Origin of the sequence: Spirillospora sp. NPDC048823 (assembly GCF_043198445.1) — a bacterium.
GTDB lineage: Bacteria > Actinomycetota > Actinomycetes > Streptosporangiales > Streptosporangiaceae > Spirillospora.
The window spans coordinates 1-56,046 of the sequence record NZ_JBICUT010000022.1 but is presented as its reverse complement, the minus strand read 5'-3'; the positions used below and the strand labels follow the sequence as shown (position 1 = coordinate 56,046).

The following is a 56,046-nucleotide window of genomic DNA, read 5'->3' as shown; positions in this document are numbered from 1 at the left end:
CGTCCTCATAACCTCCGGACCCTTGATGGCCTTCCCGAGCGGACGCTTCTATTCCGGCCCGCGACCACCGGTGCCGGAGGACGGCGCGGCCGAGGTCGCGCGGCGTCGCGCGTGCGGCACAGGTGACGCCGTGGCCGGCGGGCGGGCCGTGCGGGACGAGCGGTCAGAGGTCGTTGAGGACCCGGGTGAGCTGGCGCGCGGTGTCGTCGGGGCGCGCGGCCGTGATGCAGAGGTTGTTCATGGCGCGCATGTAGGTGTCGACGTCCGTCGGCTTGTCGAGATAGAGCGCGCTGGTGAGCTGCTCCAGGTACACGACGTCGGAGAGGCCGGGCTCGGCGAATCGCAGGATCGTGAAGGGACCGCCTGCGGCGGCGTGTCCGCCCGCGCCGAACGGCACGATCTGCAACGTGACGTTGGGCCGCTCCGACACCTCGATCAGGTGCTCGATCTGGCGCCGCATCACGTCGCGTCCGCCGAGGGGGCGGCGGACGACCGCCTCGTCCACCACGGCCCACAGCGTCGGCGCGCCGGGGGAGGTGAACCGCTCCTGCCGGATCGTGCGGAGCTGGACCCGCCGCTCGACCTCGTCGTCGGCCGCGTCGGAGAAGCCGAGGCGGACGACGGCGCGGGCGTAGTCCTCGGTCTGCAGCAGCCCCGGGACGAACTGCAGTTCGTAGGTGCGCAGCAGCGAGGCCGCCTCCTCCAGCCCGAGATAGACCTCGAACCAGCTCGGCAGAACGTCGCCGTACCGGTGCCACCATCCGGGGGTGTTGGCCTCCCTGGCCAGCTCCAGCAGCGGGGCGCGCTCACCGGGGTCGTCGACGCCGTAGAGGGTGAGCAGGTCGGCGACGTCGCGCTCCTTGAAGCCGACCCGGCCGAGCTCCATCCGGCTGATCTTGGAGTGCGAGCCGCGGATCTCGTAACCGGCCTGCTCGGTGGAGATGCCGCGGTCCTCGCGGAGCCTGCGCAGTTGGGCGCCGAGCAGAATTCGCAGGACGGTGGGGCCGCCGCGCCGGGGATAATCGATCAGCCGTCCGGACGGATCACCTTCGGGCGGAGGTGTTGGGGCAGCTGAATCCTGGGCCAAGGGGTCACCAGCCAGTCGACGGGTCTGCTCGTGGGCGGAACGGGCACCGCGGAACGGCACCGCCCTATGTTAGAGGATGGGGTCGGGTTTTTGGGAAGTATGAAAAACGCGTCCGGTTCCAAACGCCGTATGCCGCGGAGATTGCGCGCACGACCGGCGTGCGGGGCCGGTGACCTGTGCCGCCGGTGGCCGCACGGCTGCGCTACGTGTCGCCGCGGTGACGGCCGAGTTGGCCGGACGGTCATTTCCGTGGCGCCCGAGTCACCCGCTGGTGCATGAATTACCCGGCGCACTCCGGCGGTGGGGACGACCAATCCACGCCCATTCCATGCGACGTCGTGTGACGCTCGAATGACGATCGTCTCCCATTCCGGTGAATTTCCGGGGCGCCCGGACGCGCCGATCATGCCAGAGCGGCCCCGTCCGCGGCCGTGCGGACGGGAGCGCGTGATGAAGCTCTCGTTCGACCCGGGAGTGGTCCGGGATGCAGGCGGCGTTGGAGAGAGCAGAGAGGCGATCATCATCGCCGCTCAGCAGATGCGACCACCGAACCCGTATATGGGGGATTCATGAACGCGACCCGTGAACGAGCGGAGATCCGATTCCTGACCTCGGGCGATGTCACGGCGCACGAGCGCGCGGCGGCGGATCGCGCCGTCCAGGCCGCGCTGAGGGACGCCCGGGGCGTCACGTCCGTCCAGGTCACGCTGAGCGTCGTGGCAGACCCGTCGCTGCCGCGCCCCGCGCTGGCCCGGGCCGTCGTCGAGATGAACGGCCGCCGCGTCCGCGCCCAGGCCGCCGCGCCGCGCATCGACGAGGCCATCGACATGCTCCGCGAGCGCCTCGCCGTCCGGACGTCCTCCCTGCAGGCGGGCTGAACCCGCCGCGCACGATCGGCCGGCGGCGTCCCTCGGGGGGACGCCGCCGACCGCGTCTCCGGGCCCGTCAGGCGTCGCGGCGGGTGAGCGCGAGGGCGGCCAAGCCGAGCGGGGCGAGCGCGTACGCCGCCATCACGGCCGCCGCCGCACCCGGGGACAGCAGGTCGCCGTAGATGGAATTGTCGGCGCCGAGCCCGGCGGCCTGCCTGGGCAGGGCACTGGGCACCACCGACCCAAGGCGCCCGTTCCACGGCTCCGGCAGGTGGAGGACCAGCATCGGCACCACGTGCCACAGCAGGACGACCGACACGAGCGCCCCGGCCGTCGACCGCAGCAGCGCGCCGAGTGACAGGCCGAGCAGCGCGAACATCGCCACCGACGTCCCCGAGATGACGAAACCCGGCAGCTCGTGCGCGATGGACGCCCGCTGGTCCGGGAACGGCCGGTCTCCGATGACGAGTCGCGTCCCGAGGAACGAGCCGACCGTCATGGCCTCGCCCGCGACGAGCGCGACCGTCCCGACCACCGCCGCCTTGGCCGCGAGGACCGTCCGGCGCCGGGGGAGCACCGCGAAGGTGGTGCGGATCATGCCGGTGCGGTACTCGGACGTGATCGACAGCACGCCGAGGACGGCGAGGCACAGCCCCGCGACCCACCCGCCGATCTCCTGAAGCGGACGCAGCAGGAACTCCGCGCGGCGCTCGGCCGGCAGGCCGTCCCAGATGTGCGCCGTCTGGAACGCCAGCAGCATGACGAACGCGAAGGACAGGGCCGTCGCCGCCAGCACCCACCAGGTGGAACGGACCGACCGCAGCTTGTACCACTCCGCCGCGAGCGCGTCGGTCACGACGCCACCGCCCCGAACTCGGCGCTGCCGGCGGTCAGCTCCATGTACGCCTCCTCCAGCGAGGCACTGCGCGGCGTCACCTCGTACAGCGGGATGCCCTGCGCGGCGGCCATGTCGCCGATGGCAGCGACGTCCAGCCCGGTGATCGTCAGGGCGCCGCCGGGCAGGGGCACGCCGCCGGGCACGGACTCGACCGCGGGCAGGGACTCGATGACGCCCCCGGCCGCGGCGAGCACCGCGGTCAGATCGGCCGGACGCGGCGTGCGCACCAGGACCCCGCGCCGGAACCGGTCCGCCAGTTCCCGCACCGACGTGTCGGCGATCAGACGCCCCCGGCCGATGATGATCAGCCGGTCGGCGGTCAGCTCCATCTCGCTCATCAGATGGCTGGAGATCAGCACGGTCCGTCCCGCGGCCGCCAGAGCCCCCATCAGCTCCCGCACCCAGCGGACGCCGTCCGGGTCCAGCCCGTTCACCGGCTCGTCGAACATCAGCACCCCCGGATCGCCCAGCAGCGCCGCCGCGATCCCGAGCCGCTGCCGCATGCCGAGCGAGAACCCGCCGACCCGCCTGCGCGCGACCCCGGCAAGGCCCACCTGCTCCAGCACCTCGGTCACCCGCCCCGCGGCGATCCCGTTGCTGCGCGCCAGCCAGCCGAGATGGTCGAACGCGCGCCGCCCGCCGTGCACGGAGCCCGCGTCCAGCAGCGCCCCCACCTCCCGCATCGGCCGCCGCAGCGCCGCGTACCGGCCCCCGTTCACCAGCGCCTCACCGGACGTCGCCGCGTCCAGCCCCAGCAGCACGCGCATGGTCGTCGACTTCCCGGCGCCGTTCGGCCCGAGGAACCCGGTCACCGTGCCCGGCCTCACCACGAAGGACAGGCCGTCCACCGCGGTCGTCGCGCCGTAGCGCTTGGTCAGCTCATGTACCTCGATCATGCCGTCAACGGTCGTCTCCGGCGGCCCCTCCGCACATCGGAACCCGGGCGGTGACCGCGCGTGCGACCGTGCTCCGAGACCGCCCCCGCGCCTCCGCCCCAGGTATGACGTCCGGCGGCACGAGGTGCCGGCCCCGGCGTCCCGCTACCTTCGTGACGTGGACGATTCCGAGTTGCGCTCCCCGTTCTCCAGACGGCTCGGCCGGCGCCGGCTGATCGGCCTGGACGCCGGTGCGGCGGCCGTCTGCATGCTCGCGCTGCTCCTGCTGCCCGGAGACACCGACGCCTCCGCGGCCCTCGTGCTGCCGCTCGCCGCCGCAGTCGGACTGCCGCTCGCGGTGCGGCGGCTCTGGCCCGTCCCCGTCTTCGCGGCGGTCCTGTCCGCCTCGACGGTGATGCTGCTCCTCGGGCTGCCCTGGGACTCCTTCGTCGGGCCGGCGTTCGCCCTCTACGTCGTCGCCCTCACCCGCGTCCGCCGGCGGTGGATCCCGACACCGCTGATCGGCGTGATCAGCGGAGCCGTCATCCTCGGCGGCGCGATGGCCGGCCCCGCGAACCGGCATGCCGAGTCCGCCGGCCGGCTGCTGCTCGGGGTCGCCGTCCTCGGCGCGTCCTGGTCCCTCGGCCGCGTCGTCCGCGAACGGCGCGCGGAGACCGCCCGCTCCGCCCGCCAGTTCGCCGACCGGGCCGTCTCCGACGAGCGGCTCCGCATCGCCCGCGAACTCCACGACGTCGTCGCGCACAGCATGAGCCTGATCGCCGTCAAGGCCGGCGTCGCCGTCCACGTCGCCGAGGCCCGCCCGCAGGAGGCCCTCGACGCCCTCCGCGTCATCGAGACGACGAGCCGGGGCTCGCTCGCCGAAATGCGCCACCTGCTGGGCGTGCTGCGGACCGGCGGAACCGGCACCGACCTCGCACCGTCCCCGGGCCTGGCCGGCCTGACCGGCCTCGCCGAACGGGCCGCGATGGCCGGCGTCCACGTCGACCTCGAGGTCGACGCCGGGGAACTGCCCGAAGGCGTCGCACTCTCCGCCTACCGCATCGTCCAGGAAGCGGTCACCAACGTCGTCAAGCACGCCGCCCCCGCCCACTGCCATGTCCGCGTCGAGGCCGACGGACTCCGCTTGCGCATCGACGTCACCGACGACGGCCCCGGTGTCCGCGTCCTCCCGGGCGGCGACGGGCACGGGCTGATCGGCATGCGCGAACGCGTCATGATGTACGGCGGCGACTTCACCGCCGGACCCCGTCCCGAAGGCGGCTTCGCCGTATCGGCCGCCTTCCCGTACGAACCCTAGGGAACCCTTGGAACTGCGCGTTCTCGTCGCCGACGACCAGGCCCTGCTGAGGGGCAGTTTCCGCGTCCTCATCGACACCGCGCCCGGTCTGCGCACCGTCGGCGAGGCCGGCACCGGCGCCGAGGCGGTCGAGCTGGCCGGACGCGAACGCCCCGACCTCGTCCTCATGGACGTCCGGATGCCCGAGATGGACGGCATCGAGGCGACCCGGCGGATCTGCGGCGACCTTCCCGAAGTCCGCGTCCTGATGCTCACGACCTTCGACCTGGACTCCTACGTCTACTCGGCGCTGCGGGCCGGGGCCAGCGGCTTCCTGCTCAAGGACACCCCGCCCCCCGACCTGCTGTCGGCGATCCGGGTCGTCGCCTCCGGCGAGTGCCTGCTCGCGCCGTCGGTGACCCGGCGGCTGATCGCCGAGTTCGTCCGGCGCCCCGGACCCGCCCAGCCGCCGCCCGCCGGGCTGGAAGGCGTCACCGACCGCGAACGCGAGGTCCTCGCCCTCATCGCCCGCGGCCTGTCCAACACCGAACTCGCCGAGCACCTGCACCTCAGCCCCGCCACGGTCAAGACCCACATCGGGCACCTGCTCGCCAAACTCCACGCCCGCGACCGCGCCCAGCTCGTCATCGCCGCCTACGAAACCGGCCTCGTCCGCCCCCGCTGATCGAAGGCCCGTGCCGAAGGAGGCGGCTCCGAGCACGCCCGCGCGTCACTGAGCGCAGCGGCCCTCACAGCAGGGCCGGGGCCAGGTGCTCGGACTGGTCTGCGACGGACTCCGGTCCGTAACGAAACGAAATCCCATCGCGTAACGAAACTCGCTGTGAGGTGTGCGCGGCGCCCCTCATCCCCGCACGCACGGGCCGCCCCGCCCGATTCTGCAGCTCCTCCTGCCGCCAGAAAGGCACACCGCCGGCGCACGACGTCCGGCTGAACAACGCCCCGGCCGAAGCGGCACCTTGCACACGCGACATCCGCGCCTGCCACGGCCGTGACCATCCGCGCCGCGGCCGGCACCGCCCGCAAGCGCACCGGCTCCCAGCGCCTCCCTCCCCGGCCCCGCCTCGGAGGTCTCCTCACCGACCGACCGCCAAGCCTGGCCATGTCACCGGTCTCTTGGCCAGGGACGGCTAGGGCGGTGTCTTAAAGGCCTAGCGGGATGCCGTGCGGGTGCGGTAGGCCTCCAGGCGTTGGGCGAGTTCCCCGGGCCGGCTGAGCGCGACGAGGTGCCCGCCCGGCATGTCGTCGACCGGGATGCCCAGCCGCTCGCGCACGACCCGGCGCTGGAACTCGAGTGGGAAGAAGCGGTCGTCTCGTCCTTGCAGGAAGACGGTGGGGACGCTCGGCCACTCGCGGAGCGGCCACGGTTCCGCGAACGGCGTCGCCGACTGCGGCGTCTCCTCCTGAGCGAACGCCTCGGCCGTCACATCCGGCGGGACGTCATGGAAGAAGCTCTCCCTGGGGTCGAACTCGGCCGGAACGGCTCTCCCCTCGCCGGCCGCGTAGTCGGCCATGGCCTGCGCCTGGCCGGTGTTGTCCCACCAGGCGCCGCCCGATTCGCCGGAGACGGGGACCATTGCGTTGAGCATGACGAGCAGGTCCACCGGGATCCGATCGCAGACGAGCGGGGCGGTGAGGCCGCCCATGGACTGGGCCACCAGGACGACCCCCGCCCGGTCGCCGATCGCCTCCACCACGGTGTCGGTGTACGCGCGGAGGCCGGCCGAGTCGTCACCGGCCGGAAGATCCACGGCCACGACGTCATGGCCGCGCGCCCGCAGCTCCGGAACGAGCCGATGCCAATACCAGGCCTGGCCGCCCGCTCCTGGGATGAGCGCGTACGTCGCCATCGTCACTCCCGTTGTCATGTGCGCCACCGGTCGCCCGGCTCGTTCTCACGGTCGGTCCTAATTTAGGAGCAGCCTATATCGTTTTCCTATGGCTGGTCGCAGGAACTACGGCGATCCGTGCGGCATCGCGCGGGCGCTCGACGTGATCGGGGAACGATGGGCGTTACTCGTCGTCCGCGAACTGCTCCTCGGACCGAAGAGGTTCACCGCGCTGCACCGCGGGCTCGCCGGGATGAGCCAGAACGTCCTGTCGCAGCGTCTGCGCGACCTCGAAGAATCCGGAGTCGTCCGGCACCGGGTGCTCGGGCCGCCGGTGAGCGCCCCGGCGTACGAGCTGACCCCCCGCGGCCGGGACCTCGAACCGGTCCTGTTCGCCCTCGCGAGGTGGGGCGGCCGCGGCCCCCTCGATCCATCGTGCACCGGCGAGTTGAGCGCGGACGCCATGATGTTCGCGCTCAAGACGACGTTCGACCCGGACACCGCCCCGGGCCTGAGCGTCCGCCTGGCCCTGCGTTTCGAGGACGATCTCTTCGTGACCGGGATCGATGCCGGACGGTTCCACGTCGCCCGCACCGAGGCTCCGGCTCGCGCCGACGCCGCGCTGACCACCGATGTCGGGACGTTCAGAGCCCTCGCGTTCGGCGGCCGTCCGCTGGCGGAGCCCGCTGACTCCGGTGAACTCATCCTGGAAGGCGACGGCGGCCTCGCCGAGCGGTTCCTGGCCTGCTTCTCCCGCCCCTCGACCACCCCCTGACGTGTGTTCCGCTTTGCTCGAACGTATGTTCGGACTAGTGTGTCGTCCCGTGCTGATCGATGAACCCGTCTCCGCGGAGACCACCCCCACGGGCCGACCCTCCCAGATCACCGGGCCGCGCGGCCGCTACCGGGTGCGCCGCGTGCTCGAGGAATGGCAGGCGCCCGGCCAGTCGAGGTTCTACCGCCTCCAGGTCGCCACGCCGGACGGTCCGGCGATCGCCGAGGTCATCGGCGCGGTCGACGGCCCCTGGACGCTCCGCCGAGTCTGGCGCTGACCGGGGTCATCCACGGAACTGCAGTACGAGGCGGTCCGAGAATCCTCCCCGCTCGGCCGCCTTGGCCGAACGCCGCTCCTCCAGTTCGCCGGGCGTGATTCCGTGAAGTGCCGCAAGGGCGTGGACGACCTCCAGGAGATCGGCAAGCTCGGCGGGATCACCACTCGCGGCATACTCCCCGGCCTCCTCGTAGAGCTTGGCGCGCAGCAGTGCGCCGTGCTCTTCAGGACCGGCGACGCGGATCTCCGGCGACCGTCCGGTGGCCCGGATGATCTCGGGGATCCGGTCCCGGACCAGCTTCTCGGCACGCCCGCCCGCATCCTTGAGTGGATGCTCCGCCCTACCGTCCTGGACACCCCGTATCCGGTCTTGGGCGTCGCGCTCGGCCGCGACGTCCTCCAGCACCTCCGCCGGCGCCCCTGGCGCCCGATCGCTCTCCATGCGGCCCGACGCTACCGAGGTCGGTCAGGTGAGCGCTGTCTGGTCGGGTTCGCAGCTGAGCAGTTCGTGCAGGATGGGCGGGAGTTCGTCCCACAGCCACTCGTTCAGGGTGCCGGGGAAGCTCGCCGGCGGGCGAATGCCCAGGCGGTGGTGGGCCGCCTCCGTCAGTCGTACGGGGATGGGGCCGTCGTCCCACATCGGGTCGCTGTGTCCCCAGAAGGCGGAGAAGTCGGGGCCCGTCAGCATCAGCTCGGCGGGAAGGGTGTGCTCGCCCGGGTGCCTGCCCAGGGGGAGGAGCCGTTGCGCGGTCGTGCGGAGGATGTTGAGCGCGGCCAGGTCGTGCGAGCAGGCGACGTCGGTGATCTCCAGTTCCGGCAGCCCGAACCGGCGCAGGCCGCGGGTGGTGAGGTGGACGCAGGCGCAGCCGTCGATGGCGTCCCCCTCGGCGGGGCATCCGCCGGAGTCCGGGTCGGCGGGCAGGGCGGCGCCGATCCAGTGGTCGGCGAGGACGAACTCGTCGAAGCGTCCGAAAGGGACGACGGGCAGGACCTGGTTCGAGGCGAGGTCCACGGGCACGCCGCACAGCGCTTCTGCGATCGCTTGGGCGGCGGCGCGCGCCAGGTGCGGCCCCGAGGGGAGTTCGCCGACCGGCAGGACGGAGGTGACGCCGATGTGCCGTGTGGCCTGGCGGGCCCTCTCCGCGTCCTCGTGGTCGGCGCCGGTCACTGCGCTCAGGTCCCAGGGGGAGTCCGCGGCGCGATGGCAGGCCGTGACGAGACGGGGTGTGCCGATGCGCATCGACACCGCCGCCGCGAAGGGGCTGGGGAGCCGTTGCAGGATCGCCGCCGTCAGGTCGCCGGGGTCTTTGTCGGCGGCGACGACGAAGCCGGCGGTCGCCTCTTCGGGAACCGTGATGGTGACGGGCATTGCAGCCTCCTCAGGCCCTCGGACGGGTTGTGCCGTTCAGCTTTCAGGAGGCGGCACGGGAAAAGAAGTAGAACTGAATTCTGTGGATAACGGGGACGAGAAAAGGTGCAAATGTCGCATTAAGGCGATCAGAAGGCACAGAGGGCGGAGGTGATCCCGTCGACGGCGGGCGGGCGCGAAACCCGCCCGCCATGCACGGGTGACGATCGAACGGCGCGTATCGAGAAGGAATGCGCGAAGAGGTGCGTGTCAGCGGGCGGACGGTTCCACATAGCGGCGCTCGCCCGGCCCCACATAAACCTGGCGCGGACGTCCGATCTTGGTCGACGAGTCGTTCAGCATCTCGCGCCACTGGGCGATCCAGCCCGGCAGGCGGCCCAGCGCGAACAGGACGGTGAACATGTTGCTCGGGAAACCCATCGCCTTGTAGATGACGCCGGTGTAGAAGTCCACGTTCGGGTAGAGCTTCCGCTCGACGAAGTAGTCGTCGCTCAGGGCGACCTCTTCGAGGCGCATGGCGAGGTCGAGCAGCGGGTCGGACTTGCCGAGCGCGTCGAGGACCTTGCCCGTCGCCCTCTTCACGACCGCGGCGCGCGGGTCGTAGTTGCGGTAGACCCGGTGGCCGAAGCCCATCAGCTTGACGCCGGGCTCCTTGTCCTTGACGCGGCGCACGAACGAGTCGATGTCGTCGCCGTCCTCGTGGATTCCTTCCAGCATTTCCAGGACGGCCTGGTTGGCCCCGCCGTGCAGCGGGCCGAACAGCGCGTCGACACCCGCCGACACCGACGAGAACAGGTTCGCCTGGCTGGACCCCACGAGGCGCACCGTGGAGGTGGAACAGTTCTGCTCGTGGTCGGCGTGCAGGACGAACAGCATGTCCAGCACGCGCATGATCTCAGGGTCGATCTCGTACGGCTGCGTCGGCAGGCCGAACGTCATGCGCAGGAAGTTCTCCACGTACCCGAGGGAGTTGTCGGGGTAGAGCAGTGGCTGGCCGTTGGAGGTCTTGTACGCGTACGCGGCGATGGTGGGCAGCTTGGCTATGAGCCGGATGCTGGACTGGTCGACCTGCTCGGGCTCGAAGGGGTCGAGACTGTCCTGGTAGAACGTCGACAGGGCGCTGACGGCCGACGACAGCACCGCCATCGGGTGCGCCTTGCGCGGGAACGCGGAGAAGAACGCACGGAACTTCTCGTCGAGGAGCGTGTGGTTGCGGACGCTGTCGGTGAACTCCGCCAGCCGGTCGGGCGGCGGGAGCTCGCCATAGATCAGCAGGTAGGCGACCTCGAGGAAGGACGATTTCTCCGCCAGTTCCTCGATCGGGTAACCGCGGTAGCGCAGGATGCCGGCCTCACCGTCGATGTAGGTGATCGCCGACGTGGTGGACGCGGTGTTGGTGAAGCCGGGATCGAGCGTGACATGCCCCGTCTCCTTGAGGAGGCTTCCCACGCCGAGGCCCGACGGGCCCTCCGTCGACTCGGTCAACTCGAGAGGCATCCGGCCACCCGCGTGGCTGAGCTCGAAATCCGACATGCTCGCTCCATCCCAACTGTGTCCACACCTGCGTAGACGTTCCGATCGTCCCGTTCTTCATCGTATCCACGTGATCACACGCGCCAATCCGTGCCCTCCGCGTTGACGGTGGCCGGCGCGGGTGTTCCGGCGGTTTCCGGCCGTTCACGGCGCCACCCGGTCTTGACCGCCGGCGAGGTCGCGCCGGCCGTGTCCGCGGCGATGCAGGGGCGGCGGTCCAGTTCTATGGGGGCGGCTCCCGGAGGGTCGGAAGCTCGGCCGTGATCTCGACCAGCGTCCGTTCCTGGACGCCGATCAGCTGCTCGACGTCGATCGGAGGCCACTCCTCGCCATAGTGCGCATCCAGCAACGTCGACAGGGCGACCAGGACCTGCTCCGGCGTGGGCCGTTCCTCGGGGTCCTTGACGAGGCACCGCGTCACCAGCCCGCGCATGGGGGCGGGCAACCGGGTGAGGTCCGGCTCCCCGTGCACGATGCGTCCGCGCACCTTGCGGCCGGTCCCGAACGGCGCCGCGCCGGTCACCGCGAAAACGAGTGTCGAGCCGAGGGAGAACACGTCGCTCTCCGGATGGACCGGGTCCCCGAGCGCCTGCTCCGGCGACATGTACGCGGGCGTTCCCAGGATCTCCGTACGCGACAGGGGCAGGGCGTCCAGAGGCCGCGCGATCCCGAAATCGATCACTCTCGGCCCATCCGAGGCGAGCAGGACGTTCGACGGCTTCAGGTCCCTGTGGACGATCCCCGCCCGATGGATCGCGATCAGCGCCTCGGCGAGCCCGGCGCCCAGCCGGCATGCGGTCCGCTCACGGAGCGGCCCCTTCTCGTGGACGACCTTGGACAGACTCACACCGCGGATGTACTGCGTGGCCAGCCACGGCTGGTCCGCGTCCGGATCGGCGTCGACGACGGGCGCGGTGTAGAAGCCGCTGACCGACTGCGCGGACGTCACCTCGCGGCGGAACCTCGCCCTCCACCTGGGATCGTCCAGCAACTCCGGCCGGATGACCTTCACGGCGACCAGCCGCCTGCTCTGCGATGCCCCGAGGAACACCTCGCCCATTCCTCCGGCGCCGAGCCGGGCGACCACGCGGTACGGGCCGATCATCTGAGGTAGGTCTGACTGCATGGGCAACGGGATCCGATCATGGTGGGCGCGCTCAATCGTGCCACGGCCGGGCGTCCCGTCCGACCGGGAGCGCATCACGTCCAGGGAAGCGCACTCCGTTCGGCCCAGTAGCCGTCCGGCGGAACGCTCAAGCCGGACAGCACCTCCCATTCGTCCTCACTGAGGTCGACCTCCGTCACAGCCAGGTTGGCCTCCAGTTGCGCCGGACTGACCGCGCCCATGAGGACCGTGTCCGCCCAGGGCCGGCTGAGGGCGGCCGCAAGGGCCAGCGCGTCCGGCCGGACGCCCTTCTTGGACGCGAGGTCGAGTGCAGCCATGGGCGGCCGCACGGCGAGCCTCCCGTTGGCCAGTACCTCCTTGAGCAGCACATGCAGCCCGGCGTCACGCGCCTCCCGCAGAGCCTCCCCGGCGGAGGTCTCCAGGATGTTCCACGTCGACTGGACGGACCTGAAGAGCCGCTGTCCGGAGACCTCCAGTTCCATGGCCCGGCGGATCGTGCCGGCCTGCCGCGGGCCGGACGTGGAGAAGCCGACGCGAACGCCGCCGGCGGCCGCTTCCGCAAGGGCTTCCTGTAGCCGGACGTCCTGAAACAGAGGGCTCTCTTCGGTCAGCGAATGCACCTGATAGACCGAGAGAGCCCCGTCGAGGAGACCGAGCGTCTCCGCGTACTGGGCCCGGTAGCGGTCGAGACCATGCTCCTTGACCTCGTGCACGGGCGCATCGGTCTTCCAATCACCGACGTAGGTGTACCCCCACTTACTCGATACCGTCACCTCTTCGGGGGCGCGTGCGGTGAGCCAGCCGCCGAGGAACTCTTCCGACCGGCCGTACGACCGCGCCGCGTCGATCCAGCGGATTCCGGACGCATAGGCCGCGTCAAGCACGTCCCAGGTCGCCTGACGCATCTCCTCGACGCTCCGGCCGGACGGCAGTTCGTCCACCCTGCCCACGTTGATGTAAGCGGGCCGCCCCAGCGCGGCAAGCCCGATCCCCAGCCGCCGTATCGCGTTCATCCCTGCAGCCTTGCATGCCCTGCCTCACGTTTGACGAGCCCGACCGTCCGAAATGACCGATAGGTCCTGAAAGCTCCCTGCGGGTTTTCCACAGGATCGCATTCTGGTATGTGCCGCGCGGTCCGTCCGCGAGGCTTGTCGCGTCAACGTCCGATCGCGGAAAGAAAGGGGCACGGCAATGCCTGTCCAGATCACTCGCGGCCATTACGGGGCCCACCAGTTCGCCGGCCATCTCGGGCTCGCGCGGTGGCAGATGCGCGTCGGCCTGGAGCACGGAATCCTGCCCGGACCCGACCTCGACGGAGAACGGTGGTCGTCGAGGCTCGCCGAGGAGGCCAGGGGGCACGGCGCGCAGGTCATCGCCAGATTCGGAGACGAACCGCCGGTCGGATCCACCAGGGCCGCCGCGAGGCTGGCCGCGCGGGTGGGGCTCGACGTCGAGCGGCGGGACGTCGAGGTCCTGGTCGCCCAGGGCGACCTCAACGTCATCAGCAGTTTCCGCGGGCACCCGGTCTACCTCCTTCGCGACCTGGACCGGCTCGACCCGCGCGCCGTCCGGTCGGTCGTCTCCGCCCGGAAGGGCCCGCTGATGGACACCGTCGACCCGGGGGGAGCGGCGACGATCCTCGACTGGCCCCGCAAGACGTTCGACCGGATCGCCGGTGAACGCAAGCTCACCACGGACCGGCTCGGCCGGTACGCGCTCGCCGATGTCCAGGCCCTCGGAGCGGACGAAACCCTGGTACGGCTGATCGCAGAGGAGAAACGCGACATGGCCCTGACCAAGACGCGGCGCTCCGAGGCCAGGATCGAGGACGTCCTGCGCGGCTGGCTTCTGCGCTGCACCGCCTACCTGGACCGTGATTCCGACGCGCCGCCGGACTTCGCTCGCCTGAGCCGAGCGATCCGTGCGCTCATCGCCGTCAGGGCCGAGATCGCCATACAGGAACAGGCGCCGTCCTAGACCGGGGTTCCTCGGCTCCCGGGCCGGGGGAGGGCTGTGGAAGCGCGTCTATGGGCGGCGGATGGTGGAGCGGCGTCTGGACGGGGGTTTCCGGTCCCGGCTCTGACGGGCGAGGGCCGAGAGGAGGCGGTCGCGGGCCTCGGTGCGGGACATCGCCGGGAGGCGCTCAGGGAAGGAGGCGGCCATCGCGGGAGAGGCGTCGACCAGGCCCTCGTCGTCCACGGTGGCGTGGTCGCCCGTCCCGGCGCCGAGCAGGATCACGGAGACGCCACCGGGGTGGCGGTCGAGGAGGGCCTTGATCCGGTCGGTCTCTCCGTCGGGATCGGCCACCAGGAGGAGACGGCGTGCGTGCCTCACCCCCGTGCTCTCGCGGATGGCGAGTTCGGTCTCGAGATATGCCAGGGCGGCGTCGAGATTGCCGGGTATGAAGAGGCCGGCGGTGTCGTCGTCGAGGAGCTCGTCCTCGGCCAGGCCGAACAGACAGGTGGTATCGGGGCGCGGTATCACCACCAGAGAGTTCCCGCCGTGCTCGTCGAGGGCCGACAGGGCCAGTATCCGCGCCGTCGCGACCGCGCCAGGGCCGGTCAGGCCCAGGGCCGGAACCGCGAACGGGTCGAGTGCGGGCCGGTGATCGAGGGGGGCGGTCTGCGGTGGTGCCACGGGCCCGGACGTGGTGAACGGGGGGAGGCCGGCGACGGCGTAGAGGCGGTGCCGGAACGGGTAGCAGATCGCCGCCACGGTGGGGAGGAGCAGGCCGAGGAGCAACACAGGCTGCAGTGAGGGTGGACTCGACTCGAGATCCTCCGCCTCACGAGTGAGTGTCGTGCGTGCGGGGGCGGGGATGGGAGTCGGTTCCGTGGACGGCTCGGCGGACGACCTGGGGGAGCGTGCGGGAGTCGGCTCCGGGGACCCGGTGGGCGATGCCGTGATCTTCGGAGGTGCCGGTGGTGGAGGCGTTGTGGCGGGCGAGTCCGGCGCGGTGGGCCGCTGGCGGAGCAACTCCTCGAGCTGCCTGCGCGATGGGGGCCGGCGCGGGGGCCGGGGCGTGCGGTCGTATCGGTCTCCCCGGCGGTGGAACTCCCCACCGCGCCCGGACCTCCTGCGAGACCTCTCGTACATCGCCAGCCATGCCTCCCGGCACTTGTACGCGGTGTACCAGTCGCCGGTGGTCCTGGCGTGACGGCAGATGGGCGGTATGGACCAGCGCGGCTCCGGCTCGACACGGGTGACCGCGTCGGCAGGTGCGGCCATGCCGATGGAGAGGGCGCCGGCCATTGCGGTACAACCCAGCACCCCGCCGGTACAGCGGAGCAAGCCGCGGATCACGACGGCAAGTCTGGGATGTGCCAGGAAACGGTTCATCTTCGCCCCGGGGGATCGCGTCGGTCACCGTGAGAATGCCGATCGTAGTCACTTTGGCTACGGAGCGTTGAATATTGCCCACAGTCGATCTTGCGATCATCGCTGCTCTTCCGTCCCGCTGCGGGTTAAATGCGCGGCGAATCCTGAATTATCCGGATTCGTCGGTTCGTTGCCTGCGCCGCGGCCGGCCCGGCAATGCACCTTCCCTGATTTTCCTGGCGACACGTGGTTCGCGGCGAGACGGTCCGAAGACGCACGGGTGGTTTCACGCGAAGTCCGCAGTGGCTCAGGCGCGATTCACCGGACCTGATCAGCAGGCGCGGGTTGCGGCGTGGTGCCACAAGTCTCACTCGGCGTTATCGAGGGCTCTCGCCGGTTTCACCACCCTGGCCGCGGAGACGGGCTCGGAATTGTGCGGCTCGACTTCCTGCCGGTTCGACCGTGTTTCAGGCGGCGATGGGGAGTGGAGCGTCGGCGGGGACCTTCAGGACGTCGTACATGCCGATGGGGAGGGTGTCGCTGCAGAGCCAGTCGTTGACCGTGCCGCCGAAGTCCTCGGGTGGGCCGACGCTGAGGAGGCGCGGGGCCAGCGGGCGCAGGCGTACCTGGAACCGTGCCGGGTGCGGGCGGCGGGCAGAGCCCCAGAAGTCGTTGAAGTCGCCCTGGCCGAGGTGCGGGGTGGCCACGATCGTGCGGGTGCGGGCGGCGGGGCCGGTGGCAAGCCAGGACCAGTGGTCGGTCAGGAGGCGCCGGGCGGTGGTGCGCAGGACGTTGAGCGCCGCGAGGTCGTGCGGGCAGGCGACGTCGCTCATCTGGAGTTCGGGAAGGCCGAAGCGGCGGAGGCCGCGGGTGCGGAGACGCACGCAGGCGCAGCCGTTCACCCCCTCCGGGTCGAGGTCGGGCTCCGCGGCCGTGCAGCGGCCGTTGGAGCGGAATGGCGGCAGGACGTCGCCGAGCCACTGGTCGGCCAGCACGAAGTGCGTCCTCTCGGTGGTGCGCGTCAGGATGTGGCCCGTGATGAGGTCGGCCACGAGGCCGCCGGTGGCGTCCGCGATGGCGTAGGCGGCCGCGCGGGCGACCTGGACGCCGCGGGGCTGGTCGGTGACCGGTGCGAAGGCGGTGACGACGGCGAATTCCGTGGCGCCGTTGAAGGCTCGCGCGGCCGGCCCGTCCCCGGGGCCGGCCGCCTCGATCTGCCCGGGGTCCCAGCGCAGGCAGGCGAGGTCCTCCCGGGTGGCCTGCAACTGCGGGGAGCCGAGCCGTCCGGTGATGTGGGCGTGATAGGGGCCGGCCGGGCCTCGGCGGATCAGGCCTGCGAGGTCGCCGGGGATGCTCGTGGCCGCGACGGCGAAGCGAGAGGTCGTGGTGGACGGGACCGGAAACGTGATCGTGGCCATCGGAGGCCGCTCCTTCCGTGCCGGGACGGGACCTGGCAAGCATGCGGCGGCGTCCCGGCCGGAAGCAGTAGAACCCGATTCTGGGGATAACTCTCGATCACGCCGGTCCCCGGGGCGGGCGGGCCGACGCCCGCGATCTGGCGCACGCCGTCCTGCTGCGACACGCCGTTCACCACGGAAAAGACCAGCTTCGGCCGAATTCGCGGTGATTCGCGCGGCATCGACGGCGTAATCAGGGGGAATGTGTACGTTGGGGAGATCAACACTGCTGTGAGCTGCGGGGACGGGCCTCGTGGCGCAGCCTTGGAAACTGGAGGTCCCCGTGGCCCGAACACTGTCGAGGGGCACCCGCGTGACCGGTGCCGAACGCACACGACTCGCCGCAGAACTCGCCCCGCGGTACGCGGCCGGCGAGAGCATCCGGGACCTGGCGGCCGAGACCGGCCGGTCGTACGGGTTCATCTACAACGTCCTGAAGGAGGCGGGCGTGCCGCTCCGTGGCCGGGGCGGCAATACCCGGCGCAAGAAGGCCTGACCCGCTCCCGCGATCAGAAGGAATGCGTGCATGACCGGAAGTCCCCCTCGCCCCCCGGGGGGACCCCGCGCGCTAGGAACGGTGATACGCCCCGGTGACCTCGAGGCGCCCGTTCAGGCTGGCGAGGTCCGCGGCCGCCCGCCCGGCCACCCAGCCTTCATGGTTGGACACCGAACCCGCCCGACCCTTGGCGAGGTTCGGGAACATCGTGCCGACGGCTTCTCCGACGGCCTGGTCGCGCTGGGCCAGGACGGGAACCAGGGTGTTTCCGCCGGCGCTCGCGGCCGCCCTGTCAGCCGCCTCCCGCAGCCGCTCCCCGACACGGGCGGCGTAGGCGTTGAGGAAGGCGTGACGGAACGAACGCGTCCTTGACCGTCCCCGCGCATCGCGCCTGGGACCCTCGCGCACCATGGCGGACGTCGCCTGGACGAGCAGCGACGTGAACAGCATCTCCACCGCGGCCAGATCGGCCGGATAACCGACGATCGTGGAGAACCCCAGCTCCCGGTGCCACACGGCCCTGCAGCGGTTGGCGTCGGCCACCACCGTCAGCAGGACCGCCTTGGGTGAGTCGTAGGGGTTGTCCACCGCGACGCGGAGCCCGGCGGGGCCGCCGATCTCACCGGTCTCCGCCGCCAGCAGCGCATGGTCGATGCTGTGCCGCGCCATCAGTTCCTGTGCGCGCGCGCTCAGCGCCTCCGCCTCTTCAGGGAACTCGGTCGACTCCGCCTTGGCCAGAAGAGCCCTGACCCGGCCGAGCGTCCGCTGATCGACGTCCCGGATCCGCTCGCGCGACGCCGTCCCCGTCCCCGGGGACGGGCCTGTGGCGGGCGTGCCAGGGGGTGGACCCAGGTTCGGGAGCCTTGGCAGGGCTTCCAGAAGGTGGACGAGTTCGATGGCGCATGCGACGTACGCCGGGTGTCCGACCCCTTCGCGTTCGCACCAGGCGTCCGGATGCTCGTCATCGTCCTCCCACCACACCTCGGCGCCGAGGACGGCGAGTTGCTCGTACCACCCGTCGTCCACGGCGGTGCCGGCGTAGGCCCGCATCTCGCCCGCGATCGCGTCCGTGGCGAGGCGTGCGTGTCTGCTGGTGCGGCGGCGGGACGTGAACCGGACCACGTCGGCCGGTTGCCAGCCGCGCTCCCAGGCCGTGGTGATCCCCTGGTCCAGCCGTGCGGCCAGGCATCGGCGGACGGCGATCGGCCAGCCGGGAACGCCGGGGCGTCCGGTCAGCTCCGCCACGAGCCGCTGGAAGGCGGCGGCGTCCCCGCGGTGGAGGGACCGCACGGCCTCGGCGGCCAGTCCGCCGGCGTCATCGGTGAGGGGAGCCGCGGCCGCCGCATCCCGGGTCCGTGAACGCCGCCGCGCCTTCCGCACCGCCACTCCCGCCGTCCGAGGTCACATGGGTACGACGCATCCTGCCATCCGGTGGTGACGGACTCGCCTCATGCCCGCGGTTTCGGCCGGTGGAACCGAAAGGCCCCCGGCCGGGGGGCCGTGGGGGCGGGAGGGGCGGTGGTTCCGTTCGCGGCGGTCCTAGTCGCGGCGCTCCACGCCGCGCATCTCCTCGATGACGACGCTCTGGTAGGCGCGAGAGGTGTCGGGGACGTAGCTGAGCCGCGCGAGGGCCTTGCCGTGATGGTCCCTGATCTCGAAGTGGTAGCCCTCCGCGGCCTCGCCCACGTGGGCCGCGGCCTGGTCGTGCCGCAGGCGGCACATCGTGTCGACCTTCTCCAGCGCCACTTTCAGGCTCCCCGCGTCGCTGATGAGCCGCGCCGGCTCACTCGTCTCCCAGATCTCGAACATTGGTCGTGTCCTGTCGGCGGTCGGACGGAACGGGGCGGGGCATTCCAGACGTCGGAGACAGCTTGAACCCCTTTTGTGGATCTTTCAATCAGTGCAGGTATCGGATTGATCACTATTCGAAGTTGTGCACGCTCACAGCGTCATGTCCGCATGTGGTGGCGGATGGGTGCTTTCGTCGGCTGCGCCGGAATCGATAGGGTCGGCCGGACATAACCGAACGAGATTCGGAGGGGGTCGGAGTGGAGTACCGGGTCGTGTCCATCGTCCGTGACCACGCCCGCGAGCGGGGGACGGCGCCCGCCGTCACCGGGGACGGGCGGACCGTGAGCTACGCCGAGCTGGACGAGCGCTCCAGCCGGGTCGCGCAGGCCCTGCTGGCGGCGGGCCTCGGGCACGGTTCGCGGGTCGCCTACGTCGGCAAGAACGCGCCCGAGTTCTTCGACCTGCTGTTCGGCGCCGCGAAGATCGGCGCGGTGACGGCCCCGGTCAACTGGCGGCTGACGCCCGCCGAGATCGCCGCGGTCCTCGCGGACGCGCAGGCGCCGGTGACGGTGGTGGACGCGGAGTTCGCCTCCCTCGCATCCGGGTTTCCCGGACGCGTCGTCCTCACCGGCGCGGACCACGAGGCGTGGCTCGCGGCGCATCCCGCCGACGACCCCGGCTTCGCCGGGACCCCGGACGACGTCGTCGTGCAGCTCTACACCTCCGGCACGACCGGGGTCCCGAAGGGCGTCCAGCTGACCAACGCCAACTTCGAGGTGGGGGAGCGGATGGCCCGCCGGTGGCGGCTGGACGGCTCGTCGGTCAGCCTCGTCCCGATGCCGCTGTTCCACATCGGCGGCTCCGGCTGGGCCCTGGCGGGGCTGTTCGCCGGGTGCCGGCAGGTCCTCGTCCGCGACATCGACCCGGCCGCGCTGGTCGGCACGCTCGAGCGGGAGCGGATCACCAACGCGTTCATCGTCCCGGCCGTGCTGCAGTTCATGTGCCAGGTCCCCGGCGCCGCCGGACGCGACTATTCGGCGCTGCGGGCGATCACCTACGGCGCGTCGCCGATCACCTCGGAGGTGCTGCGCCGGGCGCTCGACACGTTCAGGGCGCCGCTCTTCCAGCTGTACGGGATGACGGAGACGACCGGCGCGATCATCCAGCTCGAACCCGAGGACCATGATCCGGAGGGGCCGCGCGCCCATCTGATGCGCTCGGCCGGGCGCCCGTACGACTGGGTCGAGGTGAAGATCGTCGAGCCGGGCGGGGACGTGGAGCGGCCGGCGGGCGAGGTCGGCGAGGTGCTGACCAGGTCGACGCAGAACACGCCGGGCTACTGGAACCGTCCCGAGGAGACCGAACGGCTCCTCGCCGGGGACGGCTGGCTCCGCACGGGCGACGCCGGCTACGTCGACGCCGACGGCTACCTGTTCCTCACCGACCGGATCAAGGACATGATCGTCACGGGTGCGGAGAACGTGTATCCGATCGAGGTCGAGGAGGTCCTCGCCGCCCATCCGGCGATCGCCGACGTCGCGGTCATCGGCGTCCCGGACGAGCGCTGGGGCGAGACCGTCAAGGCCGTCGTGGTGCTCGCCCCGGGCGCCGCGGCTGCGGAGGACGAGGTGCTCGCCTACGCCCGCGACCGCCTGGCCGGGTTCAAGCGCCCCCGTTCGGTCGACTTCGTGGACGCCCTGCCCCGCAATCCCAGCGGCAAGATCCTCAAGAAGGACCTGCGCGCGCCCTACTGGGAAGGCCTGGGCCGGACCATCGCCTGAGCGACCGCATGAGGAGGTCCCCACGAGGCGGTCCCCACGAGGCGGTCCGCATGAGGCGGTCAGTCGTCGGTGACGGTGACGACCGTCTCCTTCGCGTCCGGTTCGATGAAGCGCAGGAGCGACTCGCCTTCGGCGGTCAGCTCGTCGATGGCCGCCTGGGGGAGCGGCTCGAAGGGACGCAACCGCAGTGTCGCGACCCGGCGCTTGTACTCCGTCTCCCAGATGCCGTGCGCGAAGCCGTCCCAGAGGAAGACGGCGCGGACGCGGAGGTTCTTGGTCGTGAGCGACGGCCGGTGCGCGTCGGCGATGATGCGCCTGCGGTCGGCATGCGCCAGGACGAGGCTGTCGAACTCGGGCAGGAAGCGCGCCGGCGCCGGAACGTTCTCGCCGGGGCGCGGAGCGTCGGGCAGGTCGAACAGTTCCCTTCCCCTGTCGTCGGTGAAGACGCGGAGGCCGGGACGCAGGCGCTCCAGTGCCCCACCGGTCGACGGGAGCCCCGACCAGGTCTGCGCGTCGGCGGCGGACGCGGGCCCGTAGGCCGCCAGGTAGCGAAGCATCAGTTCGTCTGCCGCGGGCTCCGCCGCCAGGGCGGCGCCCAGCCAGTCATCGGCCGGTGTGAACCGCGACGTACGCGAGTAGCCCCACCTGTCCTCGGTCGGAACCATGACCAGCGGCACGCAGAGCCGGACGGCGTACCCCAGGGCCCTGTCGTTGACGTCCGGAAACCGCTCCTGCAGAAGGGCGCGGACCTCGTTGAACGTCCGGGGCTCCGCTTCGAGAAGCGCACGCGCCGCCGGGACGACCTTGGTCAGATCCATTCCCTTGGCGCGGTCGCCCAGTACGCGGAGGGCGCCGTCCAGCATCGGCTGCATCGCCGTACGGAACGCCGTGTAGTCCGCACCGGACATCAGGTGCAGTGTGGCGCGCATCATCGTGGCGCGGACGAGTGACCGGTCGTGCAGAGCGCTGCTCAGGTCGGACGCCTGGAAGCCGTCCAGCCGCGTCCACAGTCCCAGGAACGGCGGTTTGGGCTCCTGCGCCTGCATGCCGAACAGCCGCTCCACGGCCTCGGTGACGGGGATCGGCTCCCGCGTGAGCAGGAGCTGCCGTGCCAGCGTTGCGCGGTTCAGGGCCCGGACGCTCAGGGTGTCTGTCATCCGACCAGAATGCCCGTCACCCACTCCGGGGCGCAGGCCCGCGGCCCGTGCCCCGACGCGGATACGGCGGACGAAGCGAATCCTCGCACGTCAAGCCGCTCTGGATGCCCTGGAGGCCCGGCCAGGAGAGAACGGGAACGATCGACGGACACAAGGGTTACGGGGTGAATCTTCCTAAAATGCACGTGCATCAGCTCTTGCACCTGCACGCCATCCCTAGCAGGATGAGCCCGGACCCCCGCACGTGAACTCCCCGGAGATCGCGATGAACGCACACTTGAGCGACAGTGACCGACAGGCGCTGCGGCTTGCCCATGATCTCCGTGAGGAGATGCGGGCGGCGCTTCCGCAGCTGCCGGCCGCCCCTTCTGTCTCCCCGTTCGTCGACCAGGCCGGGATGCCCAGCGTCCTGCTGCGAATGGACGCCGACACCGCCCGCGCGCTGATGGCCCTGCTGGCCGAGCGCCGTGTGGAGCGGGCCGGGCCCCCGTCGGGGGAGCAGCGCCGGATCGACGGCTCCCACGTGCCGGGCCCGCCGTCGGCCCAGGCCGTTCCGGCGGCCCAGGGGCCCGTGGTGGCCGCGACGTTCGGAGGCCCCGCCTACGGAGACCCCGCCTACGGAGACCCCGCCTACGGTGAGCCCCCCTATGGGGAGCCCGCGTACGGTGGGCCCGCCTATGGTGAGCCCGCTTACGGCGAGCCGCCGTTCGTCCAGCAGCAGCCGGGAGGGCCGGTCTTCACCGGCGGGACCGGACCGACGCCCCTCGTGCCATCGGTCTACCCCACGTACTGACCCGGCCCCTCCGCGCCGCCCGCCGTGCGGGAACCCAGGTCCGGACGGTGCGGACCCCGTCGGTCGTGCGCCCCTCCTTCGCCTCTCCTTCGCCCGTCCGGCGCGCCTCCGGCGTCCGTCCGGCAGGAGGCCCGGGAACATATCCGGGCCCGCAAACGCTGAACACCACAACCAGGTAAGAGCCATCCGAGCATAAAGATCTTTTTGCCCGTCGCCGGTGCATGGTCATCGGCCGGGAGGTCCGACAGGAAGGGCGCTCCGGAGTAGTCCCGGAGAAGAAGATCTACCTGGCCAAAGGTAAAGAAATCGCCTGTTTGGCGAAACTACGGTTATTGCGGATATAGTCAACGCCAGGTCAGGGTCAAGAAACCGTTGACCCCGGCTGATCACAAAGCCGTCGCCTCCCGCCCGCCAGGCGGGATCCATGCGCCGAAACCACGGCCGCACCATGCACCGGCCGTTCACCGTGCTGGGCCTATGAGCCCCCGGTCGGCGTTCATCCCCGCTCAATAAAGCCCGCGTCACACGCATGTCCGAGAAACGGTCGTGCGCCCGTTGAGCGCGAGCGCGGTCCGCCATGCCCGCGGGCCGTTGTCTGCGGGGTCCTTCTCGCGGCGGCATCTCCCGAGTCCCGAGTCTCGGAGCCGTTCCCCCCTGCCCGGATTCCGGCGTACGCCGCCCGGCGCGGAACGGCAGCCCTGTACCCCGAACGAAGGAAATTCATGCAGCAGCGAGCGATCAATGCCGTCCTGACCGGCGTCACCGGTACCGCCCTCGCGGGCATGCTCGTGGCCGGTGTCGCCGCCGTCAGTGCCGACACCGCTCCCGGCGAGCAGCAGTTCCTGACGCAGGAGGCCGTGGCCGCGCAGCAGCACGCCGTGGGCGCGCAGCAGCCCAAGGCCGGCAAGGACACCACCGCCGAGAAGCGCGAGACCGAGAAGAAGACCTCCGCGGGCGCCACCGAGAAGCGCGAGGCGGCGAAGTCCGAGTCCTCCGACTCCAAGCGCGAGGAGAAGAAGCCCAAGGCTCTGCTCAGCGGTACGACCACCGCGTCCTACTTCTGGGACGACGGCTCCGGCGTCCGCGGCGACACCGGCGCGCCCGCGAGCGGGAAGCCGATGCAGAAGGGCATGTTCGCCAGCCCGAGCTGGCCCATGCTCACCAAGGTCAAGGTCTCCTACAACGGCCGCAGCGTGACCGGCTTCGTCGGCGACCGCGGGCCCGGCGAGCCCTCGCACCGGGGGATCATGCTCGACCTCGACACCCACACCTTCCGTTACCTGCTGGACGGCGGCAAGCCCGAGAGCAACTATGTCTCCGGTGGCGGCCAAGGACACCTGAAGGGCCTCAAGTGGGAAGTCCTCGACTGGGGCAAGGGCCCCGGGAAGGGCAAGCCGCAGCCTTTCGGCTCCTGACATGAGGCCGCTCACAAACCGTGCCGTGAAACGGCTCACCGAACCGATGTGAGCCCGCTCACGAAAGGCATGTGAGGCCCCTCACAAACCCGGCACAGGGCTGCCGGTGCATGGAGAACGGGGATTCCCCGGTATCGCGATACCGGGGAATCCCCATTTTCAGCCCACGGGCCTGTGGCGGCGCGGGCGCTTCGCCGATCCGCGCCGATCCGCTCAGCCGGTGAGCAGCGCGATGACGGGGGCGAACTCCTCCATCGCCTCGTCCGAGACCTGGTAGTAGGTGAAGCCGAAGCGGTCGCGGCGGGTGAGCATCTGCTCGGCGATGTGCTCGGGCGGGCCCACGAACTGCGACGGCATGCCGAGGACGAGATCGGCCGCCGACGTCCCCCAGCCGCGCAGGACGGCGACCCGGGCGGCGGCGCGGCGCGGATCGGCGCCGAACGTGGGCGTCACCATCATGCTCAGCTCGACGTCGCGTCCTCCGGCGGCCTCCCGGACCCAGGCGGCCTTGCGGGCCACGGTGTCCGGGAGCCGCTCGGTGACCTCCTCGGAGATCGCCCCCTCGGGGAGGGCGCGGGGAAGGATGCCGACCGTGTCGGCGTGCCGCCCGGCGATGCCGAGCATGCGCCTGCTGCCGGCGCCGACGGCGAGCGGCGGCCGGTGCGCGGGCGGCGGGAAGACGGTCAGGCCGTCGATCCGGTAGTGGTCGCCCGCGAACGTGGTCTTCTGACCCGCGAGCAGGCTCCGCAGAATCCGCAGCGACTCCTCCAGACGCCCGACCCTGGCGCCGGCCTCGTCGAAGGCCATCCCGGCGGCCTCGTACTCCTCGCGGAGCCACCCCGCGCCGACGCCCAGTTCGAACCGTCCACCCGACAGGTGGTCGAGAGTGGCGGCCTCCTTGGCGAGCATCACCGGGTGCCGGTAGTCGTTGGCCAGGACCATCGTGCCCAGGCGCAGCGTGCTCGTGACGGACGCGGCGGCCGCCAGCGCCACCATCGGCGCGAGCTGATCCCCGAACGGCTCGGTGACGAAATGGTCCCGCAGCACCAGCGCGTCGTAGCCGAGTTCCTCGGCGCGCCGCGCCGTGTCGGCCAGTTCGGCGCCGGAACGGATCGACTCCCCTACGACGCCGAAACGGAATTTCCTGTCCATGCCGTGAGCATGCGTGGCGGACGGCCGGTGCGCTGGCGGGAATCCGACAGGGGGTTCGCGGCGAGGGGCCGGCCGGCGGGGCGAGGTGCCGACCGGTGGAACGGGGCGAGTGGCTCGATTCGCCGTCCGTGCGGCGTAAGGGCGTCACCGACTGCCCCGCTGCCACCGGTCACTTCCAGGCTGCGTCGCGATTCCCCGATTTGCAACCCGCCGGGCGCTCACAGCGGGCCACGGAACGCCTACGGGCCGACGCGCTGGGACAGCAGGCGGCCCGGCCAGTCGCCGACCTTGAACTCCGCGACCGGCTCGAAGCCGTTGCGCCGGTAGTACTCGACGAGCCGCCCTCCGCCGCCGCCATAGCAGTCGACGCGCAGCAGGCCGGCGCCCTTCGCCCGGGCCTCGTCCTTCGCCTTGCCGATCAGCGCGCCGCCGATCCCGTGCCCGGCGAACGCGCGGTCCGTCACCAGCAGCGTGATGTAGAGCTCGGGCTCGTCGATCGCGTCGACGTAGGACGGCGGCCGCGGCGAGACCGCCATGACCCCGGCCGGGCGCCCGTCCACCTCGGCCACCCAGATCTCGTCGCCGCGGGCGATGCCGGCGATCCGCTCCACCCGCCGCGGATCGTCCGACCAGGGTTCGCTGCCCCACTGCCCCGACCGGCCCTGCGCCGCGAGCCACGCCACGGCGCCGTCCAGCATCGCCAGCATCACCGGCGCGTCCCCGGCGCCTCCCCTGCGGATCTCCATCGCACCTCCTCGTGCGGCCGATCCTGGCAGTTCCCGATCATCGCCGCGAGAGGGGGACGCCGTCAGGCGTCGATGAACTCCTGCGCGCGGCGGAACAGGCCGAGGGTGATCGAGTGCAGCAGGTCGCCGGTCTCCCGGGGCGCCTTCCCGGCGAACGCGCGGGCGTTCGTGCCCTCCAGGACGATGCCGAGCTTGAAGCACGCGAGCACCGCGTACCAGGTGATGGACGACAGGTCGCGTCCGGCGACGGCGTCCGCGCGCTCGGCGTAGGTGGCGACCAGCTCGTCCGCCGCCGGGAGGCCGCCCGCCGCGCCGAGCGGACCGGCCAGCGCCGCGCTCTGATCGTCGCGGTCGGGCCAGGTGGCCAGCAGCCACCCGAGGTCGAGCAGCGGGTCGCCGATCGTGCACATCTCCCAGTCGACGATCGCGGCGACCTCGGGACCGTCGAACGAGTACATCAGGTTGGCCAGGTGGTAGTCGCCGTGCAGGATCCCCGGCCGCCAGGCCGCCGGACGATGCTCGCCCAGCCACCGGGCCACGCCGTCCAGGCCGGGGATGTCGGGACCCGGGTAGCCGTCGAGCGCGCTGTAGGAGTCGAGTTCCGACAGCCAGCGCCCCACCTGCCGCTCCAGGAACCCCTCGGGTTTGCCGAAATCGGCCAGGCCGGCGGCCTCGTGGTCGACCGCGCCCAGCGCCGACAGCGCGCGCGCCGCGTGCAGCCCCATTTCGTGCCGGACGGACGCGTCCCCGGCATGCAGGTCAGGCAGCGCCACCGTGGCGTTGAAGCCCTCGACCGGGGTCATCAGGTAGAAGACCGCGCCGTTCATGACGGACTCGTCCGGGCAGGCCGCGATGAGACGCGGCGCGGGGACGTCCGTGCCGTCCAGGGCCGCCAGGACGCGGGCCTCCCGGCGCAGGACGTCGTTCGTCCTCGCGCGCAGATGGCTCGGGCCGCGCCGGAGCACATAGTCCCGGCCGCCCCTGCGGAACCGGATCAGGGTGTTCTGCGTGCCCCCGGCCAGCGGCTCGACGTCCTCGAACGGGCCGCCGGGGAGGCCCTGCCCGTCCATCCAGCCGGTCAGGACGTCGAAGTCGACGAGCGCGCGGTCGATCTGCTCAGGCTGCACTGGCGGGTCCCTTTCCGGACACGGATCACCTGCCGACAGGAGATACCGGAGAGTAACAGTCATGCACTTGCATTACTCGTTCAGGTAGAGGCATTATTCGGGAAACGACGTCAGGAGGCTCGCCATGGCATGGGACTTCGAGACCGACCCCGCCTACCAGGAACTTCTCGACTGGGCGGACGCCTTCGTCCGGGACGAGGTCGAGCCGCTCGACCTGGTGGCCGGCGACCCGTACGACAAGACCGACCCCCGCTACAAGGAACTGGTCCGCCCGCTCCAGGACCGGGTGCGCGAGAAGGGCCTGTGGGCCTGCCACCTCGGCCCCGACCTCGGCGGCCAGGGCTACGGCCAGGTGAAGCTGGCCCTGCTGAACGAGATCCTCGGACGCTCCCGCTGGGCGCCGTCGGTCTTCGGCTGCCAGGCGCCCGACTCCGGCAACGCGGAGATCATCGCCCACTTCGGCACGCCCGACCAGAAGGAGCGCTACCTGCGCCCCCTCCTGGACGGCGACATCTCATCCTCCTATTCCATGACCGAGCCGCACGGCGGCGCCGACCCGACCCTGTTCACCACGCGCGCCGTCCGCGACGGGGACGGCTGGATCATCAACGGCGAGAAGTGGTTCTCCTCCAACGCCCGGCACGCCACATTCCTGATCGTGATGGCCGTGACGAACCCAGACGTGTCCGCATACGAGGGCATGTCGATGTTCATCGTGCCGGCGGACGCGCCCGGCCTGATCACCGTCCGCAACGTGGGCGTCGGCGGCGAACGCGAGGGCTCCCACGGCTACCTGCGCTACGACAATGTCCGCGTCCCCGCCGAGAACCTCCTCGGCGACGAGGGCGGCGCGTTCGTCATCGCCCAGACCCGCCTCGGCGGCGGCCGCATCCACCACGCCATGCGCACCATCGCGCAGGTCCGCAAGGCGTTCGACATGATGCTCGAACGGGCCGTCTCCCGGCAGACGCGCTTCGGCGCACTCGCCAAGATGCAGATGACCCGCGAGAAGATCGCCGACAGCTGGATCGAGATCGAGCAGTTCCGGCTGCTCGTCCTGCGCACCGCCTGGCTGATCGACAAGCACAAGGACTACAAGGCGGTCCGCAAGGACATCGCCGCCGTCAAGGCCGCGATGCCGAAGGTCTACCACGACGTCGTCCAGCGCGCGATGCACCTGCACGGCGCCCTCGGCGTGTCGAACGAGATGCCGTTCGCCGCCATGATGATGGGGGCCCAGGCGATGGCCATCGCCGACGGCCCCACCGAAGTCCACAAGATCACCCTCGCCCGGCAGCTGCTACGCGACGTCGAACCCGTGGAGGGCCTGTGGCCGTCCGGCCACCTGCCCACCCGCCGGGAGGCGGCCCGCGAACGCTTCGCCGACGCCCTGGAGCACGCAATCGGCAATGAATGACACCCGCGAACGCCTGCTGGACGCCGCCGAGTCCCTCTACGCCGCACGCGGCGTGGACGCCGTCAGCCTCCGGGAGATCATCCAGGAGGCCGGCGCCCGCAACGCCACGGCCGTCCAGTACCACTTCGGCGACCGCGCCGGGATCGTCCGCGCGATCCTCGCCCGGCACGCGGCCGAAGTGGAGGCCCGCCGGCACGCCCTGCTCGACGTCTGCGAGGACGGCGAGCAGGGCGTCCGCCCCCTGGCCGCCGCCCTGGTCCGCCCCATGGCGGCCCGCCTCTCCGACGCGTCGGGCCGCGCCTACCTCCAGATCTGGGCGGACGTCGTCAACCGCCCGAACCCCCTGGTCCCGATGGCGGTTCTCGACGACCCAGCGGACAGCCTCTGCCGCTGGCGCACCCTCGTCGAGCCGCTCCTCGAAGAGGACGCCGCCCGCCTGCACCGGCGCTTCACCGCCATCCTGTACGCCTCGATCGAACTGGCCCGCCGCGCCCGCTCCGGCCCCCACGCCGACGACCGCCTGTTCACCAGCTACCTGATCGACGTCGTCACCGCGATCCTCGGCGCCCCCGTCTCACCCGAGACCCGCCGCCTCGCCGCCGAACGCGACGCCGCCCGCCGCTGAGGTCACATTCGTCCAAGACGGCCGGATCCATCGCTCCCAGACTGGGCATGTCAGCCACGACCAGGGAGGACGACATGACAAGCGAGATCCGCCGGACCTTCTACCCGCTCATCAACTGCGCCGACACGGCCGAGTCCATGGAATGGCTGGAGAAGGCGTTCGGCTTCACGCCCACCGAAGTCCACCGGGACGACGACGGGAAGATCGTCCACGCCGAGATGAACTTCGACACCGGCATCCTCATGTTCGGCAACGGCGAACCCGGCAAGACGGCCCTCTACGTCGCCGTCGACGACCCCGACGCCCACCACGACCGCGCCAAGGCAGCCGGCGCCGAGATCTTCCGCGAGCTCAGCGACCAGGACTACGGCTCCCGCGACTACGCGGCCCGCGACCTGGACGGCAACGAATGGTACTTCGGCACCTACCGCCCCTGAGCGACCCGGCGCCCGCCGACGACCACGGCGGCCGGCCGCGCCAGCGCCGCCGGATCTTCGCGGGGATCGTCATGGAAGGTGACGAGACTCGCCGGGCGCCCCACCCGAAGCCCCGGAACGCCGAGGAAGTCGCAGGCCGCGGTGCTGGCCGCGGCCAACGCCTCCTCCGGTGACACCCCGAGTTCCACCAGCAGCGCGACCTCATCGGCGACGCTCCCGGCCACATCGGTGCCGACCAGGATCCGTACACCTCGCGCGACCGCGATCCGCAGCAGGTGCTCGAAGTGCTCGCGTCGCCGCATGCGCCGCCTGCGGCGCCCAGAGTCCTCGCCGGGCCTGGGGGCGATGGCCGCGCACAGCGTCGGCGTCCATGCGCCGCCCTGATCGGCGAGGGCCGCCACGTCGGCCTCGTTCATGCCGTCGCCGTGCTCGATCGAGTCGACGCCGGCGGCGATCAGGTCACCCGCGAACCCCGTGGTCGTATGCGCCGCGACTCTGGCCCCGGCCTGATGGACGGCCTCCACCAGCCTCCGGACGTCGTCCACCGGATACGCCGGAACGGCGTCGCCCGGACGCATGGCACCGCCGTCCACCAGGGGGAAATCGCCGATCAGCTTCACCCAGCGCGCCCCGCCGGCGATCTCCGCCAGCGCGCTCTCGATCAACTCGTCGGCGGACACGGGCGAATGCAACTCTGGAAAGTACCGTCCCTCCGGCGCGAGGAAACGACCGCAGGCGAGTAGCCTCACGCCTCCGGTGTCCTCCAGCATCCGCAGTGTCAGGCTGCCGGGGCTGCCGAGGTCCCGGACGACCGCGACCCCCGCGTCGCGTGCCGTGCCGAGGTTCGCGTGCGCTTCTTCGAGACTCAGCGGCCGCGGCCATCCGTCCTCGCCGCCGGCGATGCTCAGATGGCAGTGCGCGTCGACCAGGCCGGGCAGCACGAAGCGTCCGGGAAGCGTCTTGCTCCCGTCCGGCGGCACCTCGACCCATCGTCCCTGAGCGTCGATGCCGCCTGCGGCGGGCCGCCCCTCAGGCAGGAACGCACCCTCTACGCGCCAGCCGTCGGATTCTTTGCGGTGGACCCCGTCCCGTCTGCTGACCACCGCACCGGACTGGCCGACCGTCGCCCTCTCCTGCACACCCCGAAGAGTTCCACAGTCGGGGGCCCGGCGGGTTGGCACACAATCACACGATCCACATAAATCCAAAATAGGCGCATAGGGCCCTGTTGTCTCGCTTGTTGTCTTTCGCGACCATGTGTCTGGTTGATCATCTCTGGAGGGAGTTGCTCATGGCCGCGGAAATGCGTCTCACCCGCCGGGGACTGCTCGGAGGCACCGGCGCGGTCCTGGGCGGCGCGCTGCTCGGTCCGGTGGCGGGCGCGCCGTCCGCGGCTTCGGCGCAGGCCGCGCCCCGCGTCCACACCCGTTCCGAGTGGGGGGCGCGGCCGCCCACCTCGACGGCGACCGTGCTGGACCGGGCCCCCGACCACATCGTCGTCCACCACACCGCCTCGGCGAACTCCACCGACTACTCGCTGGAGCACGCCTTCGCGCTGTCCCGCTCGATCCAGAACTTCCACATGGACGGCAACGGATGGAGCGACACCGGTCAGCAGCTCACCATCAGCCGCGGCGGCCACCTGATGGAGGGACGGAACCGCAGCCTTGCGGCCGTCAACGCCGGCGACCACGTGGTCGGGGCCCACACCCTCAATCACAACAGCCACACGATCGGCATCGAGAACGAGGGCATCTACATGACCCAGGGGCCCACTGGCCCGCTGTGGGACAAGCTCGTCGCGACGTGCGCGTGGCTGTGCGACACGTACGGGCTCGACCCGCACGCGGCCATCGTCGGGCATCGCGACTACAACGCCACCGCCTGCCCTGGGGACGTCCTGTACGCGCGGCTGCCGGAACTGCGCAACGAGGTCGCCGGCAGTCTCGGCGCACGGCGCGTCGCGCAGAGCTCTCCCGCCGTGCCCAGCGGCCTGCGGGGACCGCGCCACACCTTCGACCACGGTCCTGCGGCGGCCCCGGGCGAGCCCACGCGCTGATCCGGGAACGGGCGGGAGCCCGGCCGGAATATCGGGAGGCACGCGGTTCCCGCGCGGTGTTACGGTGCGGAAGCCGGCCGCGGGACTTCGGTGCGACTTCCGGAACCCACCTTTCAAGTGATGATTCGCCGCTCGCGCCATCCTTCCCCGGCCGGCACCCCGCCCCCCGACCTGCGTGGAAAGCGATGACCGAGACGTTCGAGGAACTCGTCGCCTGCGAGGACGCGCTGATGTTCGTCAATGCGGCGATCACGTCGACCGGGCAGCGGGAATTCCAGCACTACCCCGGTGATCAGCGGCTCAGCCTTGAATTCCTGCACGAATACATGCTGGAGAACTACCGGGAGGTGTACGCGGCCGCTCTCGCACTGGACGTCAACGACCACAATGCGGCGATCATCGTCCGGAATCTGCTGGTGCGGGCGGGGGACGTCGAGGTCGGGCGGCGCCGGTACGAGGGGCGCCTGATCGCGCGGCGGCTGGAGCTGATGCCGCAGCACCGGGTGTACCGGGTGTTCGGGGAACTGAGGCGGCGCGGTGTGAACAACCGGCGGACGCGCGCCATCATCCGCGACTGGATGGCGGGGCGCGGTGACCCGGCGTTCGACTCCGTCAAGTACCGGAGCGCGGTGAAGGCCGCGGCGCGGCATGCGCATCTGCGGCTTCAGGGGGAGCAGCGCAATTTCCTGTTCGCGCCGTTCAGCGTGAAGGCGTTCAAGACGCCGATCTTCGAGCAGTGGCGGCGGGCGCACTATGAGCAGGCCGCGATCTATGAGCTTCCGTACACGGTCGCGGAGGGGTTCGCGGCCAAGCACGGCGTTCCGCGCGAGGTGTTCCTGGAGCGCATCCAGCCGCGGATGACCCGGCTGGAGCGGCTCCGCCTGCAGGAGAACGCGCGGAAGGCCGCGGTCGAGAACGTCCGCGCGGACCTGGGGGAGATGCCCCTCACCCGGCTCGCCTCGTACGTGCTGTCCCTGTCGCTGGACGCCAGGGCGGAGCGGCGCGCCGAGTTGACCGAGGCGCTGCGCACGGCCGCACGGCGCGTGGCCGGTGCGGCGCGCGGTTCGTGGGGCACGGTGACCGCGGTCCTGGACGACAGCTACTCCGCGACGGGGTCGGGGCAGAAGCGGCGGCGTCCGCTGGCGGTCGCTCTCGCCTCGAACTACCTGCTGGAGGCGCTCGCGAAGGAGTACACGCCGCTGTGGACGTCGGGACGCACCGACGAGCTGCTGGTGTACCCGTTCGGCCCCACGCCGCTCGGGCAGCGGATCATCGACGCGCTGGAGACGCGGCCCGAGCGTCTCCTCATCGTCTCGGACGGCTGCGACAACGCGCCGCCCGGCCTCGCCGCGGACGTCCTGCGGATCTGGCGGACCCGCCTCGACCCGGGGCACCGGCGTGCGCCCGGCCAGCGGGTGATGATCGCCCACCTGAACCCGGTGTACGACGCCGACGACTTCGACGTGCGGCGGCTGGCGCCGACCGTGCCCACCGCTGGCATCAGGGACGCCGAGGACCTGCCGACGCTGGTCGAGCTCGCCCGCTTCGCCGAGGGGCGGGTCGGCCTGGCGCAGCTGCGGGCTCACCTGGACGACCGGGCCGCACGCTTCCTGGGGGACCTCTCATGACGTTCACGCTGGACGGGCTGGAGACCAGGGCCGCGCAGACGTGGGGCAGCGTGCGGCTAGTCCCGCTCGTCCGGGACGAGCCCGTCCCGCATCTGCGCCTGCACCGGAAGGTCTACGAGGAGCCGGTGTCGGTCGTGGAGGTCGGGGACGGGACGGTGTACACGTCGTTCGTCCCGCACGCGTTCGTGGCGACCTGGAGTGAGAACGACCAGTTGCCCGCGGCCGCGTACGGGACGCGGCTCCTGGAGCACGACACCGAGGCCGCGCCGCCGCGGATGCCGGTGCGGACGACGCGCCGGATGGCGAGGAGGACGGGCAAGGACCGGCTTCGCTTCCTGCCGCTGCACCTGGCCGTCGAGGGCTATCTCGCGCTGCACTTCGGCGGCCCGGAGATCGCGTGGGAGGAGTGGTCGCGCAGGGCGGTCGCGCACGGGCTGTCGCCCCGGTGCGAGGAGACCTATCTCGGGCATCAGGTGCGGGGGCTCGAGGACGCCCTGCGGATCTTCGAGATCCATCCGGGGCAGTGCGGCGTGATGGTCTACGTCGCGGACGCGCTGGCGAGCGCGTTCGTCACCCCGCATCCCGACGACTACCGGGCGCTGCATCCGACCCTGGTCGAAGACCTGTTCGGGGAACTGATCTACGTGTACGGCCTCCTGGGGATGCCCGCGGGCGACCTGTCGGCGGGGATCGACGACACCGGGATCCGTTCGCTCAAGGACCTGCGGGCGGCGGCGGAGAGGCGGCAGGCCGAGTGGGCCGCCTTCCATGACGAGGTCATGGCCGGGCAGCTCCTCGACGAGGACGGATCCCGCCAGGTCGTGCAGTTCCTCAACGGCTTCGAGCTGGCGCGGTTCCTGCCGTCGTTCGGCCTGCGCAAGGAGAACCACATCGGTGAGACCATCACCGGCGCCGACGGGCGCGTCGCGTACATGAAGACGTTCCGGCTCTCCGACGCGCAGGTGAAGCGGGGATACCTCCTCAAGCGGCTGGCCGCGCACGAGTGGCGGCTGGACGCCACCGCCGCCTCCCTGGGCACCGATGAGGCGGCCTTCGCGTTGCGGCTTGAGCGGTCCGGGTTCGGCTACCTGCTGCGTCAGGACGTCCTCGACCACTACAGGGCCCAGGCCCGGATCACCTGAGACCGTCGAACAGGTCCTCTTCCTTGCCGGACGCCTCGACGCGCGAGTAGTGGCGGACGAACGTCTCGGACGAGAACGCCGCCTGCTGCACCTCCTCCGGCAGCCGCAGGAGGAAGATGTTCTCGCCCTGGCTCGCGTGGGCCTGGAGGGCCTTCCGCTTGACCTCCACATGCGCGGACACGTCGACCGTGCTGGTGATCAGCTCGTCGGGGGTCCCGAAGTCCTCGGGCGGATCGAAGTCGATCTCCACGCCCGCCTCGCGGATGGTCTCGAACATCTGCTTGATGCCCGAGCGGGGGATGGCGGTGTAGTACAGCTTGTCCGGCACGCCGCTCTTCTCGGCGGCGGCGAGCGCGATGCGGTGGGCCTGGATGTGGTCGGGGTGCCCGTAGCCGCCGTTCTCGTCGTAGGTGACGACGACCTGCGGGCGGTAGTGCTCCATCAGCGCGGCGAGCCGCCCGGCGGACTCCTCCAGCGGGACGTTCGCGAACGCCTCGGGATCGTCGTTCGCCGACCAGCCGGCCATGCCGGAGTCGCGGTAGCCGAGCAGCTCCAGATGGCCGATGCCGAGCAGGCCGGCCGACTCGCGCAGTTCGGCCAGGCGCCGTTCGGCGACCTCGGAGGCGTCGTGTCCCGGTTCGCCGGGCTTCACGCCGCCGGAGTCGTCGCCCTGCTCCCCGTTGGTGCAGGTGACCAGGACCGTGCGGATGCCCTCTGCGGCGCAGCGGGCGAGCAGGCCGCCGGTGCCCAGCACCTCGTCGTCGGGGTGGGCGTGCACGGCCATCAGCGTGAGTTGGTGCGTCATCCAGGCTCCTTCAGGACTCGGCCGCCCACTCTACGTCCCGCGCGCCGGAGTCGATCACGTCTGGGACGTGGCCTCCGCCGCCGACAGTTCGGCGACCGTCAGCGGGTGCGCCGGGTCGTCGAACGGGAACAGCGAGGTCGCCTCCAGCCCGTCCACCATGAGCAGTTCGCCGGGCGCGAGGAGGCGCCACCCCGGGTCGTCGTCCATGCGCTCGCTGGCGAGGACGAACGCCGGGCACGGCTCCCTGTGCGCCCCCACGCTCACCTGACCGGGCTCGCGGCCGGAGCTCAGGTGCCGGGCGGGACCGGTCTTCTCCAGCGTGGGCTTGAGGACCCACAGCTCGTGCGTGTCCGGGTAGCGCAGCGCCCACAGCCGCCGCGACTCGGCCAGCAGGACGTTCAGCGCGAAGACGGGCAGTTCGGCGGCGATGCGCCGGACGGCGGAGATCAGCCCCGCCAGTGCGTCGCCGCATCGCCGGATCTCCGCCGTGATGTAGGCGAACACCAGCTCGGAGTCGGTCTGCCCCTGGGTCAGGGCCCGTTCCACGTCGGTGAGCCACGAGCCGAGGACGTCGAGGCGCTTCACCACGCCGTTGTGGGCGAACAGCCGGTCGTCCATGACGAACGGGTGGGAGTTGTGGACGTCCGGTGCGCCCGTCGACGCGAACCGGACGTGGGAGACGAACGTGTGCGACACGACGTGGCGCGCCTCGGCGTTGAAGTCGCAGTCCTGGAACGCGGCGATGGGCGCGCGGTCGCGGACGGGTTCCTCGCCCAGCGAGAACCAGCCGAGTCCCGTTCCGTCGGGCATGCGGCGGCTCTGGGACGTCATGCTGTCCGGAGCGTCCAGCAGCCAGAACGTGCTGTGGACGCGCGGTCCTCCCGTGGTCATCCCGAAGAGCCGGCACATGACCGCACCATGCCCGCTCGGCGGAAACCTATGACGCGCGGCCGGAAATGACCTTCGACGGACGGTCCGTGATGTCGTACCGTCCGGGTATGGGGTCGCCGGTGGTTCTTCTGGACGTGGACGGAGTTCTCAACCCATTCGAAAGGCCCCACCGGGGCTACAAACGGCATCGCTGCTCGCCGAACGGCATGTCGTTCAGGCTGTGGCTCAACCCCGCGCACGGCCCGTCCCTGCTGGACCTGGCCGAGTCCGCCGGTGCGGAACTGGCCTGGGCGAGCTACTGGTGCGACAACGCCAACGTGTGGATCGCTCCGAGAGTCGGGTTGCCGGAGCTGCCGTTCGTCCCGATCCCGCAGTTCCCCGGCGCCGAGGAGGGGCGGACGCTCGGCGCGTGGAAGGCCCGCCACGTCGCCGCGTGGACCGAGGGCCGCCCGTTCGTCTGGTTCGAGGACGAGCCCGACGCCACCGAGTGCATCGCCGGCGAGCCCGACGTCGCCGAGCATCTGCTCGTGGAGATCGACCCGATGGGCGGCCTGACCGACGAGCACCTCGCCGCCGCCGCGACCTGGCTGCGCGCCCTCGCCCGCTGACACCGCAGGCCCGCTCACACCCGGGCCCGCTGACACCGCAGGCCCGCCGACGCCGCAGGCATGCCGGCCGCGGCTGCCGGGCAGGTTTCATTCGTCCAAGACGGCCCCCCGGCTACTCCGTAGCGTCCCTGGTGACAAAGAAGGGAGCCGACGATGTCGAGATCACCGCTGCTGGACCTGGCCTTCGGGTACATGCCGGCGCAGATGCTTCACGTGGCCGCGGAGATACGGCTGGCCGACGCCCTGGCGGACGGGCCGAGATCGAGCGCGGAACTGGCGAAGGAGACCGGAACCCACGCGCCGTCGCTGTACCGGCTGCTGCGCGGCCTCACCGGCCTGGGCGTCGTGGACCAGAAGGAGCGCGACCTCTTCGCGCTGACCGCGGAGGGGCGGCGGCTCCGCGCCGACGCCCCCGACTCGATCCGCGCGCTGATCAAGCTGTTCTGCGGCCCCGACGTGTGGCGGACGTGGGGCGACATGACCGAGACGCTGCGCACCGGGGAGTACGCGTGGGAACGCGCGACCGGCAAGACGCCGTTCGAGTTCTTCAAGTCGGACGGAGAGCTGTCGGCGACGTTCAACGCGGCGATGGCCGAGCACACCCGGGCGGTCGCGCCGGGGATCATCGAGGCGCACGACTTCGGCCGCTACGCCACGGTCGCGGACCTCGGCGGCGGTGACGGAACGCTGCTCGCCGCGATCCTGCGCGCCAACCCCGGGCTGCGCGGAGTGCTCTTCGACCTGCCCGCCGGCCTCGACGCCGCGTCCGGCACGCTGGCGGACGTCGCCGACCGGGCGCAGATCATGCCGGGCGACTTCTTCGAGTCCGTTCCCGAAGGCCCGGACGCGTACGTCCTCAAGAGCGTGATCCACGACTGGCACGACGAGAAGGCCACCGCGATCCTGAAGAACGTCCGCGCGGCGATGCGTCCCGGCGACCGGGTGCTCGTGCTGGAGCAGGTGATGCCGGAGATCGTCACGCCGGAGACGGCCGGCGTCGTCCGCAACGACCTCAACATGCTCGTCTCGACCGGCGGACGCGAGCGGACCGAGGCGGAGTTCCGGGAGCTGCTCGAAGGCGCGGGACTCACGGTGGTCTCGCTGACCGGGCCGCTGCCGCCGTCCGCCTACCACGTCATCGAGGCGGAACCGGCCGGGTAGGCCCGGGGGCGTCTTCGTCAGGGCCCGCTTACGGCGGGAGGCCGCGAGCGTGCAGGATGGTGCTGTCGTCCGCCCCCTGACGAAGGAGCGCCCCATGAGTTCTCTGGCCGGCCGTACCGCCCTGGTCACCGGAGGCGGCCGGGGGATCGGCCGGGCGATCGCCCTGGCCCTGGCCGCCGACGGGGCCGGGGTGGCCGTCGCCTACCGGCGCGACGAGGACGCCGCGCGCAAGACCGTCGCCGACATCGAGGCCGCGGGCGTGCGCGGCCACGCGTTCCGCGCGTCGGTCGACGACCTGGAGGAGTGCCGGGCCCTCGCCGCCCGCGTCGAGGCGGAGCTCGGCGGCCTCGACATCCTCGTGCACTGCGCCGGGATCGCCAGCCGCGGCCACAGCGTCGCTGGCACCGACCCCGCCGAGCTCGAGCGGGTGCTGCGCGTGCACGCGTTCGGCCCGCACCACCTCAGCCAGGCGCTGCTGCCGCTGATGCGCCGCGCCGGACGCAGCGACATGGTGTTCGTCTCCAGCGTGATCACCGACACCACGCCGCCGTTCGGCGCCCCCTACACGATGGGCAAGGCCGCGATGGAGGCGCTCGCGCGGACCCTCGCCAAGGAGGAGCGCGGCAACGGCATGCACGTCAACGTCGTCGCGCCCGGCGTGGTCGACACCGACATGGGACGGCGGCTCGTGCGCGCCACCACGGGCATCGAGGACATCCGGCAAGCGGACGCCTCATCCCCCTACGGGCACGTCTGCACTCCCGAGGAGGTCGCCGGAGTGGTGCGGTTCCTCGTCTCCGACGAGGCGTCCTACCTCACCGGGCAGCGCATCGTCATCGACGGGGGGACGTTCTAGCGCCGACGCTAGTGGCGCGTCCAGTCGGGCTGGACGAGGTCGGCGACCCTGACGTCGTGCCCGAGCAGCACCACCTCGCGGAACTGCCACAGCATCGCGCCGGTCGGGGCATGGACGCGCCACCGGGGCCCCAGCCACATCTGTAGCAGATGACCGCCGCCGGGCTGCGGAACCCATTTCGGCGTGTCGTCGTCCGCGAGCTTGCGCAGGCTCGTGTGGTGGACGGAGTGGACCTCGTCCGGGCTCGGCATCAGCGGCCCGGGGTCGTCCAGCACCACCACGACCGGCGTGATCGAGAAACCGGAGGTGGCGGGGAAGTCGTCGAGCCTGCCGAGGACGTCGGCGGACCCGGCGGTCAGGCCGATCTCCTCGTGCAGCTCCCGCAGGGCCGCCTCCTCGGGCGTCTCGCCCTCCTCCACGCGGCCGCCGGGCAGCCCCCACTGACCGGGGTTGCGCCCCCGGTAAGCGCGCTTGATCAGGATCACCGCGGGAACGCCGTCGTGCTCCACCGCGCACAGGACGACCCCTGCGCGGCGCAGGCCGGGCTTGTCCGGGACGGTCGTGTGCTCGAACGAGGCCAGCCTGCCGGCGGCGACACTCCGGAACGAGGCGAGGTCGCCGAACGGATCGAGGGGGTCGGTCATGCGTCGATGGTGCCAGGCCCCGGCTCGCGCTCCGTCCCCGGCTCACGGTTCGGCGCCGCCTCCCGCGCGTACGTCGCGGGCGGGGTCCCGACGGCGGCGGTGAAGTCGCGGGTGAAATGCGCCTGGTCGGCGTAGCCGAGCTCCGCCGCCACCTCCGCCCAGTCGACGTCCGAGCCGGACGCGGCCCGCTCGTGCGCCTCCTGCATCCGGTACCGCCGGATCACCCACTTCGGGCCGACGCCCACGTACTCGTGGAACAGGCGTTGCAGGCTGCGCGGGCTCATCCCCACGTCCCCGGCCAGCTCGTCCACCCGCAGCAGGCCCGGACGCGCCGCGATCCGCGCGACGATCCCGGCGGCCCGTTCGGCGGCCGGGTCGGGCACGGGACGCCGCCCGATCAGGAACTCCGTCAGCAGCGCGAGGCCCTCGGCCGCGCCCGGGGCCGCGAAGATCTCCCCGGCGAGCGCGAGGCCGTCCTCGCCGAACACCTCGTCCACCCCGGCGAACCGGCCGGTCAGCGCGGAGACCGGCACGTCGCCGCCGAGGAACGGCCGGAACCCGCCCGGCCGGAAACCGACCCCGACCACGCGGCCCTCGTCCGCGATCTCCTCGGTGAACTCTTCGCGCACCACGCCCACGATCCGCGCCCGCGTCGCCCCGCTGGTCAGATAGCTGGTGAAGGTCATGTGGACGGACGGCAGCGTGAGCAGCCGCTGGCGGTGCGGGGGCCGTCCGCGCAGGTCCCAGCGCAGCACCCAGAAGAATTCGGCGAACGGGGCGAGCGGGGGCGGCGGCGCGATCCGCTCGACCCGGAAGTGCTCCAGCCCCGTCCGCGCGTGCAGGATGCCCCGCGTCCCACCGGGTAGGGGTCGTTCCATCAGTTCAGGCTAACGTGGCGCGTTTCTTCAAGACCGGACCCCGCGGCCGGTTCTACCGTGGACGGCGTGTTCGAACTGATGAGCGAGGGAGAGATCATGGATATCCGGAGCCAGATGCTTCCCGCCGCGGAGGCCGCGGCGCGGATCGTCCTGGAGATCCCCGCGGCGAAGCTGGACGCGCCGACCCCGTGCGCGGGCTGGGACGTCCGGGCCCTGATCAACCACCTGATCCTGTGGAGCGCGCGCGGCGAGGCCGCCGCGCACAAGCTGCCGATCACCGGGCCGGGGGAGGACCACGACTTCACCGCCGAGCCCCGCTGGGCCGAGCGGTACGAGGAGCAGGCCAGGAAGACCGCCGAGGCCTGGCGGGACCCGGCGGCGTGGGAGGGCGCGACCAGCCTCACCGGCAACAAGGACGGCATGCCGGCCGAGTTCGTCGCCGGGATCCTCTTCGGCGAGTCCGTCACCCACGGCTGGGACCTCGCCGCCGCCACCGGACGCGAGCCCGGCTACCCGCCCGAGGTCGTCCGGGCGGCGTGGGAGCAGCTCGTCCCGACGGCGGAGGTCGGCCGCGAGTACGGGGCGTTCGGCGCCGAGGTGCCCGTGCCGGAGGACGCGCCGCTCCTCGACCGGCTCGTCGGGCTGACCGGCCGCGACCCGCACTGGCGGCCCGGACCGGGCGCGTAGACCGGCGCGACACGGGGCGTGGGGCGCGCGGGTCCCGGGCGCGAGAGGGGCCCCGCGCGCTCTACCCTTGGAGCATGTCTTCGACCTCTTCGATCCGCGTCCGTTTCGCCCCGTCCCCGACCGGCATGTTCCATGTCGGCGGCGCCCGCTCGGCGCTGTTCAACTGGGTGATGGCCGCGCAGTCGGGCGGGACGCTCGTGCTGCGGATCGAGGACACCGACGCCTCCCGCAACAGCCCCGAATGGACCGAGGGCATCATCCGCGCCCTGGCCTGGCTCGGGATGGACGGCGAACAGTACGAGGGCCCCTACTTCCAGTCGGCCAACACCGACAGGCACGCCGAGGCCGTCCAGACGCTCAAGGCGGCCGGCCGCGCCTACTACTGCGACTGCACCCGCGAAGCCGTGATCGCCCGCACCGGCGACCAGCACAAGGGCTACGACGGGTTCTGCCGCGACCGCGGCCTGGAGGCCGGTCCCGGCCGCGCCCTGCGCTACCGCACACCCGACGACGGCCAGACCACGGTCGTGGACCTGCTGCGCGGCAAGCCCGTCTTCGAGAACGCCGTCCTGGAGGACTTCGTCATCGCCCGCGCCGACGGGTCGGTGACCTTCCTGCTGGCCAACGCGGTCGACGACATGAGCCAGGGCATCACCCATGTGGTGCGGGGCGAAGAGCACCTGTCCAACGCGCCCAAGCAGCAGCTGCTGTGGGAGGCGCTCGGCGGCGAACCCCCCGTGTGGGCGCACGTCCCCGTCATCGTCAACGAGAAGCGGCAGAAGCTGTCCAAGCGCCGGGACAAGGTCGCGCTGGAGGACTACCGGGCCGAGGGCTACCTCCCCGAGGCCATGCGCAACTACCTGATGCTCCTCGGCTGGGCCCCGTCCGCCGACCGCGAGATCGTCCCCTGGGACGTGATCGTCGACGAGTTCCGCATCGAGGACGTCAACACCTCGCCCGCCTTCTTCGACGTCAAGAAGCTCCGCGCCGTCAACGGCGAGTACATCCGGGCCCTGCCCGTCGAGAAGTTCATCGCCGCATGCCTCCCGTTCCTGCAGGAGGCCCCCTTCGACGTCGACGTCGCGGTGTTCGCCGAGCTGGCGCCGCTGGCGCAGACCCGGGTCGCGCTGCTGTCGGAGATCGTCCCGATGATCGACTTCGCGTTCCTGGACGAGCCGCCGTCCGACGAGCAGTCCTGGAACAAGGCCATGAAGGAGCCCGCCGCCGCGATCCTTGCCGCCGCCGAGACCGCCTACCGGGACGCGCCGTGGAACGCCGCCGAGCTCAAGGACCGGCTGGAGCGCATCGGCGCCGAACACGGCCTCAAGCTCGGCAAGACCCAGGCGCCCGTCCGCGTCGCCGTCACCGGCCGCACCGTCGGGCTCCCGCTGTTCGAGTCCCTGGAGATCCTCGGCCGCGACCGCACCCTCGCCCGCATCGCCGCCGCCAGGGCCGTACTGAACCGCGCTTAGCCCAGGGTCAGGACGACGCCGGGCCTTCACCGTTGAGGGCTCGGCGGAGTTCGATGAGGCGGCGGCCGAGCTCGTCGAACTCGGAGCGCAGGGCGTCCGGGACGCGCTTGCCGACGGCCTCGGCCTGCTCCTCCACGGCCGCGAGATGCCCGGCGGCCTGCAGCCCCGGCGCCTCCTCGGCGGGACGGGCCCGCAGCAGCGTCGACTGCTCCCTCAGCAGGACCGCCTGCTCACGCAGCAGCGTCGTCTGGTCGCGGAGCTGCTTGTTCTTGTTGTGCAACTCCACGAACACCGACACCTTCGCCCGCAGCACCCACGGGTCGAACGGCTTGGAGATGAAGTCGACCGCACCCGCCGCGTAGCCGCGGAAGGCGTAGTCGGGATCGCTGTTCACCGCCGTCAGGAAGATGATCGGCAGGTCGCGGGTCTTCTTGCGGCGCTTGATGTCGCGGGCCGTCTCGAACCCGTCCATCCCCGGCATGACGACGTCCAGCAGGATGACCGCGTACTCGTCGGTGAGCAGCGCCTTGAGCGCGTCCTCCCCGGACCGCGCCCGGACGAGGTCCTGATCCAGCGAGCTGAGGATGGCCTCCAGCGCGATCAGGTTCTCCTCGCGGTCGTCCACGAGCAGGATCTTCGCCTTGTCGTCCACGCGCGTCTCTCCGATTCCGGTCCCCGCCATCGCCGGCCGCTTCAGCGCCTACGGCGACCCTACTGCCAGGCCTCTCCTCTCCTCAGCGGACGATGGAGGGTTGCAGCCAGTTCCTCATGACGTCAAGAAGGTGGTCCACGTCCACGGGCTTGGGCACGTAGTCCGAAGCGCCCGACTCCAGGCTCTTCTCCCGGTCGCCCTTCATCACCTTCGCAGTGATCACGATAATGGGCAGCTCGGCGAACTGCGGCATCTCCCGGATCGCCGCGGTGGTCGCGTAGCCGTCCAGGCCCGGCATCATCACGTCCATCAGCACGACCGCCACGTCCGGGTTGCGGTGCAGGACATCGATTCCGGCCTGCCCGTCCTCGGCGTACAGGACCTCCATCCCGTAGCCCTCCAGCACGCTGGTGAGGGCGAACACATTCCGGACGTCGTCGTCGACGATCAGGACCTTGCGGCCGGACAAGACCGTGTCGAGGAAGTCCGCGGGAGGTCCCTCCAGCAGGCCGGCGATCGCGGCCTCCGGCTCGCCGGGGCGCTCCCCGCCCGGCGCCCGCTGATCCGCCGGGAGCCCGTTGTCCCCGGCGGGCGCGGACCCGGCGGCGGGCAGACCGCCGTTGCCGGGCTCGCCGCCCGGCATCATCCCCGCCATGCCCTCCGACGCGACGACCACGTCGTCCGTCAGCGACGAGCGCCGCCGGTCGTCGCGCTCGCTGTACTGGGCGGGCAGGTAGAGCGTGAACACGCTGCCGCTGCCCGGCCGGCTCTCCGCGTGGATCTCCCCGCCCAGCAGCCGCGCGATGTTCCGGCTGATCGACAGGCCGAGGCCGGTGCCTCCGTAGCGGCGGCTCGTCGTCCCGTCGGCCTGCTGGAACGGCTCGAAGATCTCCTGAAGCTTGTCCGTGCTCACCCCGATGCCGGTGTCGATCACCCGGAACGCGATCACGTCGGGGGTGTTCCACAGCGCGGGCAGTGTGAAGTCGATGTCGCCGGCCCGTTCGATCAGCAGCCGCACCTCGCCCTCGGCGGTGAACTTCACCGCGTTCGACAGCAGGTTGCGCAGCACCTGCTGCAGCCGCTGCTCGTCGGTGTTCAGGACCGACGGGACGTCAGGCGCCACCTCCACGCCGAACTGCAGCCCCTTGTCGACCGACAGCGGACGGAACGTCGCGTCGACGTAGTCGACCAGCGCCGACACCGACAGCTGCTGCGGGTGCGCCTCCATCTTCCCGGCCTCGACCTTGGCCAGGTCCAGGATGTCGTTGATCAGCTCCAGCAGGTCGGTGCCCGAGTCGTGGATCGTCTGGGCGAACTCCACCTGCTTGCCGGTGAGGTTGCCGCCCTGGTTCTCCGACAGCAGCTTGGCGAGCACGAGCAGGCTGTTCAGCGGCGTGCGCAGCTCGTGCGACATGTTCGCCAGGAACTCCGACTTGTACCGCGAGGAGATCGCCAGCTGCTCGGCGCGCTCCTCCAGCGTCCGCCTGGCCTGCTCGATCTGGAAGTTCTGGATCTCGATCGCGCGGTTCTGCTGGGCCAGCAGCGCCGCCTTCTCCTCCAGCTCGGTGTTGGAATGCCGCAGCTCGCCCTGCTGGCGCTGCAGCTCGTCCGAGCGCTCCTGCAGCTCCTGCGCGAGGCGCTGGGACTCGCCGAGCAGCGCCTCGGTCCGGGTGTTGGCGCTGATCGCGTTCAGCGTCACCCCGATCGTCTCGATCAGCTGGCTGAAGAACGCCAGGTGGACGTCGGTGAAGCGGCCGAACGCGGCCAGCTCGATCGCGCCGAGCACCGCGTCCTCGAACACGATCGGCAGCACGATGATGTTGACCGGGGACGCCTCGCCCACCCCCGACCCGATCTTGACGTAGTCGGCGGGGGCGTCGGCGATCAGCAGCGGCCGGCGCTCCTGCGCCGCCTGCCCGACCAGTCCCTCGCCCATCGCGAACCGGACGGCCCCGATCCGCCCGCGCCGCATCCCGTACCCGGCGATCATGACCAGCTCGGTCTCCTCGCCGATGCTCTCGGCGAGGTAGAACGCGCCGTACTGGGCGGTCGCCGTCGGCGTCAGCTCACGCATGATCAGCTCGGCGACCTGCATGAGGTCCCGGTGGCCCTGCATGAGACCGCCGATCCGCGCCAGGTTCGTCTTGAGCCAGTCCTGCTCCTCGTTGGCACGGGTCGTCTCGCGCAGCGTCGCGACCATCAGGTTGACGTTGTCGCTCAGCTCGGCGACCTCGCCGCGCGCCTCCACGGTGATCGTCCGGGTCAGGTCACCGGTGGCGACCGCGCTGGCGACCTCGCCGATCGCGCGGACCTGGGTGGTCAGGTTGCCGGCCAGCTCGTTCACGCTCTCGGTCAGGCGCTTCCAGGTGCCCGACACGCCCTCGACCTCGGCCTGCCCGCCGAGCCGCCCCTCGATGCCGACCTCCCGGGCGACGCGGGTGACCTCGGACGCGAACGACGACAGCGTGTCCACCATCGTGTTCAGCGTCGTCTTCAGCTCCAGGATCTCGCCCTGCGCGTTCACGTCGATGCGCCGCGTCAGGTCGCCGTGCGCGACCGCCGTCGCGACCTGGGCGATGTTGCGGACCTGGTAGGTCAGGTTGGACGCCATCCCGTTGACGTTGTCGGTCAGGTCCTTCCACATGCCGCCCGCGCCGGGCACGTGCGCCTGGCCGCCGAGCCGGCCCTCGGTGCCGACCTCACGGGCCACGCGGCTGACCTCGTCGGCGAACGCCGACAGGGTGTCCACCATCGTGTTCAGGGTGTCCTTGAGCTGCAGGATCTCGCCCTGCGCGTCCACCTCGATCTTGCGGGTCAGATCGCCCTTCGCGACCGCCGTGGTGACCTGGGCGATCCCGCGGACCTGCATGGTCAGGTTGTTCGCCATCGAGTTGACGTTGTCGGTCAGGTCCTTCCAGACGCCGCTGACGTCCGGCATCCGCGCCTGGCCGCCGAGGCGCCCCTCCGTGCCGACCTCGCGGGCGACGCGGGTGACCTCCGAGGCGAACGACGACAGCGTGTCCACCATCGCGTTCACCGTGTCCTTCAGCTCCAGGATCTCGCCCTGCGCGTCCACGGTGATCTTCTTGCCGAGGTCGCCCTCGGCGACGGCGGTGGTGACCTGGGCGATGTTGCGGACCTGGTAGGTCAGGTTGGACGCCATCCCGTTGACGTTGCTGGTCAGGTCCTTCCACACGCCGCTCACGCCGGGCACGCGGGCCTGGCCGCCGAGGCGTCCCTCCGTGCCGACCTCGCGGGCGACGCGGGTGACCTCGGCGGCGAACGCCGACAGGGTGTCCACCATCGTGTTCACGGTGTCCTTGAGCTGCAGGATCTCGCCCTGCGCGTCGACCGTGATCTTTTTGCCGAGGTCGCCGTCGGCGACGGCGGTGGTGACCTGGGCGATGTTGCGGACCTGGTAGGTCAGATTGTTCGCCATCGCGTTCACGTTGTCGGTGAGGTTCTTCCACACGCCGCTGACGCCCGGCACGTTGGCCTGGCCGCCCAGCTGGCCCTCGGTGCCGACCTCGCGGGCCACGCGGGTCACCTCGTCGGCGAACGCCGACAGCTGGTCCACCATCGTGTTCACGGTGAGCTTCAGCTCCTGGAGCTCACCCGTCGCCTCCACGGTGACCTTGCGGGTCAGGTCACCCCTGGCCACCGCCGTGGTGACCTCCGCGATGTCGCGGACCTGGGACGTCAGCCGCGCCGCCATGATGTTCACCGAGGCCGTCACGTCCCGCCACCGGCCCGTCATCCCGCGCGCCGGGGCCTGACCGCCGAGCCGCCCCTCGGTGCCGACCTCGCGGGCGAACTGGGTGACCTCCCACGTGAACTGGTCGAGCAGCTCGACCATGCCGTTGACCGACTTGGCCATGCGCAGCAGCTCCCCGCGCATCGGCCGGCCGCGTACCCGCAGCTCGACCCGCTGGCTCAGGTCGCCCGCGGCCACCGCCTCCACCACCTGGCTCATCCCCGTGGCGAGGTCGGTCAGCTTGTCGATGATCGCGTTGGCGTCCTCCACCGCGGTCGCCCAGGTGCCGCGGAGCGTCCCCGGCGTCAACCTCCCGCGGAGCTGGCCCTCCCGGCCGATCTCGCGGCGGACGCGGCTCAGCCCCGACGCCAGCTCGTGGCCGTTCTGGCGGATCTCCTCCAAGATCGCCGCGGCCTCCGCCACGGCCCCCTCGCCCGGCACGGTCAGCTCCGACCTCGCCTTCCCGTCCCGCACGGCGATGAGCGCCTTGAGGAGCGGTTCGAGATCTGCGTCGCTGTAGCGGGGGGTGGTATCGCGGTACCCGCCGCCTGGGCGGGCGCGAGACGCGGTACGCGGCATGCTGTTCATCCTCCTGGCCCGCGATTGTCGGGTGTCCGGAGACCGGATGGCCGGATGGCACGGACTCCGTCTCTAGGGCCTTCCTGGCCGCACCCAGTACTCTACGTCGCCGTGCGATGCTGGACGCCGTCCGCACGCCGGAGGTGAACGGACGGCAATGAACGTGCATCCGCCCTTGTAGTCTTCGTGTTACGGTCTGTCGTGTTGGCGGGGGATCGCGCCGCCGAGGCCGGGCGCATCGCGCCGCCTCCCGGTTCACGGGTCCCGTGGCCGGGTCGCCGACCGGTCTGTCACGATGGCCAGGCCCGGTAGTGACGCTTCGAACGAGGGACGACAGTTGGATCGGCAGACGGCGTCGGCCACCTTCCCGTCCGCCGCCCCCGCGGTGGCGGACGCGCGCCGGTTCGTCCGGAAGGTGCTCGCCGACTGGGGCATGGACGAGGTCGCGGACGACGCGGTCCTGGCCACCAGCGAGCTCGCCACCAACGCGATCGCCTACGCCGGCACGTCCTTCGAGGTCTCCTGCCGGATCGAGGACGGCGACATCAAGATCGAGATTCGCGACCGCCATCCCACCCGGGGTATCGACATGCCGGGCGTCACCGCTTCCAGCGGGCGCGGCCTCCCGTCGATCGCCCGGCTCGCCGCATCCTGGGGCGTCTCCTACGACCGCCGCACGAAGGGCGTCTGGTTCCGGCTGCCCCGGCCGGGCGCCGCGGGCGCCGCCGCGCCGGCCGGATCCCTTCCCGGGGAGCCCGCCGAGGCCGGCGGTTCCGCCGAGCCCGCCCGAGACGGCGCCGCCAGGCGTGAGCGCACCCGTGAACGCGTCGCCCGCGACGGCCCGGGCGAGCCCGCCCGCGACGGCTCGGGCCAGGTCAGGGAGGGCAGGCTCGGAGAGGGCGTGGGCGAGGTCCCCGCCGCCGGTGACCGGCTCCTGCGGTCCCCGGCGGCGGTGGAATCCATGGAGGACGGCGTCGCCGGCGTCCGGGAGGTCCTCGGCGCCGAGGGCGCGGCCGTCCTGCTGACCGAGCGCGACGGACGCCTGATCATGGGCGCCTCCGCCGGCACCGCCGCCGAGATGCCCCTCGGCGAGCTGTCGGTGGCCGGACTCGGCCCCGCCGCCCGCGCCGGCTCGGCCTGGGTCGCCTCGGACGCCTCCGATCCGACCGCCGCGGCCCTGCAGGCGCGGTCCCTGGCCGCCGCGCCACTGGAGTCCCAGGGACGCCTCACCGGCCTGCTCGTGGCCGTCTCGTCCGTGTCCGGCCGGTTCGCCGAGGCCGACGGCGCACGTCTCGGCCGGCTCGCCGACGAAATGTCGCTCTCCCTGGAGAAGGCCAGAGTGGGGGAGCTGGAACGGTCCTGGCGGGGCTGGCTCAGCTTCGTCGCCGAGGCCAGCGACCTGCTCGCCGGGACCCTCGACCAGGAACGCACGATGGCGCTCGTCGCCCAGCTCGTCGTCCCCCGCCTGGCCACCTGGTGCGCCGTCTACAACGTCACCGAGTCCGAGCCCGACCGGCTCGCCTACGTGTGGCACGCCGATGAGAACCGCGCCGACGGGCTCCGCGAGCTGCTCGAACACGCGGGCGCCGCCCCGCCGATGGACGTCCCCGGCCCCTGGAACGGGCTCGCCGCCGCGCCCGCGGAGGTCCGGGCCGCCACCGGCGACACCGCCACCGACCAGGTCTACGCGTTCCCGCTGATCGCCCGCGGCCGGCGCATCGGCACCATCGTCATCGGCCGCCCGTCCGGCGACCGCTTCCCCCGCAGCGCGATCGAGCTCGCCGAGGAGCTCAGCCGCCGCGCCGCCCTGGCCGTCGACAACGCTCGGCTGTTCTCCGCGCAGACCGCCATGAGCAGCGCCCTGCAGCGCAGCCTCCTGCCGCCCGGCATCCCTGAGATCCCCGGCCTGGAGGTCGCGGTCGTGTACGAGCCCGCCGGGGAGGGCAGCGAGGTCGGCGGCGACTTCTACGACGTCTTTCAGAGCGGGCGGCGCCCCGGCGGCCCGGCCGCCGCGTCCCACTGGCGGTTCGCCATCGGCGACGTGTGCGGCACCGGTCCCGAGGCCGCCGCCGTCACCGGGCTCGCCCGGCACGCGTTGCGCATCCTCGCCGCCGAGGACATGTCCGTCCCTGGTGTCCTCGGCCGGCTCAACCGGCTCATCCTCGGCGAGGGCGAACGCGGGCGGCTGCTCACCCTGCTGCACGGCGAGATCGCCGCCAGGCGCCGCACCGGAGGCGTGACGATCAGGCTGACGAGCGCGGGGCACCCGCCCCCGCTGGTGCTCGCCACGGACGGCACGGTCCGGGAGGCGGCCTCGCCTCAGCCGCTGCTCGGCGTGTTCGACGGCGTCGACTTCCACACCGACACGGTCGACCTGCGCCGCGGTGAGGTCCTGCTGTGCGTCACCGACGGCGTCACGGAGCGCCGCTCCGGCAACCGGCTGCTCGGGGACGGCGAAGGGCTCGAGAACCTGCTCGCGGGCTGCACGGGGCTGAGTGCGGGGGCCGTCGCCGCCCGCATTCAGCGAGCCGTCCGCGACTTCGGCCCGGAGCCGTCGAACGACGACGTTGCCCTCATCGTTCTGCGGGCGTCATGATGGAGACCAACAATCGGTAAGGTGGGGTGGCGTGGGGCTTGCCTTGCACACGACACGACAGGACGGCCGTGCGACGATCGCCGCGCGCGGCTCCATCGACCTGCACTCCTCCGACGAGCTTCGGTCCCGGCTGACCGAACTCGTCGACGCGGGAGAGCGGGCGGTCGTCGTCGACCTCGCCGCGGTCGACTTCTGTGACTCCTCCGGTCTCAACGTTCTCGTGCGTGCGTACAAGCACGCGCGCGCGCAGAACGCCACGCTCACCGTCACCGGCGCCTACGGCCGGGTCGAGAACGTGCTGCGGACCACCGGCCTCGATCGCTTCCTGATCGAGGGCCCGGCGGAGGAGGCTCCGGCCGATGGGCGGTGAGGAGAGACGATGAAGAACGGCGAGCGGGCGGAGTGACCGACCCGATGACCGAGACCACACTGCGCGCGGCGCCGCAGACCGAGGCGGTCGAGTACGCGCGGCGCCTCGCCGCACGCACCATGCGGACCTGGGCGCTGATGGAGCGCGAGGAACTCGTCACCGCGATCGTCGCGGAACTCGTCGCCAACGCCGTCCGGCACGCGGGGACGGCGCTGGAGCTGCGCCTGCTGCGCGGCAGCGGCCGCGTCCGCGTCGAGGTCCGCGACCGCGCCGCCCAGTTGCCGCGGCTGACCGTCCCCGGCCCGCTGGACGAGTCGCACCGCGGCCTGTTCATCGTCGACCGTTTCGCGAACTCCTGGGGCGCCGACCCCGTGACCGGCGGCAAGGTCGTCTGGGCCGAGGTGGACATCTGACGGCCGCGCTCCGGTCAGGCGGACTTGCGGTACAGCTCGGCGACCATGAAGGCCAGGTCCAGTGACTGGCCGCGGTTGAGCCGCGGGTCGCAGGCCGTCTCGTACCGCTGATGCAGATCGGCCTCCGCGAGCCCGTGGGCGCCGCCGACGCACTCGGTGACGTCGTCGCCGGTGAACTCGATGTGGATGCCGCCGGGGTGCGTCCCGAGAGCCCGGTGGACCTCGAAGAACCCGGCCACCTCGTCCAGCACGTCGTCCAGCCGCCGCGTCTTGTGCCCGCTCGGCGCCTCGAAGGTGTTGCCGTGCATCGGGTCGCAGATCCACGCGACCGGCGCGCCGCTCTGATGCACCTTCTCGATCAGAGGCGGCAGCGCGTCCCGGATCCGGCCCGCGCCCATCCGGGTGATGAAGGTCAGCCGGCCGGGCTCGCCGTCGGGGTTCAACCGCTTGATCAGCGCCAGGGCGTCGTCGGCGGACGTCGCCGGGCCGAGCTTCACCCCGATCGGGTTCCGGATCTGCCGCAGGAACTCCACATGCGCCCCGTCCAGCCGCCGGGTGCGCTCACCGACCCACAGGAAATGCGCCGACACGTCGTACGGCAGGCCGCTGAGGTGGTCGATGCGGGTCAGCGCGCGTTCGTACTCCAGCAGCAGCGCCTCATGGCTGGAGTAGAACTCCACCCCGTGGAACTCGTCGGGGCTCGCCCCGCACGCCTTCATGAACGTCAGCGCCCGGTCGATCTCGCCCGCCAGCCGGTCGTAGCGGCGGCCCGCCGGGCTGGTCGCCACGAAGTCCTGATTCCAGGCGTGCACCTGCCGCAGATCGGCGTACCCGCCCTTGGTGAACGCCCTGCACAGGTTCAGCGTCACCGCCGAGCAGTGGTAGGCCTTCAGCAGCCGGTTCGGGTCGTTGCGCCGGGACGCGGCGTCGAAGGCGAACCCGTTGACCGCGTCGCCGCGGTACGCGGGCAGTTCCACGCCGCCGCGCATTTCCACGGGCTTGGAGCGGGGTTTGGCGAACTGACCCGCCATCCGGCCGATCTTGACGACCGGCACGCTGGCGGCGTAGGTGAGCACGACCGCCATCTGCAGCAGCGTCTTGAGCTTGTTCTTCACCGCGTCGGCGGTCGACCCGTCGAACGTCTCGGCGCAGTCACCGCCCTGCAGGACGAACGCCCGGCCCTGCGCGACGTCCGCGAGCTGGGCCTTGAGCTGGTCGCATTCGCCGGCGAAGACGAGCGGGGGCTGCCTGGCGAGTTCGGCGGCGACCGCCCGGACCTCGTCCGGATCGTCCCAATCGGGCTGCTGGAGGGCGGGGAGGGAGCGCCAGGCGTCAAGGTCCCCATTGGCGGATGTACTCACGCTGGAAAGGCTATGGCACGCCCCGCCCGTGCCGGACGACGGCGTCCACAGGAGCCACGAGGCGCGGACGCGAACGGACGGCCCCGGCTCCGGGGCCGCCCGTTTCGCCGATCACGGATCTTGCCGATCACGGATCTGCCGATCACGGGGCGGGGGTCGACGCGCCCGGCTTCAGGCAGCCCGGCTTCCGGCGGCCGCGCGCACCGGTTCCCGCGCGGAGCCCGGCCCCGCCGCCAGCGTCCGGTGGCCGCTCAGGTCGGCCTCGCTCGCCAGTTGCCGCAGCCGCCGCAGCGAACGGTCGGTGATCTGCCTCACCCGGTTGTGGCTCAACCCGTACCGGGCGCCGATCTGCGCGTACGACAGGGGCTGGCCGCTGTCCATGCCGAACCGGGCCCGGAGAATCGCGGACTCGCGTTCCGGCAGCCGGTCCAGCAGCCGCCCGAGGCCCTCGATGTCGTCCAGCGCGAGGATCTCGGCCTCCGGTGTGACGGCGTCCGGATCCTCCAGCAGGTCGCCCATCGGCGTCTCGCCCGCCTCGTCGACGGTCGCGTCCAGGCTCGCCGGGTCGCGCCGCCAGCGCAGCAGCTCGTCCACATGCTCGGCCTCGGCGCCGATCGTGTCGGCGATCTCCTCGCGGGTCGGCTCCCTGCCGAGCTCACGGCCGAGCTGACGCTCCGCGCGCCGCAGCCGGGAAAGCTCCTCCTCAACGTGGACGGGCAGCCGGATCGTGCGGGCGGTGTGGCTGAGCCCGCGGCCGATCGCCTGCCTGATCCACCATGTCGCGTACGTGGAGAACTTGAAGCCGCGGCGGTAGTCGAACTTCTCCACCGCGCGCATCAGCCCCAGGTTCCCCTCCTGAATCAGGTCGATGAGGGGCAACGAGTCGGTCGGGTACTTACGGGCGATCGAGACCACGAGGCGTAGATTGGCCTCGACGAAACGCTGCTTGGCGTGCAGCCCCGCCGCGGTCAGCGCCTCGAGCTCCTCGCGGGTCGCGCCCTCGGGCGCCCTTCCCTCCACGAGCAGCTGTTCGGCGTACAGGCCCCCTTCGATCGCCTTGGCCAGATCGACCTCCTCCTGCGCGTCGAGCAGGGGGGTACGGCCGATCCGGTCGAGGTACGCTCCGACCAGATCCTTGTCGGGAACGTCGACCCTGTCGCCCTTGGTACGGGTTGCAGCCATCCTGACCCTTCTCCGGTGCGATCTCCCTAGGAGGACAACGTTAATTACCGCTCTGTGATTCCCAAGTGGGGAATACTGCGAGGCTGTTAGCCGCTCTACGTCCTGATACCCCGACTGAGGAGAAACCGACATGGCGACGGTCACACTCACCGCGGAGAACTTCGACCAGGTCGCTCAGGCCGACGGCATCGTCATGGTCGATTTCTGGGCGGAGTGGTGCGGACCGTGCAAGAGGTTCGCCCCCGTGTACGAGAGGTCGGCGGGCAAACACGACGACATCGTCTTCGCCAAGGTCGACACGGACGCCGAGCCGGAACTGTCGCAGCGGTTCGGGATCAGGTCCATCCCCACCCTGATGGCGATCCGCGACGGCATGATCGTCTTCGCCGAGCCGGGCGCGGTGCCGGAGTCGACGCTGGAGAACGTGATCGAGCAGGTGCGCGGCCTCGACATGGAGGACGTCCGCCGCCGCGCGGAATCCTGAACCGCCTCCGGGTCTGAACCCGCCGGCGGCCCCACCGAACATGCTGGTCGCCGGGTCGTGCGGGACCACCGGAAGCTCGGCGTCCCAGGTGGCGTGTGCGGGAAGCGCGGCTGACGGCGCGGCGGCGTGACGGCAAAGAAGCGGACGCGGCCGCACCTTCCGCATCCGGCATGGTCGATGATGGACGGATGCTCGCCGATGTCGCCCGATACCTGGTGTGCCCCGTGTGCGGAGCGGACCTCGAAATTGCCGACCGCGGACTGCACTGCCAGGCCGGGCATGCCTTCGACATCGCGCGGCAGGGCTATGCGAACCTGCTGCCCGGCAACGCCCGTCCGGGAACGGCGGACACCCCCGAGATGGTGCGCGCGCGCGGCGAGTTCCTTGGGGCGGGCCACTTCACGGCACTCGCGGACCGGCTCGCCCGGGACGTCTCACGCGCCGATCCGTCCTTCGTCGTCGATGCCGGCGCGGGAACCGGGTACTACCTGAGCCGGATCCTCGACCGGTCGCCGGCCGCGGCCGGGCTCGCCTTGGACATCTCCAAGCACGCCGCACGCAGGGCGGCCAAGGCGCATCCGCGCGCCGGCGCGATCGTCGCGGACCTGTGGCGTCCGCTTCCGCTGCGCAACGGCGCCGCCGACACCGTCGTGAACGTGTTCGCGCCCCGCAACGCCGCCGAATTCCACCGGGTGCTCCGCGACGACGGGCTGCTCTTCACCGTGACGCCGTTCCCCGGGCACCTCGGGTCCCTCGTCGAGCCGCTCGGGCTGCTCTCGGTCGACCGGCGCAAGACCGAGCGCACGGATGCCGCACTCGCCGGTTACTTCAAGCTGGACTCGCGCGAGAACATCGAAGCCGAGGCCGTTCTGACCCACGACGAGGTCACCACGCTCGTGGGAATGGGGCCCAGCGCCCATCACGTCCCGGTCGAGCAGCTCCGCGAACGGCTGGTACGGCTACCCGACCCTCTCCCAGTGCCCATGTCCTTCGTGCTGTCGGGGTACCGGCGGCTTGAGTAGGCGCCGCGCATCCACGTCCTGCGTGAGTTCGAGGAGCACCTGGGGTATCTCGCCGGGCTGAGTCACATCCTCCACGCCGGGGACATCGACATCGAACCTGAACGAGATCGAGACCGCAAGGGCCGTGCCGCTCAGCAGAAGACGCTGGAGCGCCTGTCCCGCACGGAGCCACTCGGAGGGGGAGTCCCCGTATGTGGTCAGCACCGCCCGCTGAGTCGTCGCCTGTTGCGCCGCGGGCAGCGGATGAAGGGCCGCTCCTTCCAGCCGCACCGCCTCGCCCAGTTCATTGACGACGGAGAGGGACGGCCGCGCTGCGGCAGCCGGACGCTCCGCGAGGAAGGGGCGGAGCGTGGCGGCGTACAGGAGGCGTTCCTCCCGCGTGATCCGGTGACGTCCCGCGAGCCGCACCGACGCGAGAACCGATGGGCGGCCGGCGTCGGGAAGCAGCCGCGCCACCGCCTCGTGCCCGAGCTGGGCGGCGGCCAAGCGCAGATTCACGAGCGCGGCGCCACTGCTCAGATGCAGGCTTCGCCCGAGCGGGTCGTGTGCCGGGCGGAACCTGACGGGATCGGCGTGCACTTCGATGAGACCGGGCACGACCTTGAACCGCCACGCATGCACGTCGTGGATCGTCGGCCCCATCGTCGCGGCTACCACCAGGCGTTCGGCCGAAGCGCGGATGGCGACGGGCACATTCACGAGGCGTTCCTCCAGACCTCGGCCGGCTGTCCTGCCGGGAGCCACCGCACGCCCACGACGCCGGATTCCGCGGGCCTTGCGGTCTGCGCACCGTATCCCACTGTGACCCGACCCACGTAGTGCGTGAACAGCGAGGTCAGTGAGACGAATGGTGTGGGCGAGGGACAAAGCGCCGGCACGCTCGGGCGCCGCGATTTGACGACGTCGGCGGGGGACCCTACCGTCACTGCTGCCCCAAGGGATGCGGGACGCCACCGAGCGGCCGGCCGCCCGGGGGGCCAGGTCTCCAATAATGGTTCGAGCCACGCTCGGGCTGTTGTAGGATGGCTAGACAGCCCGGAAAAGGGATGCAGGACGCCGCGAGGTGGCCGGCCCGTAGGGCATCCTCCACGAAACGATCTTGACGGGTCTTCTGGTCTGTCGTTGTGTCGTTGCGTGG

The 56,046-nt window shown here is 71.4% G+C and carries 53 protein-coding genes; 26 read left to right on the top strand and 27 right to left on the bottom strand.

The genetic code is table 11. From position 1 onward, the window contains the following. Window positions 1-163: 163 nt before the first annotated feature. The gene (locus tag ACGFK0_RS34635; protein WP_392912775.1) at window positions 164-1,030 is read right to left on the bottom strand and encodes a helix-turn-helix domain-containing protein; all 867 of its coding nucleotides are present in this window, start codon (window positions 1,028-1,030) and stop codon (window positions 164-166) included. A 626-nt stretch (window positions 1,031-1,656) separates the two neighbouring features. On the opposite strand from ACGFK0_RS34635, the gene ACGFK0_RS34630 reads away from it, so the two are divergent. Further along, complete coding sequence (locus ACGFK0_RS34630) at window positions 1,657-1,965, top strand: hypothetical protein (RefSeq protein ID WP_392912723.1); 309 nt, start codon at window positions 1,657-1,659, stop codon at window positions 1,963-1,965. Window positions 1,966-2,032: 67 nt separating this feature from the next. On the opposite strand, the gene ACGFK0_RS34625 is transcribed toward ACGFK0_RS34630, so the two are convergent. Together ACGFK0_RS34625 and ACGFK0_RS34620 are read right to left on the bottom strand one after the other, a co-directional pair. Further along, window positions 2,033-2,812, bottom strand: a complete 780-nt coding sequence (locus ACGFK0_RS34625; RefSeq protein ID WP_392912722.1) for an ABC transporter permease — start codon at window positions 2,810-2,812, stop codon at window positions 2,033-2,035. Continuing rightward, window positions 2,809-3,750, bottom strand: a complete 942-nt coding sequence (locus ACGFK0_RS34620) for an ABC transporter ATP-binding protein (RefSeq protein WP_392912721.1) — start codon at window positions 3,748-3,750, stop codon at window positions 2,809-2,811. The genes ACGFK0_RS34625 and ACGFK0_RS34620 overlap by 4 nt, the downstream gene beginning before the upstream one ends. 157 nt (window positions 3,751-3,907) lie before the next feature. Between ACGFK0_RS34620 and ACGFK0_RS34615 the strand changes: the two genes are divergently transcribed. Together ACGFK0_RS34615 and ACGFK0_RS34610 are read left to right on the top strand one after the other, a co-directional pair. Then, the gene (locus ACGFK0_RS34615) at window positions 3,908-5,047 is read left to right on the top strand and encodes a sensor histidine kinase (RefSeq protein WP_392912720.1); all 1,140 of its coding nucleotides are present in this window, start codon (window positions 3,908-3,910) and stop codon (window positions 5,045-5,047) included. Between the two features lie 7 nt (window positions 5,048-5,054). Continuing rightward, the gene (locus ACGFK0_RS34610) at window positions 5,055-5,711 is read left to right on the top strand and encodes a response regulator (protein ID WP_392912719.1); all 657 of its coding nucleotides are present in this window, start codon (window positions 5,055-5,057) and stop codon (window positions 5,709-5,711) included. Window positions 5,712-6,195: 484 nt separating this feature from the next. Here ACGFK0_RS34610 and ACGFK0_RS34605 read toward each other — a convergent pair whose 3' ends face one another. Then, the gene (locus ACGFK0_RS34605) at window positions 6,196-6,912 is read right to left on the bottom strand and encodes an alpha/beta fold hydrolase (RefSeq protein WP_392912718.1); all 717 of its coding nucleotides are present in this window, start codon (window positions 6,910-6,912) and stop codon (window positions 6,196-6,198) included. Between the two features lie 70 nt (window positions 6,913-6,982). On the opposite strand from ACGFK0_RS34605, the gene ACGFK0_RS34600 reads away from it, so the two are divergent. Together ACGFK0_RS34600 and ACGFK0_RS34595 are read left to right on the top strand one after the other, a co-directional pair. Further along, on the top strand, window positions 6,983-7,648 hold the full coding sequence (locus tag ACGFK0_RS34600) for a winged helix-turn-helix transcriptional regulator (protein ID WP_392912717.1): 666 nt from the start codon (window positions 6,983-6,985) through the stop codon (window positions 7,646-7,648). A gap of 49 nt (window positions 7,649-7,697) precedes the next feature. Continuing rightward, window positions 7,698-7,925: a hypothetical protein gene (locus ACGFK0_RS34595; protein WP_392912716.1), complete on the top strand. Its 228-nt coding sequence runs from the start codon at window positions 7,698-7,700 to the stop codon at window positions 7,923-7,925. A gap of 6 nt (window positions 7,926-7,931) precedes the next feature. Here ACGFK0_RS34595 and ACGFK0_RS34590 read toward each other — a convergent pair whose 3' ends face one another. From ACGFK0_RS34590 to ACGFK0_RS34570, 5 genes are all read right to left on the bottom strand, one after another. Continuing rightward, window positions 7,932-8,366: a hypothetical protein gene (locus tag ACGFK0_RS34590; protein ID WP_392912715.1), complete on the bottom strand. Its 435-nt coding sequence runs from the start codon at window positions 8,364-8,366 to the stop codon at window positions 7,932-7,934. 24 nt (window positions 8,367-8,390) lie between these two features. Continuing rightward, a complete protein-coding gene (locus ACGFK0_RS34585; protein WP_392912714.1) occupies window positions 8,391-9,293 on the bottom strand; it encodes a hypothetical protein in 903 nt (300 codons plus the stop codon). A 249-nt stretch (window positions 9,294-9,542) separates the two neighbouring features. Then, the gene (locus ACGFK0_RS34580) at window positions 9,543-10,826 is read right to left on the bottom strand and encodes a citrate synthase (RefSeq protein ID WP_392912713.1); all 1,284 of its coding nucleotides are present in this window, start codon (window positions 10,824-10,826) and stop codon (window positions 9,543-9,545) included. Window positions 10,827-11,049: 223 nt separating this feature from the next. Further along, complete coding sequence (locus ACGFK0_RS34575; protein WP_392912712.1) at window positions 11,050-11,931, bottom strand: serine/threonine-protein kinase; 882 nt, start codon at window positions 11,929-11,931, stop codon at window positions 11,050-11,052. Between the two features lie 95 nt (window positions 11,932-12,026). Continuing rightward, complete coding sequence (locus tag ACGFK0_RS34570; protein ID WP_392912711.1) at window positions 12,027-12,965, bottom strand: aldo/keto reductase; 939 nt, start codon at window positions 12,963-12,965, stop codon at window positions 12,027-12,029. Window positions 12,966-13,143: 178 nt separating this feature from the next. Between ACGFK0_RS34570 and ACGFK0_RS34565 the strand changes: the two genes are divergently transcribed. Further along, on the top strand, window positions 13,144-13,929 hold the full coding sequence (locus ACGFK0_RS34565) for a hypothetical protein (protein WP_392912710.1): 786 nt from the start codon (window positions 13,144-13,146) through the stop codon (window positions 13,927-13,929). 48 nt (window positions 13,930-13,977) lie between these two features. Here the strand turns inward: ACGFK0_RS34565 and ACGFK0_RS34560 are convergent, their stop codons facing one another. Next, window positions 13,978-14,697 carry a hypothetical protein gene (locus tag ACGFK0_RS34560; protein ID WP_392912709.1) on the bottom strand — a complete coding sequence of 240 codons (720 nt, stop codon included), beginning with the start codon at window positions 14,695-14,697 and terminating at the stop codon, window positions 13,978-13,980. 1,040 nt (window positions 14,698-15,737) lie between these two features. Beyond that, on the bottom strand, window positions 15,738-16,688 hold the full coding sequence (locus tag ACGFK0_RS34555) for a hypothetical protein (RefSeq protein WP_392912708.1): 951 nt from the start codon (window positions 16,686-16,688) through the stop codon (window positions 15,738-15,740). A gap of 322 nt (window positions 16,689-17,010) precedes the next feature. Between ACGFK0_RS34555 and ACGFK0_RS34550 the strand changes: the two genes are divergently transcribed. Then, a complete protein-coding gene (locus ACGFK0_RS34550; protein WP_358468696.1) occupies window positions 17,011-17,223 on the top strand; it encodes a helix-turn-helix domain-containing protein in 213 nt (70 codons plus the stop codon). A gap of 72 nt (window positions 17,224-17,295) precedes the next feature. On the opposite strand, the gene ACGFK0_RS34545 is transcribed toward ACGFK0_RS34550, so the two are convergent. Beyond that, on the bottom strand, window positions 17,296-18,603 hold the full coding sequence (locus ACGFK0_RS34545; protein ID WP_392912707.1) for a DUF2786 domain-containing protein: 1,308 nt from the start codon (window positions 18,601-18,603) through the stop codon (window positions 17,296-17,298). Between the two features lie 159 nt (window positions 18,604-18,762). Next, window positions 18,763-19,032, bottom strand: a complete 270-nt coding sequence (locus ACGFK0_RS34540; protein WP_392912706.1) for a hypothetical protein — start codon at window positions 19,030-19,032, stop codon at window positions 18,763-18,765. Window positions 19,033-19,286: 254 nt separating this feature from the next. Here ACGFK0_RS34540 and ACGFK0_RS34535 point away from each other — a divergent pair, with 254 nt between their 5' ends. Then, window positions 19,287-20,795, top strand: coding sequence for a long-chain-fatty-acid--CoA ligase (locus ACGFK0_RS34535; RefSeq protein ID WP_392912705.1), 1,509 nt, complete (start codon window positions 19,287-19,289; stop codon window positions 20,793-20,795). Window positions 20,796-20,854: 59 nt separating this feature from the next. On the opposite strand, the gene ACGFK0_RS34530 is transcribed toward ACGFK0_RS34535, so the two are convergent. Then, window positions 20,855-21,952 (bottom strand): winged helix DNA-binding domain-containing protein, encoded by a 1,098-nt coding sequence (locus ACGFK0_RS34530; protein WP_392912704.1) that lies wholly within the window; start codon window positions 21,950-21,952, stop codon window positions 20,855-20,857. 265 nt (window positions 21,953-22,217) lie between these two features. Between ACGFK0_RS34530 and ACGFK0_RS34525 the strand changes: the two genes are divergently transcribed. Both ACGFK0_RS34525 and ACGFK0_RS34520 read left to right on the top strand, forming a co-directional pair. Next, entirely contained in the window at window positions 22,218-22,745 is a 528-nt protein-coding gene (locus ACGFK0_RS34525) for a hypothetical protein (RefSeq protein WP_392912703.1), read from the top strand. 722 nt (window positions 22,746-23,467) lie between these two features. Then, window positions 23,468-24,160 carry a hypothetical protein gene (locus ACGFK0_RS34520; RefSeq protein WP_392912702.1) on the top strand — a complete coding sequence of 231 codons (693 nt, stop codon included), beginning with the start codon at window positions 23,468-23,470 and terminating at the stop codon, window positions 24,158-24,160. 213 nt (window positions 24,161-24,373) lie between these two features. Here the strand turns inward: ACGFK0_RS34520 and ACGFK0_RS34515 are convergent, their stop codons facing one another. The 3 genes from ACGFK0_RS34515 to ACGFK0_RS34505 form a co-directional block, all read right to left on the bottom strand. Then, entirely contained in the window at window positions 24,374-25,312 is a 939-nt protein-coding gene (locus tag ACGFK0_RS34515) for a TIGR03621 family F420-dependent LLM class oxidoreductase (protein WP_392912701.1), read from the bottom strand. Window positions 25,313-25,551: 239 nt separating this feature from the next. Beyond that, window positions 25,552-26,058, bottom strand: a complete 507-nt coding sequence (locus ACGFK0_RS34510) for a GNAT family N-acetyltransferase (RefSeq protein WP_392912700.1) — start codon at window positions 26,056-26,058, stop codon at window positions 25,552-25,554. A gap of 62 nt (window positions 26,059-26,120) precedes the next feature. Next, window positions 26,121-27,185: a phosphotransferase family protein gene (locus ACGFK0_RS34505; RefSeq protein WP_392912699.1), complete on the bottom strand. Its 1,065-nt coding sequence runs from the start codon at window positions 27,183-27,185 to the stop codon at window positions 26,121-26,123. Between the two features lie 124 nt (window positions 27,186-27,309). On the opposite strand from ACGFK0_RS34505, the gene ACGFK0_RS34500 reads away from it, so the two are divergent. The 3 genes from ACGFK0_RS34500 (at window position 27,310) to ACGFK0_RS34490 (ending at window position 29,664) form a co-directional block, all read left to right on the top strand. Further along, on the top strand, window positions 27,310-28,602 hold the full coding sequence (locus ACGFK0_RS34500) for an acyl-CoA dehydrogenase family protein (RefSeq protein WP_392912698.1): 1,293 nt from the start codon (window positions 27,310-27,312) through the stop codon (window positions 28,600-28,602). Further along, window positions 28,595-29,227: a helix-turn-helix domain-containing protein gene (locus tag ACGFK0_RS34495; protein WP_358468665.1), complete on the top strand. Its 633-nt coding sequence runs from the start codon at window positions 28,595-28,597 to the stop codon at window positions 29,225-29,227. Before ACGFK0_RS34500 ends, ACGFK0_RS34495 begins: the two co-directional genes overlap by 8 nt. A 74-nt stretch (window positions 29,228-29,301) precedes the next feature. Then, complete coding sequence (locus tag ACGFK0_RS34490; RefSeq protein WP_392912696.1) at window positions 29,302-29,664, top strand: VOC family protein; 363 nt, start codon at window positions 29,302-29,304, stop codon at window positions 29,662-29,664. On the opposite strand, the gene ACGFK0_RS34485 is transcribed toward ACGFK0_RS34490, so the two are convergent. Further along, window positions 29,652-30,803 (bottom strand): amidohydrolase family protein, encoded by a 1,152-nt coding sequence (locus ACGFK0_RS34485; protein ID WP_358468659.1) that lies wholly within the window; start codon window positions 30,801-30,803, stop codon window positions 29,652-29,654. The genes ACGFK0_RS34490 and ACGFK0_RS34485 overlap by 13 nt on opposite strands. 152 nt (window positions 30,804-30,955) lie before the next feature. On the opposite strand from ACGFK0_RS34485, the gene ACGFK0_RS34480 reads away from it, so the two are divergent. The 3 genes from ACGFK0_RS34480 to ACGFK0_RS34470 all read left to right on the top strand — a co-directional run bounded on the left by ACGFK0_RS34480 (window position 30,956) and on the right by ACGFK0_RS34470 (window position 34,493). Continuing rightward, window positions 30,956-31,723: a peptidoglycan recognition family protein gene (locus ACGFK0_RS34480; protein ID WP_358468656.1), complete on the top strand. Its 768-nt coding sequence runs from the start codon at window positions 30,956-30,958 to the stop codon at window positions 31,721-31,723. 185 nt (window positions 31,724-31,908) lie between these two features. Continuing rightward, complete coding sequence (locus tag ACGFK0_RS34475) at window positions 31,909-33,351, top strand: hypothetical protein (RefSeq protein ID WP_358468653.1); 1,443 nt, start codon at window positions 31,909-31,911, stop codon at window positions 33,349-33,351. Beyond that, window positions 33,348-34,493, top strand: coding sequence for a hypothetical protein (locus ACGFK0_RS34470; protein WP_358468650.1), 1,146 nt, complete (start codon window positions 33,348-33,350; stop codon window positions 34,491-34,493). The genes ACGFK0_RS34475 and ACGFK0_RS34470 overlap by 4 nt, the downstream gene beginning before the upstream one ends. Here the strand turns inward: ACGFK0_RS34470 and ACGFK0_RS34465 are convergent. Together ACGFK0_RS34465 and ACGFK0_RS34460 are read right to left on the bottom strand one after the other, a co-directional pair. Next, a complete protein-coding gene (locus ACGFK0_RS34465; protein ID WP_358468647.1) occupies window positions 34,486-35,298 on the bottom strand; it encodes a PIG-L family deacetylase in 813 nt (270 codons plus the stop codon). The two genes, ACGFK0_RS34470 and ACGFK0_RS34465, sit on opposite strands and share 8 nt — an antisense overlap. Window positions 35,299-35,352: 54 nt before the next feature. Next, on the bottom strand, window positions 35,353-36,207 hold the full coding sequence (locus ACGFK0_RS34460) for a class II glutamine amidotransferase (protein ID WP_358468644.1): 855 nt from the start codon (window positions 36,205-36,207) through the stop codon (window positions 35,353-35,355). Window positions 36,208-36,254: 47 nt separating this feature from the next. On the opposite strand from ACGFK0_RS34460, the gene ACGFK0_RS34455 reads away from it, so the two are divergent. The 3 genes from ACGFK0_RS34455 (at window position 36,255) to ACGFK0_RS34445 (ending at window position 38,814) form a co-directional block, all read left to right on the top strand. After that, a complete protein-coding gene (locus ACGFK0_RS34455; protein WP_358468641.1) occupies window positions 36,255-36,797 on the top strand; it encodes an HAD domain-containing protein in 543 nt (180 codons plus the stop codon). A gap of 153 nt (window positions 36,798-36,950) precedes the next feature. After that, a complete protein-coding gene (locus ACGFK0_RS34450) occupies window positions 36,951-37,958 on the top strand; it encodes a methyltransferase (protein WP_358468638.1) in 1,008 nt (335 codons plus the stop codon). 94 nt (window positions 37,959-38,052) lie between these two features. Beyond that, window positions 38,053-38,814 carry an SDR family NAD(P)-dependent oxidoreductase gene (locus tag ACGFK0_RS34445; protein WP_392912695.1) on the top strand — a complete coding sequence of 254 codons (762 nt, stop codon included), beginning with the start codon at window positions 38,053-38,055 and terminating at the stop codon, window positions 38,812-38,814. A gap of 8 nt (window positions 38,815-38,822) precedes the next feature. Here the strand turns inward: ACGFK0_RS34445 and ACGFK0_RS34440 are convergent, their stop codons facing one another. Beyond that, the gene (locus tag ACGFK0_RS34440; protein WP_392912694.1) at window positions 38,823-39,458 is read right to left on the bottom strand and encodes an NUDIX hydrolase; all 636 of its coding nucleotides are present in this window, start codon (window positions 39,456-39,458) and stop codon (window positions 38,823-38,825) included. Continuing rightward, window positions 39,455-40,336, bottom strand: a complete 882-nt coding sequence (locus ACGFK0_RS34435) for a helix-turn-helix domain-containing protein (protein ID WP_392912692.1) — start codon at window positions 40,334-40,336, stop codon at window positions 39,455-39,457. Before ACGFK0_RS34435 ends, ACGFK0_RS34440 begins: the two co-directional genes overlap by 4 nt. Window positions 40,337-40,402: 66 nt before the next feature. Here ACGFK0_RS34435 and ACGFK0_RS34430 point away from each other — a divergent pair, with 66 nt between their 5' ends. Both ACGFK0_RS34430 and gltX read left to right on the top strand, forming a co-directional pair. Next, window positions 40,403-41,023: a TIGR03086 family metal-binding protein gene (locus ACGFK0_RS34430; RefSeq protein WP_392912690.1), complete on the top strand. Its 621-nt coding sequence runs from the start codon at window positions 40,403-40,405 to the stop codon at window positions 41,021-41,023. A gap of 74 nt (window positions 41,024-41,097) precedes the next feature. Continuing rightward, window positions 41,098-42,495: a glutamate--tRNA ligase gene (gene gltX / locus ACGFK0_RS34425; protein ID WP_392912688.1), complete on the top strand. Its 1,398-nt coding sequence runs from the start codon at window positions 41,098-41,100 to the stop codon at window positions 42,493-42,495. 7 nt (window positions 42,496-42,502) lie between these two features. Here gltX and ACGFK0_RS34420 read toward each other — a convergent pair whose 3' ends face one another. Beyond that, window positions 42,503-43,147, bottom strand: a complete 645-nt coding sequence (locus ACGFK0_RS34420) for a two-component system response regulator (protein WP_392912685.1) — start codon at window positions 43,145-43,147, stop codon at window positions 42,503-42,505. 82 nt (window positions 43,148-43,229) lie between these two features. Next, a complete protein-coding gene (locus ACGFK0_RS34415) occupies window positions 43,230-47,480 on the bottom strand; it encodes a HAMP domain-containing protein (protein WP_392912682.1) in 4,251 nt (1,416 codons plus the stop codon). Between the two features lie 337 nt (window positions 47,481-47,817). On the opposite strand from ACGFK0_RS34415, the gene ACGFK0_RS34410 reads away from it, so the two are divergent. From ACGFK0_RS34410 to ACGFK0_RS34400, 3 genes are read left to right on the top strand one after another with little or no spacing between them, the layout of a single operon-like run. After that, window positions 47,818-50,076, top strand: coding sequence for a SpoIIE family protein phosphatase (locus ACGFK0_RS34410; RefSeq protein ID WP_392912680.1), 2,259 nt, complete (start codon window positions 47,818-47,820; stop codon window positions 50,074-50,076). A gap of 31 nt (window positions 50,077-50,107) precedes the next feature. Next, window positions 50,108-50,446 (top strand): STAS domain-containing protein, encoded by a 339-nt coding sequence (locus tag ACGFK0_RS34405; protein WP_392912678.1) that lies wholly within the window; start codon window positions 50,108-50,110, stop codon window positions 50,444-50,446. A gap of 44 nt (window positions 50,447-50,490) precedes the next feature. After that, a complete protein-coding gene (locus tag ACGFK0_RS34400; protein ID WP_371945588.1) occupies window positions 50,491-50,859 on the top strand; it encodes an ATP-binding protein in 369 nt (122 codons plus the stop codon). A 14-nt stretch (window positions 50,860-50,873) separates the two neighbouring features. Here the strand turns inward: ACGFK0_RS34400 and ACGFK0_RS34395 are convergent, their stop codons facing one another. Together ACGFK0_RS34395 and ACGFK0_RS34390 are read right to left on the bottom strand one after the other, a co-directional pair. Next, the gene (locus ACGFK0_RS34395) at window positions 50,874-52,220 is read right to left on the bottom strand and encodes a class II 3-deoxy-7-phosphoheptulonate synthase (protein WP_392912674.1); all 1,347 of its coding nucleotides are present in this window, start codon (window positions 52,218-52,220) and stop codon (window positions 50,874-50,876) included. A gap of 171 nt (window positions 52,221-52,391) precedes the next feature. Beyond that, window positions 52,392-53,402, bottom strand: a complete 1,011-nt coding sequence (locus ACGFK0_RS34390; RefSeq protein WP_392912672.1) for an RNA polymerase sigma factor RpoD/SigA — start codon at window positions 53,400-53,402, stop codon at window positions 52,392-52,394. A gap of 130 nt (window positions 53,403-53,532) precedes the next feature. Between ACGFK0_RS34390 and trxA the strand changes: the two genes are divergently transcribed. Both trxA and ACGFK0_RS34380 read left to right on the top strand, forming a co-directional pair. Beyond that, window positions 53,533-53,886, top strand: a complete 354-nt coding sequence (gene trxA / locus ACGFK0_RS34385) for a thioredoxin (RefSeq protein ID WP_392912670.1) — start codon at window positions 53,533-53,535, stop codon at window positions 53,884-53,886. A gap of 170 nt (window positions 53,887-54,056) precedes the next feature. Beyond that, on the top strand, window positions 54,057-54,908 hold the full coding sequence (locus ACGFK0_RS34380) for a putative RNA methyltransferase (RefSeq protein ID WP_392912668.1): 852 nt from the start codon (window positions 54,057-54,059) through the stop codon (window positions 54,906-54,908). Here ACGFK0_RS34380 and ACGFK0_RS34375 read toward each other — a convergent pair. Then, window positions 54,846-55,607, bottom strand: a complete 762-nt coding sequence (locus tag ACGFK0_RS34375) for a hypothetical protein (RefSeq protein WP_392912666.1) — start codon at window positions 55,605-55,607, stop codon at window positions 54,846-54,848. The two genes, ACGFK0_RS34380 and ACGFK0_RS34375, sit on opposite strands and share 63 nt — an antisense overlap. Window positions 55,608-56,046: the final 439 nt, after the last annotated feature.

Coding starts and splice junctions, on each gene's coding strand:
- ACGFK0_RS34630 (WP_392912723.1), top strand. CDS start 1,657: ATGAACGCGACCCGTGAACGAGCGGAGATCCGATTCCTGACCTCGGGC.
- ACGFK0_RS34620 (WP_392912721.1), bottom strand. CDS start 3,750: ATGATCGAGGTACATGAGCTGACCAAGCGCTACGGCGCGACGACCGCG.
- ACGFK0_RS34605 (WP_392912718.1), bottom strand. CDS start 6,912: ATGACAACGGGAGTGACGATGGCGACGTACGCGCTCATCCCAGGAGCG.
- ACGFK0_RS34600 (WP_392912717.1), top strand. CDS start 6,983: ATGGCTGGTCGCAGGAACTACGGCGATCCGTGCGGCATCGCGCGGGCG.
- ACGFK0_RS34590 (WP_392912715.1), bottom strand. CDS start 8,366: ATGGAGAGCGATCGGGCGCCAGGGGCGCCGGCGGAGGTGCTGGAGGAC.
- ACGFK0_RS34585 (WP_392912714.1), bottom strand. CDS start 9,293: ATGCCCGTCACCATCACGGTTCCCGAAGAGGCGACCGCCGGCTTCGTC.
- ACGFK0_RS34580 (WP_392912713.1), bottom strand. CDS start 10,826: ATGTCGGATTTCGAGCTCAGCCACGCGGGTGGCCGGATGCCTCTCGAG.
- ACGFK0_RS34575 (WP_392912712.1), bottom strand. CDS start 11,931: ATGATCGGCCCGTACCGCGTGGTCGCCCGGCTCGGCGCCGGAGGAATG.
- ACGFK0_RS34570 (WP_392912711.1), bottom strand. CDS start 12,965: ATGAACGCGATACGGCGGCTGGGGATCGGGCTTGCCGCGCTGGGGCGG.
- ACGFK0_RS34565 (WP_392912710.1), top strand. CDS start 13,144: ATGCCTGTCCAGATCACTCGCGGCCATTACGGGGCCCACCAGTTCGCC.
- ACGFK0_RS34555 (WP_392912708.1), bottom strand. CDS start 16,688: ATGGCCACGATCACGTTTCCGGTCCCGTCCACCACGACCTCTCGCTTC.
- ACGFK0_RS34540 (WP_392912706.1), bottom strand. CDS start 19,032: ATGTTCGAGATCTGGGAGACGAGTGAGCCGGCGCGGCTCATCAGCGAC.
- ACGFK0_RS34530 (WP_392912704.1), bottom strand. CDS start 21,952: ATGACAGACACCCTGAGCGTCCGGGCCCTGAACCGCGCAACGCTGGCA.
- ACGFK0_RS34525 (WP_392912703.1), top strand. CDS start 22,218: ATGAACGCACACTTGAGCGACAGTGACCGACAGGCGCTGCGGCTTGCC.
- ACGFK0_RS34520 (WP_392912702.1), top strand. CDS start 23,468: ATGCAGCAGCGAGCGATCAATGCCGTCCTGACCGGCGTCACCGGTACC.
- ACGFK0_RS34515 (WP_392912701.1), bottom strand. CDS start 25,312: ATGGACAGGAAATTCCGTTTCGGCGTCGTAGGGGAGTCGATCCGTTCC.
- ACGFK0_RS34510 (WP_392912700.1), bottom strand. CDS start 26,058: ATGGAGATCCGCAGGGGAGGCGCCGGGGACGCGCCGGTGATGCTGGCG.
- ACGFK0_RS34500 (WP_392912698.1), top strand. CDS start 27,310: ATGGCATGGGACTTCGAGACCGACCCCGCCTACCAGGAACTTCTCGAC.
- ACGFK0_RS34495 (WP_358468665.1), top strand. CDS start 28,595: ATGAATGACACCCGCGAACGCCTGCTGGACGCCGCCGAGTCCCTCTAC.
- ACGFK0_RS34490 (WP_392912696.1), top strand. CDS start 29,302: ATGACAAGCGAGATCCGCCGGACCTTCTACCCGCTCATCAACTGCGCC.
- ACGFK0_RS34480 (WP_358468656.1), top strand. CDS start 30,956: ATGGCCGCGGAAATGCGTCTCACCCGCCGGGGACTGCTCGGAGGCACC.
- ACGFK0_RS34475 (WP_358468653.1), top strand. CDS start 31,909: ATGACCGAGACGTTCGAGGAACTCGTCGCCTGCGAGGACGCGCTGATG.
- ACGFK0_RS34470 (WP_358468650.1), top strand. CDS start 33,348: ATGACGTTCACGCTGGACGGGCTGGAGACCAGGGCCGCGCAGACGTGG.
- ACGFK0_RS34465 (WP_358468647.1), bottom strand. CDS start 35,298: ATGACGCACCAACTCACGCTGATGGCCGTGCACGCCCACCCCGACGAC.
- ACGFK0_RS34460 (WP_358468644.1), bottom strand. CDS start 36,207: ATGTGCCGGCTCTTCGGGATGACCACGGGAGGACCGCGCGTCCACAGC.
- ACGFK0_RS34455 (WP_358468641.1), top strand. CDS start 36,255: ATGACCTTCGACGGACGGTCCGTGATGTCGTACCGTCCGGGTATGGGG.
- ACGFK0_RS34450 (WP_358468638.1), top strand. CDS start 36,951: ATGTCGAGATCACCGCTGCTGGACCTGGCCTTCGGGTACATGCCGGCG.
- ACGFK0_RS34445 (WP_392912695.1), top strand. CDS start 38,053: ATGAGTTCTCTGGCCGGCCGTACCGCCCTGGTCACCGGAGGCGGCCGG.
- ACGFK0_RS34440 (WP_392912694.1), bottom strand. CDS start 39,458: ATGACCGACCCCCTCGATCCGTTCGGCGACCTCGCCTCGTTCCGGAGT.
- ACGFK0_RS34435 (WP_392912692.1), bottom strand. CDS start 40,336: ATGGAACGACCCCTACCCGGTGGGACGCGGGGCATCCTGCACGCGCGG.
- gltX (WP_392912688.1), top strand. CDS start 41,098: ATGTCTTCGACCTCTTCGATCCGCGTCCGTTTCGCCCCGTCCCCGACC.
- ACGFK0_RS34415 (WP_392912682.1), bottom strand. CDS start 47,480: ATGCCGCGTACCGCGTCTCGCGCCCGCCCAGGCGGCGGGTACCGCGAT.
- ACGFK0_RS34400 (WP_371945588.1), top strand. CDS start 50,491: ATGACCGAGACCACACTGCGCGCGGCGCCGCAGACCGAGGCGGTCGAG.
- ACGFK0_RS34390 (WP_392912672.1), bottom strand. CDS start 53,402: ATGGCTGCAACCCGTACCAAGGGCGACAGGGTCGACGTTCCCGACAAG.
- trxA (WP_392912670.1), top strand. CDS start 53,533: ATGGCGACGGTCACACTCACCGCGGAGAACTTCGACCAGGTCGCTCAG.
- ACGFK0_RS34380 (WP_392912668.1), top strand. CDS start 54,057: ATGGTCGATGATGGACGGATGCTCGCCGATGTCGCCCGATACCTGGTG.